Annotated in this window: 49 protein-coding genes and 1 tRNA gene (1 of these 50 cut by a window edge); 19 read left to right on the forward strand and 31 right to left on the reverse strand. The window is 68.1% G+C overall.

Features of this window, described 5'->3' with window-relative positions; genetic code table 11:
• Nucleotides 1-397 precede the first annotated feature (397 nt).
• The 9 genes from AB0P41_RS08695 to dnaA form a co-directional block, all read right to left on the reverse strand.
• Nucleotides 398-474 (reverse strand) — tRNA-Ile (locus tag AB0P41_RS08695).
• A gap of 71 nt (nt 475-545) precedes the next feature.
• Nucleotides 546-1,142, reverse strand: coding sequence for a DUF3566 domain-containing protein (locus tag AB0P41_RS08700; RefSeq protein WP_356709083.1), 597 nt, complete (start codon nt 1,140-1,142; stop codon nt 546-548).
• Nucleotides 1,143-1,235: 93 nt separating this feature from the next.
• A complete protein-coding gene (gyrA, locus tag AB0P41_RS08705; RefSeq protein WP_356709081.1) occupies nt 1,236-3,863 on the reverse strand; it encodes a DNA gyrase subunit A in 2,628 nt (875 codons plus the stop codon).
• A 52-nt stretch (nt 3,864-3,915) separates the two neighbouring features.
• A complete protein-coding gene (gene gyrB, locus AB0P41_RS08710; protein WP_104787390.1) occupies nt 3,916-5,985 on the reverse strand; it encodes a DNA topoisomerase (ATP-hydrolyzing) subunit B in 2,070 nt (689 codons plus the stop codon).
• Nucleotides 5,986-6,388: 403 nt separating this feature from the next.
• The gene (locus AB0P41_RS08715) at nt 6,389-6,907 is read right to left on the reverse strand and encodes a DciA family protein (protein ID WP_356709449.1); all 519 of its coding nucleotides are present in this window, start codon (nt 6,905-6,907) and stop codon (nt 6,389-6,391) included.
• Nucleotides 6,908-6,975: 68 nt separating this feature from the next.
• The gene (gene recF, locus AB0P41_RS08720; protein ID WP_356709079.1) at nt 6,976-8,106 is read right to left on the reverse strand and encodes a DNA replication/repair protein RecF; all 1,131 of its coding nucleotides are present in this window, start codon (nt 8,104-8,106) and stop codon (nt 6,976-6,978) included.
• Nucleotides 8,107-8,158: 52 nt separating this feature from the next.
• Nucleotides 8,159-9,037, reverse strand: a complete 879-nt coding sequence (gene gnd, locus AB0P41_RS08725) for a phosphogluconate dehydrogenase (NAD(+)-dependent, decarboxylating) (protein ID WP_356709077.1) — start codon at nt 9,035-9,037, stop codon at nt 8,159-8,161.
• A 145-nt stretch (nt 9,038-9,182) separates the two neighbouring features.
• On the reverse strand, nt 9,183-10,313 hold the full coding sequence (gene dnaN / locus AB0P41_RS08730; protein WP_250288631.1) for a DNA polymerase III subunit beta: 1,131 nt from the start codon (nt 10,311-10,313) through the stop codon (nt 9,183-9,185).
• 981 nt (nt 10,314-11,294) lie between these two features.
• Nucleotides 11,295-13,070, reverse strand: coding sequence for a chromosomal replication initiator protein DnaA (gene dnaA, locus AB0P41_RS08735; RefSeq protein ID WP_365930987.1), 1,776 nt, complete (start codon nt 13,068-13,070; stop codon nt 11,295-11,297).
• A gap of 380 nt (nt 13,071-13,450) precedes the next feature.
• Between dnaA and rpmH the strand changes: the two genes are divergently transcribed.
• From rpmH to AB0P41_RS08780, 9 genes are all read left to right on the forward strand, one after another.
• Nucleotides 13,451-13,588, forward strand: coding sequence for a 50S ribosomal protein L34 (gene rpmH, locus AB0P41_RS08740; RefSeq protein WP_003967884.1), 138 nt, complete (start codon nt 13,451-13,453; stop codon nt 13,586-13,588).
• Between the two features lie 19 nt (nt 13,589-13,607).
• On the forward strand, nt 13,608-13,979 hold the full coding sequence (gene rnpA / locus AB0P41_RS08745; protein WP_104787397.1) for a ribonuclease P protein component: 372 nt from the start codon (nt 13,608-13,610) through the stop codon (nt 13,977-13,979).
• Nucleotides 13,976-14,335: a membrane protein insertion efficiency factor YidD gene (yidD, locus tag AB0P41_RS08750; protein ID WP_099173275.1), complete on the forward strand. Its 360-nt coding sequence runs from the start codon at nt 13,976-13,978 to the stop codon at nt 14,333-14,335. Before rnpA ends, yidD begins: the two co-directional genes overlap by 4 nt.
• Before the next feature lie 3 nt (nt 14,336-14,338).
• Nucleotides 14,339-15,607, forward strand: coding sequence for a membrane protein insertase YidC (yidC, locus tag AB0P41_RS08755; protein ID WP_365930991.1), 1,269 nt, complete (start codon nt 14,339-14,341; stop codon nt 15,605-15,607).
• 14 nt (nt 15,608-15,621) lie between these two features.
• Entirely contained in the window at nt 15,622-16,131 is a 510-nt protein-coding gene (locus tag AB0P41_RS08760; RefSeq protein ID WP_365930993.1) for a R3H domain-containing nucleic acid-binding protein, read from the forward strand.
• 100 nt (nt 16,132-16,231) lie between these two features.
• A complete protein-coding gene (gene rsmG, locus AB0P41_RS08765; RefSeq protein ID WP_329230755.1) occupies nt 16,232-16,948 on the forward strand; it encodes a 16S rRNA (guanine(527)-N(7))-methyltransferase RsmG in 717 nt (238 codons plus the stop codon).
• Nucleotides 16,949-17,252: 304 nt separating this feature from the next.
• Nucleotides 17,253-18,347 (forward strand): ParA family protein, encoded by a 1,095-nt coding sequence (locus tag AB0P41_RS08770; RefSeq protein WP_356709445.1) that lies wholly within the window; start codon nt 17,253-17,255, stop codon nt 18,345-18,347.
• Nucleotides 18,344-19,444, forward strand: coding sequence for a ParB/RepB/Spo0J family partition protein (locus AB0P41_RS08775; protein ID WP_356709066.1), 1,101 nt, complete (start codon nt 18,344-18,346; stop codon nt 19,442-19,444). The genes AB0P41_RS08770 and AB0P41_RS08775 overlap by 4 nt, the downstream gene beginning before the upstream one ends.
• A 306-nt stretch (nt 19,445-19,750) precedes the next feature.
• Complete coding sequence (locus tag AB0P41_RS08780) at nt 19,751-20,368, forward strand: GNAT family N-acetyltransferase (RefSeq protein WP_356709064.1); 618 nt, start codon at nt 19,751-19,753, stop codon at nt 20,366-20,368.
• 139 nt (nt 20,369-20,507) lie between these two features.
• Here AB0P41_RS08780 and trxA read toward each other — a convergent pair whose 3' ends face one another.
• From trxA to AB0P41_RS08815, 7 genes are all read right to left on the reverse strand, one after another.
• The gene (trxA, locus tag AB0P41_RS08785) at nt 20,508-20,843 is read right to left on the reverse strand and encodes a thioredoxin (RefSeq protein ID WP_356709062.1); all 336 of its coding nucleotides are present in this window, start codon (nt 20,841-20,843) and stop codon (nt 20,508-20,510) included.
• 43 nt (nt 20,844-20,886) lie between these two features.
• Nucleotides 20,887-21,858: a thioredoxin-disulfide reductase gene (gene trxB / locus AB0P41_RS08790; RefSeq protein WP_365930996.1), complete on the reverse strand. Its 972-nt coding sequence runs from the start codon at nt 21,856-21,858 to the stop codon at nt 20,887-20,889.
• A 126-nt stretch (nt 21,859-21,984) separates the two neighbouring features.
• A complete protein-coding gene (locus tag AB0P41_RS08795; RefSeq protein WP_365930998.1) occupies nt 21,985-22,902 on the reverse strand; it encodes a hypothetical protein in 918 nt (305 codons plus the stop codon).
• Entirely contained in the window at nt 22,899-23,597 is a 699-nt protein-coding gene (gene sigM / locus AB0P41_RS08800) for an RNA polymerase sigma factor SigM (RefSeq protein WP_356709056.1), read from the reverse strand. The genes AB0P41_RS08795 and sigM overlap by 4 nt, the downstream gene beginning before the upstream one ends.
• A 368-nt stretch (nt 23,598-23,965) precedes the next feature.
• On the reverse strand, nt 23,966-25,681 hold the full coding sequence (locus tag AB0P41_RS08805) for a serine/threonine protein kinase (protein ID WP_356709054.1): 1,716 nt from the start codon (nt 25,679-25,681) through the stop codon (nt 23,966-23,968).
• Between the two features lie 129 nt (nt 25,682-25,810).
• On the reverse strand, nt 25,811-27,964 hold the full coding sequence (murJ, locus tag AB0P41_RS08810) for a murein biosynthesis integral membrane protein MurJ (RefSeq protein ID WP_356709051.1): 2,154 nt from the start codon (nt 27,962-27,964) through the stop codon (nt 25,811-25,813).
• A 49-nt stretch (nt 27,965-28,013) separates the two neighbouring features.
• Complete coding sequence (locus AB0P41_RS08815) at nt 28,014-30,311, reverse strand: DUF6049 family protein (protein ID WP_356709049.1); 2,298 nt, start codon at nt 30,309-30,311, stop codon at nt 28,014-28,016.
• 180 nt (nt 30,312-30,491) lie between these two features.
• Here AB0P41_RS08815 and AB0P41_RS08820 point away from each other — a divergent pair, with 180 nt between their 5' ends.
• Nucleotides 30,492-31,934 (forward strand): CCA tRNA nucleotidyltransferase, encoded by a 1,443-nt coding sequence (locus tag AB0P41_RS08820; protein WP_365931001.1) that lies wholly within the window; start codon nt 30,492-30,494, stop codon nt 31,932-31,934.
• A 97-nt stretch (nt 31,935-32,031) separates the two neighbouring features.
• Here the strand turns inward: AB0P41_RS08820 and AB0P41_RS08825 are convergent, their stop codons facing one another.
• From AB0P41_RS08825 to AB0P41_RS08835, 3 genes are all read right to left on the reverse strand, one after another.
• Nucleotides 32,032-33,321, reverse strand: a complete 1,290-nt coding sequence (locus tag AB0P41_RS08825; protein WP_365931003.1) for an MFS transporter — start codon at nt 33,319-33,321, stop codon at nt 32,032-32,034.
• 90 nt (nt 33,322-33,411) lie between these two features.
• Nucleotides 33,412-34,494, reverse strand: coding sequence for an inositol-3-phosphate synthase (locus tag AB0P41_RS08830; protein ID WP_356709045.1), 1,083 nt, complete (start codon nt 34,492-34,494; stop codon nt 33,412-33,414).
• A 62-nt stretch (nt 34,495-34,556) separates the two neighbouring features.
• Nucleotides 34,557-35,258 (reverse strand): PadR family transcriptional regulator, encoded by a 702-nt coding sequence (locus tag AB0P41_RS08835; RefSeq protein ID WP_104791773.1) that lies wholly within the window; start codon nt 35,256-35,258, stop codon nt 34,557-34,559.
• A 386-nt stretch (nt 35,259-35,644) separates the two neighbouring features.
• On the opposite strand from AB0P41_RS08835, the gene AB0P41_RS08840 reads away from it, so the two are divergent.
• Together AB0P41_RS08840 and AB0P41_RS08845 are read left to right on the forward strand one after the other, a co-directional pair.
• Nucleotides 35,645-38,347 carry a transglycosylase domain-containing protein gene (locus AB0P41_RS08840; RefSeq protein WP_365931006.1) on the forward strand — a complete coding sequence of 901 codons (2,703 nt, stop codon included), beginning with the start codon at nt 35,645-35,647 and terminating at the stop codon, nt 38,345-38,347.
• Nucleotides 38,348-38,517: 170 nt separating this feature from the next.
• Nucleotides 38,518-40,023 (forward strand): glycosyltransferase 87 family protein, encoded by a 1,506-nt coding sequence (locus tag AB0P41_RS08845; RefSeq protein ID WP_365931008.1) that lies wholly within the window; start codon nt 38,518-38,520, stop codon nt 40,021-40,023.
• A 13-nt stretch (nt 40,024-40,036) separates the two neighbouring features.
• On the opposite strand, the gene AB0P41_RS08850 is transcribed toward AB0P41_RS08845, so the two are convergent.
• The 3 genes from AB0P41_RS08850 to AB0P41_RS08860 all read right to left on the reverse strand — a co-directional run bounded on the left by AB0P41_RS08850 (nt 40,037) and on the right by AB0P41_RS08860 (nt 42,796).
• Nucleotides 40,037-41,068: an alanine racemase gene (locus AB0P41_RS08850; RefSeq protein WP_356709038.1), complete on the reverse strand. Its 1,032-nt coding sequence runs from the start codon at nt 41,066-41,068 to the stop codon at nt 40,037-40,039.
• 78 nt (nt 41,069-41,146) lie between these two features.
• Entirely contained in the window at nt 41,147-42,265 is a 1,119-nt protein-coding gene (locus AB0P41_RS08855; protein WP_356709036.1) for a peptidoglycan bridge formation glycyltransferase FemA/FemB family protein, read from the reverse strand.
• 174 nt (nt 42,266-42,439) lie between these two features.
• Nucleotides 42,440-42,796 (reverse strand): hypothetical protein, encoded by a 357-nt coding sequence (locus AB0P41_RS08860; RefSeq protein WP_356709034.1) that lies wholly within the window; start codon nt 42,794-42,796, stop codon nt 42,440-42,442.
• 285 nt (nt 42,797-43,081) lie between these two features.
• Here AB0P41_RS08860 and rpsF point away from each other — a divergent pair, with 285 nt between their 5' ends.
• The 4 genes from rpsF (at nt 43,082) to rplI (ending at nt 44,806) form a co-directional block, all read left to right on the forward strand.
• Nucleotides 43,082-43,372: a 30S ribosomal protein S6 gene (gene rpsF, locus AB0P41_RS08865; RefSeq protein WP_006604399.1), complete on the forward strand. Its 291-nt coding sequence runs from the start codon at nt 43,082-43,084 to the stop codon at nt 43,370-43,372.
• A 71-nt stretch (nt 43,373-43,443) separates the two neighbouring features.
• Complete coding sequence (locus AB0P41_RS08870) at nt 43,444-44,061, forward strand: single-stranded DNA-binding protein (protein WP_356709032.1); 618 nt, start codon at nt 43,444-43,446, stop codon at nt 44,059-44,061.
• Nucleotides 44,062-44,104: 43 nt separating this feature from the next.
• A complete protein-coding gene (gene rpsR / locus AB0P41_RS08875) occupies nt 44,105-44,341 on the forward strand; it encodes a 30S ribosomal protein S18 (protein WP_003967857.1) in 237 nt (78 codons plus the stop codon).
• Between the two features lie 18 nt (nt 44,342-44,359).
• Nucleotides 44,360-44,806 (forward strand): 50S ribosomal protein L9, encoded by a 447-nt coding sequence (rplI, locus tag AB0P41_RS08880; protein ID WP_014155197.1) that lies wholly within the window; start codon nt 44,360-44,362, stop codon nt 44,804-44,806.
• A gap of 145 nt (nt 44,807-44,951) precedes the next feature.
• Here rplI and AB0P41_RS08885 read toward each other — a convergent pair whose 3' ends face one another.
• Entirely contained in the window at nt 44,952-46,289 is a 1,338-nt protein-coding gene (locus AB0P41_RS08885) for an MATE family efflux transporter (protein WP_365931011.1), read from the reverse strand.
• Nucleotides 46,290-46,764: 475 nt separating this feature from the next.
• Here AB0P41_RS08885 and dnaB point away from each other — a divergent pair, with 475 nt between their 5' ends.
• A complete protein-coding gene (dnaB, locus tag AB0P41_RS08890; RefSeq protein WP_356709443.1) occupies nt 46,765-48,222 on the forward strand; it encodes a replicative DNA helicase in 1,458 nt (485 codons plus the stop codon).
• Between the two features lie 108 nt (nt 48,223-48,330).
• Here dnaB and AB0P41_RS08895 read toward each other — a convergent pair whose 3' ends face one another.
• Nucleotides 48,331-49,056, reverse strand: coding sequence for a dienelactone hydrolase family protein (locus tag AB0P41_RS08895; protein ID WP_365931014.1), 726 nt, complete (start codon nt 49,054-49,056; stop codon nt 48,331-48,333).
• A 293-nt stretch (nt 49,057-49,349) separates the two neighbouring features.
• On the opposite strand from AB0P41_RS08895, the gene AB0P41_RS08900 reads away from it, so the two are divergent.
• Nucleotides 49,350-50,729 (forward strand): serine hydrolase domain-containing protein, encoded by a 1,380-nt coding sequence (locus tag AB0P41_RS08900; RefSeq protein ID WP_365931016.1) that lies wholly within the window; start codon nt 49,350-49,352, stop codon nt 50,727-50,729.
• Nucleotides 50,730-50,775: 46 nt separating this feature from the next.
• Here the strand turns inward: AB0P41_RS08900 and AB0P41_RS08905 are convergent, their stop codons facing one another.
• From AB0P41_RS08905 to AB0P41_RS08915, 3 genes are read right to left on the reverse strand one after another with little or no spacing between them, the layout of a single operon-like run.
• On the reverse strand, nt 50,776-51,939 hold the full coding sequence (locus AB0P41_RS08905; RefSeq protein WP_365931018.1) for a winged helix DNA-binding domain-containing protein: 1,164 nt from the start codon (nt 51,937-51,939) through the stop codon (nt 50,776-50,778).
• A gap of 40 nt (nt 51,940-51,979) precedes the next feature.
• Complete coding sequence (locus AB0P41_RS08910; protein WP_356709020.1) at nt 51,980-52,432, reverse strand: GNAT family N-acetyltransferase; 453 nt, start codon at nt 52,430-52,432, stop codon at nt 51,980-51,982.
• A gap of 28 nt (nt 52,433-52,460) precedes the next feature.
• On the reverse strand, nt 52,461-52,919 hold the full coding sequence (locus AB0P41_RS08915) for a MarR family transcriptional regulator (RefSeq protein WP_356709018.1): 459 nt from the start codon (nt 52,917-52,919) through the stop codon (nt 52,461-52,463).
• A gap of 151 nt (nt 52,920-53,070) precedes the next feature.
• On the opposite strand from AB0P41_RS08915, the gene AB0P41_RS08920 reads away from it, so the two are divergent.
• On the forward strand, nt 53,071-54,315 hold the full coding sequence (locus AB0P41_RS08920; RefSeq protein WP_365931020.1) for an MFS transporter: 1,245 nt from the start codon (nt 53,071-53,073) through the stop codon (nt 54,313-54,315).
• A 263-nt stretch (nt 54,316-54,578) separates the two neighbouring features.
• On the opposite strand, the gene AB0P41_RS08925 is transcribed toward AB0P41_RS08920, so the two are convergent.
• From AB0P41_RS08925 to AB0P41_RS08940, 4 genes are all read right to left on the reverse strand, one after another.
• The gene (locus AB0P41_RS08925) at nt 54,579-55,058 is read right to left on the reverse strand and encodes an NUDIX hydrolase (RefSeq protein ID WP_356709014.1); all 480 of its coding nucleotides are present in this window, start codon (nt 55,056-55,058) and stop codon (nt 54,579-54,581) included.
• A gap of 52 nt (nt 55,059-55,110) precedes the next feature.
• A complete protein-coding gene (locus tag AB0P41_RS08930; RefSeq protein WP_356709012.1) occupies nt 55,111-56,007 on the reverse strand; it encodes a LysR family transcriptional regulator in 897 nt (298 codons plus the stop codon).
• Nucleotides 56,008-56,363: 356 nt separating this feature from the next.
• Nucleotides 56,364-57,488 (reverse strand): cystathionine gamma-lyase, encoded by a 1,125-nt coding sequence (locus AB0P41_RS08935; protein WP_356709010.1) that lies wholly within the window; start codon nt 57,486-57,488, stop codon nt 56,364-56,366.
• A 65-nt stretch (nt 57,489-57,553) separates the two neighbouring features.
• Nucleotides 57,554-57,671, reverse strand: partial view of a phage holin family protein gene (locus tag AB0P41_RS08940; RefSeq protein WP_356709008.1) — the 3' portion only. Its footprint extends 260 nt past the window's final position; 118 of the gene's 378 nt are visible here — the last part of the coding sequence; the start codon falls outside the window, past its right edge; its stop codon occupies nt 57,554-57,556.

The following is a 57,671-nucleotide window of genomic DNA, read 5'->3' on the forward strand; positions in this document are numbered from 1 at the left end:
CCAGGCCCCTGGTCCGGTTCCACACCGGCGGGGGCCTTTTCCGTGCCTGCGTACGTGAACCGCTCGGAGCCGGCGGTGCCAGCCGCCGATGACACCACCTGGTCGCAGGCTCACTGTCAGAGCCACTTGGTAGCTTGCTCGTCATAGGCCGGTCGGAGAACCCATGAGGTCCGCGGCCAAGGGGGGTGGGCACAAAGGTCCCCGGGTCCGCCTCGGGACTGTGAGCCTAAGGCCGTGGCATCCACCCCCCTCTCCGCCTCTCCGGGACATCGGCTTGGGCGAGGGTGAGCGGGAAGCCGTGACGATGCTCACCGAGCCTCTGAAAGATCATGGATCAGCTGATGTCAGCCGGAAACGCCGAAGGCCCCCCACCGTTTCCGGTGAGGGGCCTTCGTGCTGGTGGGGCTAACAGGATTTGAACCTGTGGCCTCATCCTTATCAGGGATGCGCTCTAACCAACTGAGCTATAGCCCCGCCGCGCTGTTGCGCTGACTTCTGAAGATTAGCGCACGTCGGGGCCAGTCCCAAAATCGATACCCGGTGCCCTACTCGTCCTCGGCGAGAGTGAGCTCCACACCACCGACGAAGCCGGCCGACAGGTTGTAGATGAACGCGCCCAGCGTCGCCAGCGCGGTGGCCAGCACCACGTCGATCACGGCGATGACCGACGTGAAGATGAGGACGCGCGGCAGCGAGAGGAACGACTGCAGATCGAAGCCGTTGCTCTCGTTCGAGCCGGTGGCCTCGCTGATCGTGCCGCCCACGGTCTCGAAGACGCCCATGGCGTCCATCACCATCCACAGCACGGCGGCCGCGACCACCGTGCAGATGCCGAGCGCGATGGAGAGCAGGAAACTGACCTTCATCACCGACCACGGATCGGCCTTCGCCACCCGCAGTCGCGCCTTACGGGTACGCGGAGTCGTCCGCGCCCCGGTCCGGGGCAGCCGGGTCGCCTGCGCTCCGCCCACGCCCTGTACACCGCCCTGAGTCCCGCCGCCCTGCGTACCGCCCGCAGGGGACGGGTACGCCTGCGGCGGGTGGTAGGGACCCGTCTGTCCCGCCGCGGGCTCCCGCTCGCCGGGCAGCGGCCCGGTCGCGTAACCCTCGTACTGCGGCTGAGGTCCCCGAGTGTCCGTCACAGTGCCCCCTTGGGAGTCCGTGGCAGGGCCACGGGCGCCGTGTGCGCCTGCTCCGGAAGCGGCCGACCCGGCGCCCGTGGCTCCACTCACGCTCTACTCCTCGTGCTCCCCTGCCGAAGGCGCCGTGCCCTCGGCTGTGCCCTCGTCCACGCTCGCGGCATCCGCCTCGACCGTGGCGCCTTCGGCCTCATCGGTCCCGTCGACCTCTTCGGCCTCACGACCGGCCTCGGCGTTACGCGCGATGCCGACGACGGCATCACGCTTGCCCAGATTGATCAGTTGGACGCCCATGGTGTCACGGCCCGTCTCCCTGACTTCATTGACTCGCGTACGAATCACACCACCGCCGAGCGTGATGGCGAGAATCTCGTCCGCTTCCTCCACCACCAGCGCGCCGACGAGCGATCCGCGGTCCTCGACGATCTTGGCGGCCTTGATGCCCAGACCGCCACGACCCTGGACGCGGTATTCGTCGACCGCGGTCCGCTTCGCGTACCCGCCGTCGGTGGCGGTGAACACGAACGTACCGGGCCGGACGACATTCATCGAGAGCAGTTCGTCGCCCTCGCGGAAGCTCATGCCCTTCACGCCCGAGGTGGCGCGGCCCATCGGGCGCAGCGCGTCGTCCGTCGCGGTGAACCTGATCGACTGGGCCTTCCTGCTGATGAGCAGCAGGTCGTCCTCGGCCGACACCAGCTCGGCGCCGATGAGTTCGTCGTCGCCGCCGTCCTGGGTCTCCCGCAGGTTGATCGCGATGACGCCGCCGGACCGCGGGGAGTCGTAGTCCTTCAGCGCGGTCTTCTTCACCAGACCACCCTTGGTGGCCAGGATCAGGTAGGGCGCGGCCTCGTAGTCACGGATCGCCAGGATCTGGGCGATCTGCTCGTCCGGCTGGAACGCCAGCAGGTTCGCGACGTGCTGGCCGCGCGCGTCCCGGCCGGCATCCGGCAGTTCGTACGCCTTCGCCCGGTAGACCCGGCCCTTGTTCGTGAAGAACAGCAGCCAGTGATGGGTCGTCGACACGAAGAAGTGGTCGACGATGTCGTCTTCCCTGAGCTTCGTGCCCCGCACGCCCTTGCCGCCGCGCTTCTGCGAGCGGTAGTCGTCCGTCTTGGTGCGCTTGACGTAGCCGCCGCGCGAGATGGTGACGACGATGTCTTCCTCGGCGATCAGGTCCTCGATGGACATGTCACCGTCGAAGGGGACCAGCTTGGAGCGCCGGTCGTCGCCGAACTTGTCGACGATCGCCGCCAGCTCCTCGCTGACGATCTGACGCTGCTTCGCGGGCGAGGCCAGGATCTCGTTGTACTCGTTGATCTTCGCCTGGAGCTCGTCGTGCTCGGCGGTGATCTTCTGGTGCTCCAGCGCGGCCAGACGGCGCAGCTGCATCTCCAGGATCGCGTTCGCCTGGAGCTCGTCGATCTCCAGCAGGCCCATCAGGCCCTCGCGCGCGATCTCCACCGTGTTGCTGCGCCGGATGAGCGCGATGACCTCGTCGATCGCGTCCAGCGCCTTGAGCAGGCCGCGCAGGATGTGCGCCCGCTCCTCGGCCTTGCGCAGCCGGAACTTCGTACGCCGGACGATGACCTCGATCTGGTGCGTCACCCAGTGGCGGATGAACGCGTCGATCGACAGGGTGCGCGGCACCCCGTCGACGAGCGCCAGCATGTTCGCGCCGAAGTTCGACTGGAGGTCGGTGTGCTTGTAGAGGTTGTTCAGCACGACCTTGGCGACCGCGTCACGCTTCAGCACGACGACCAGGCGCTGGCCCGTACGCGAGGACGTCTCGTCCCGGACGTCCGCGATGCCGCCGACCTTGCCGTCCTTCACCAGGTCGGCGATCTTCTGAGCGAGGTTGTCGGGGTTGGTCTGGTACGGGAGCTCCGTGACGACCAGGCACTGCCTGTTCTGGATCTCCTCGACTGCGACGACCGCCCGCATGGTGATCGAGCCACGGCCCGTGCGGTACGCCTCCTCGATGCCCTTACGGCCCACGACCAGCGCGCCGGTCGGGAAGTCCGGGCCCTTGATCCGCTCGATGAGGGCGTCCAGGAGCTCCTCGTGCGAGGCCTCCGGGTGCTCCAGGTACCACTGGGCGCCGGCGGCGACCTCACGCAGGTTGTGCGGCGGGATGTTGGTCGCCATACCGACCGCGATGCCCGCGGAACCGTTCACCAGGAGGTTCGGGAAACGCGCCGGCAGAACCGTCGGCTCCTGGTTGCGGCCGTCGTAGTTGTCCTGGAAGTCGACGGTCTCCTCGTCGATGTCCCGGACCATCTCCATGGACAGCGGCATCATCTTGCACTCGGTGTACCGCATGGCGGCGGCCGGGTCGTTGCCCGGAGAACCGAAGTTGCCGTTGGAGTCCACCAGCGGCATGCGCATCGACCAGTGCTGCGCCAGTCGCACGAGCGCGTCGTAGATCGAGGAGTCGCCGTGCGGGTGGTACGTACCCATGACGTCACCGACGACACGGGCGCACTTGTAGAAGCCCTTCTCGGGCCGGTAGCCGCCGTCGTACATCGCGTACAGCACCCGGCGGTGGACGGGCTTCAGGCCGTCCCTCACGTCGGGCAGGGCACGCGACACGATGACGGACATCGCGTAGTCGAGGTAGGAGCGCTGCATCTCCGTCTCGAGCCCCACGGGCTCGACACGCATGCCCACACCCGGGACGGCGGGCTCCTCTTCGGGCATCACAGGGGTGTTCTCGTCGGCCATTGCTGGTCAAAGTCCTTTCGCGCTGCGGCTGCGGCTTGCTTGTACGGCCGACTCAGATGTCGAGGAAGCGGACGTCCTTGGCGTTGCGCTGGATGAACGAGCGCCGCGCCTCGACGTCCTCGCCCATCAGCACCGAGAACAGGTCGTCCGCCTGCGCCGCGTCGTCCAGCGTGACCTGGCCGAGCACACGGTGGTCGACGTCCATCGTGGTGACGCGCAGCTCCTCGGCGTTCATCTCACCGAGACCCTTGAAGCGCTGGATCGAGTCTTCCTTGATCCGCTTGCCGTTCTGCTTGCCGAGCGCCACCAGGGCGTCGCGCTCACGGTCCGAGTACGCGTACTCGAAGTCGTCACGGCCCCACTTGATCTTGTACAGCGGCGGGCGCGAGAGGTACACGTGCCCGGACTCGACCAGCGGCCGCATGAAGCGGAACAGGAAGGTCAGCAGCAGGGTGTTGATGTGCTGGCCGTCGACGTCGGCGTCCGCCATCAGGATGATCTTGTGATAGCGGAGCTTCTCGATGTCGAAGTCCTCGTGGACCCCGGTGCCGAAGGCGGAGATCAGCGCCTGGACCTCGGTGTTCTGCAGGATCTTGTCGATCCTGGCCTTCTCGACGTTCAGGATCTTGCCTCGGATCGGCAGGATGGCCTGGTACATCGGGTTACGGCCGGACTTCGCCGAACCACCGGCGGAGTCACCCTCGACGATGAAGATCTCGCACTTCGTCGGGTCGTTGGACTGGCAGTCGCTCAGCTTGCCGGGCAGCGAGGCGCTCTCCAGGAGCCCCTTGCGCCGCGTCAGGTCACGCGCCTTGCGGGCGGCGACACGGGCCGTGGAAGCCGCGATGCCCTTGCGGATGATGTCGGCGGCCTCGTTGGGGTTCCGGTCGAACCAGTCCGTCAGCTGCTCGTGGACGACCTTCTGGACGAAGGTCTTCGCCTCGGTGTTGCCCAGCTTGGTCTTCGTCTGGCCCTCGAACTGCGGCTCGCCCAGCTTGACCGAGATGATCGCCGTCAGGCCCTCACGGACGTCCTCACCGGTGAGGTTGTCGTCCTTCTCGCGCAGCAGCTTCTTGTCCCGCGCGTAGCGGTTGACCAGCGAGGTCAGCGCCGCGCGGAAACCCTCCTCGTGCGTGCCGCCCTCATGCGTGTGGATCGCGTTGGCGAAGGAGTAGACGCCCTCGGTGTACTGCGTGTTCCACTGCATGGCGATCTCGACCGAGAGGAGACGCTCCTTGTCCTCGGCCTCGATGTCGATCACCGACTGGTGAATGAGCTCGCCCTTGCGGGAGTTGAGGTACTTGACGAAGTCGACGATGCCGTTCTCGTAGTGATACGTGACCGTGCGGGTCGACTCCTCGTCGGGGACGTCGACCACCTCGGCGCTGTCCGCGCCCGCCGTGGCCTTCGCCGCCGCCCGCTCGTCGGTGAGCTTGAGGGTGAGTCCCTTGTTGAGGAACGCCATCTCCTGGAAGCGGCGCGAGAGGGTCTCGAAGGAGTAGTCGGTGGTCTCGAAGACGTCTCCGTCGGCCCAGAAGGTGACGGTCGTCCCCGTCTCCTCGGTGGCCTCGTTCCGGGCCAGCGGGGCGGTCGGGACACCGAGCTTGTAGTCCTGGGTCCAGCGGTAGCCGTCCGTCTTGACCTCCACGGCCACCCGTGTGGACAGGGCGTTGACGACGGAGACACCGACGCCGTGCAGACCGCCGGAGACGGCGTAACCGCCGCCGCCGAACTTGCCGCCGGCGTGCAGCACGGTGAGGACGACCTCGACAGCCGGCTTGCCCTCGGACGGCACGATGCCGACCGGGATGCCGCGGCCGTTGTCGATCACGCGCACCCCGCCGTCGGCGAGGATCGTGACGTCGATGGTGTCCGCGTGCCCGGCCATGGCCTCGTCGACCGAGTTGTCGACAACCTCTTGCACGAGGTGGTGGAGACCGCGCTCACCGGTGGACCCGATGTACATACCGGGTCGCTTGCGGACCGCGTCCAGGCCCTCGAGCACGGTGATCGCGCTGGCGTCGTACGAGGCGGTGACCTCGCCGTGCTCACCGGCTGTGGACGGGATGTTCTCGTTGGGGTTGCCGGAATCGGCCACGAAGCGCCCTTTCTGGCACAGCACAGGCCGTTCTCCGGCTGGCGGGAGCGGCTGCGTCGTTCGGCTTGTATCGACGACTCCCGCGAGGAAGCGGGATTGTCCACCAGTCTACCGGTAGCGCCGACATGAATGGGGGTTTGCCGGTGCCTGAGTACGCATGTGCCGCCCTGAATGAGCGGCTGACGACTCCCCATATTCGGGAAGGGGCCTCGGGGGGCTCACGAGGGCTTTGCGCGCTTCGGGCTGTCAACCTCTCACTACGGTGAGGGACGCCCCACTTCCCTCACAGTGAGCAAATCCCTACATAGTCGTACAGACCGGAAACGCGGGGCTGTCGAAGAAGCGGGACATACGTGGGTGAAGCGCAACCAGGGTCTCCCTCGGCGCGGGCCGGCGTCCGAAGGCTCCGGATGAGGAAAAGGCCTGCTCAGCCGTAGGTGTCGCCGGGCCCCTTGCTCCCGGGAGTCCGCAGAGGGCCGAATCTGCGCGGTGGACCACCCGGACCGAGCACCTTGATCATCCGCACGGTGCCGTGGCCCAGGTCCGTGTTCAGCCGGGCCACGAGCTGCGGGGCCAGCAGCCGGAGCTGCGTCGCCCACGCCGTCGAGTCGCACTGCACGGTCAGCACCCGCTCGGCCGGATCCTCGTCGTACCGCACGGGGACGCAGTGGTTGGCCAGATCGTCACCGACGATCTGCGGCCAGCGGCCCATCACACCGCCGACGGCAGCTGGTGTCTCCCAGCCCCGCTCGGTGATCAGCCGGTTGATCGCCGACCCCAGCGGCAGCGGGTCACGGCCGTCGGACCGGGCGCCCGACCGCAGGCCGCCGCCCCGCCTCGCCTGGTTCTTCTGCTGCGCCGCGGCGCCCCGGGCACGGGCCTGTTCCTTGGCGGCGCGCAGGGCCACCCGCGCCAGATCCACGCCGGACACCTCCGGCGGCTTCACCGGACCCGGACCCGCTACGGCCGGCTCCGCCTGTCCCGGAGGCGGCCCGCCCCGCTCGTCCGGGCCGCTCACAGCCGCTCCACCGCACCGGCGGACACGGCGTACCGGGCGCCCGCCAGCACACCCGGGACGTCGTCGTCCACTGCCGCCGTCACCAGCACCTGCTCACCGGGGGCCACCAGCTCGGCCAGCCGCTCGCGACGGCGCGCGTCCAGCTCGGCGAACACGTCGTCGAGCACCAGCACCGGCTCGTTGCCCTCGGTGCGGAGCAGATCGTACGAGGCCAGCCGCAGGGCCAGGGCGTACGACCAGGACTCGCCGTGGCTCGCGTACCCCTTCGCCGGCATGCCGCGAAGGCCGAGCACCAGGTCGTCGCGGTGCGGGCCGACCAGGGTCACCCCGCGCTCGATCTCCTGCTTGCGCGCCTCGGCCAGGGCCGCCATCACCTGCTCGTACAGCTCCTCACGGGTGCGCGCGGGCTCCACGTCGGCACCGACCGAGCTGCGGTACTCCAGGGCGACGGGGCCGCCACCGGGGGCCACGTCCGCGTACGCCTTGTCCGCCAGCGGCTGCAGGGTCGCGATCAGGTCCAGCCGCTGCGCCAGCAGCTCCGCGGCCACCCGGCCCAGGTGCTGGTCCCACACGTCCAGCGTGGACAGATCCATCGACCGGCCGCCGTGCCTGCGGGCCATGGCCGCGGACTTCAGCAGGGTGTTGCGCTGCTTCAGCACCCGCTCGTAGTCGGAGCGGACCCCGGCCATGCGGGGGGAGCGCGCCGTGATCAGCTCGTCCAGGAAGCGCCTGCGCTCACCCGGGTCGCCCTTCACCAGGGCCAGGTCCTCCGGGGCGAAGAGCACCGTGCGCACTATGCCCAGCACGTCCCGCGGCCTGACCTGCGACGACCTGTTGATACGGGCCCGGTTGGCGCGGCCGGGATTGAGCTCGAGCTCGATCAGCTGCGAGCGCTCCCCCTGGGTGACCGCGGCCCGTACGACGGCGCGCTCCGCACCCATGCGCACGAGGGGGGCATCGGAGGACACCCGGTGGCTGCCGAGCGTCGCCAGATAGCCGACCGCCTCCACCAGATTGGTCTTGCCCTGTCCGTTGGCCCCCACGAACGCGGTGACGCCCGGGTCGAGAGGCACCTCGACCCGGGCGTACGAGCGGAAGTCGGCCAGCGAAAGATGCGTGACGTGCATGGTCGCCGACCCTTCCGACTGCGTGCTCTGCTGTGTGCTGCTGTGCCGCTGGTTACTTCTTGTTCTCGACCGCGTGGCCGCCGAACTGGTTGCGCAGCGCGGCGATCATCTTCATCTGGGGCGAGTCGTCCTGACGCGAGGCGAAGCGCGCGAACAGGGACGCGGTGATCGCGGGCAGCGGGACCGCGTGGTCGATGGCGGCCTCGACCGTCCACCGGCCCTCGCCGGAGTCCGCCGCGAAACCACGGAGCTGGTCGAGGTGCTCGTCGTCGTCCAGTGCGTTGACCGCCAGGTCGAGCAGCCAGGAACGGATGACCGTCCCCTCCTGCCAGGAGCGGAAGACCTCGCGCACGTCGGTGACGGAGTCGACCTTCTCCAGGAGCTCCCAGCCCTCGGCGTAGGCCTGCATCATGGCGTACTCGATGCCGTTGTGGACCATCTTCGCGAAGTGGCCGGCACCGACCTTGCCCGCGTGGACCGAACCGAAGTCACCTTCGGGCTTGAGCGCGTCGAAGACGGGCTGGACCTTCGCGACGTTCTCCTCGGTACCGCCGTACATCAGGGCGTAGCCGTTCTCCAGGCCCCAGACACCACCGGAGACGCCGCAGTCGACGAAGCCGATGTCCTTGAGCCCCAGCTCGACGGCGTGCTTCTCGTCGTCGGTCCAGCGCGAGTTCCCGCCGTCCACGACGACGTCGCCCGGGGAGAGCAGATCGGCCAGCTCGTCGATGGTCGACTGGGTCGCGGCACCGGCCGGGACCATCACCCACACGACGCGCGGGCCCTTGAGCTTGCCCACAAGCTCTTCGAGGCTGTGGACATCGGCGACGTCCGGGTTGCGGTCGTAACCGATGACCGTGTGCCCTGCGCGGCGGATGCGCTCGCGCATGTTGCCGCCCATCTTGCCGAGGCCGACGAGACCGAGCTCCATCAGAGATTCCTTAAGCGTTGTGCCGATTCGTACCCAGGACCGAGCCTACGCCCGGCCGGGACAGCACGGCGGGGTGCAGCACGGAGGGCCCGCTCTGCGCTGAGCCTGCCCGCCGGAAACTGCCATGACAGGGACGACCGCCGGATCAGCCGGAGAGGCGGACCGGCATGATCAGGTACTTGTACGCGTCGTCGGCCTCGGCGTCGACGGCCGGCCGGCCGCTGAGCAGGGCGGGCTTGGTCGACGTCGTGAAGGAGAGCTGCGCGACCGGGGAGTCGATCGCGCTGAGCCCGTCCAGCAGGAAGGTCGGGTTGAAGGCGATCGAGATGTCGTCGCCCTCGAGCACGGCGTCGACGCGCTCCACAGCCTGTGCGTCGTCGCTGGAACCGGCCTCCAGGATGAGCACGCCCTGCTCGAAGCTGAGGCGCACCGGGGTGTTGCGCTCGGCGACGAGCGCCACACGCTTCACGGCCTCGACGAACGGGGCGGTCTCGATGACCGCGACCGAGTTGAACTCGGTGGGGAAGAGCGTCCGGTACTTCGGGAGGTCACCCTCCAGCAGTCGCGTGGTCGTACGGCGGCCGGCGCCCTCGAAACCGATGAGACCTTCGCCCGCGCCCGAGCCGGACAGCGCCAGCGTCACCGTGTCACCGCTGGTCAGTGCCTTGGCGGTGTCCAGCAGCGTCTTGGCGGGCACCAGGGCCACCGCGGAGGCGTCGGGGTTCTCCGGCTTCCACAGGAACTCGCGGACCGCGAAGCGGTAGCGGTCGGTCGACGCGAGCGTGACGGTCTCGCCCTCGATCTCGATCCGCACGCCGGTCAGGACGGGCAGGGTGTCGTCCCGCCCGGCCGCGATGGCGACCTGGGCCGCCGCGGAGGCGAAGACCTCGCCGGGGACGGTGCCCGTGGCGGTCGGCATCTGCGGCAGTGCCGGGTACTCCTCCACAGGCAGTGTGTGGAGTGTGAACCGCGAGGAGCCGCAGACCACCGTGGCGCGCACACCGTCGGTGGAGATCTCCACCGGCCTGTTCGGCAGGGCGCGGCAGATGTCGGCGAGAAGACGGCCGGAGACGAGCACCGTGCCGTCCTCCTCGACCTCGGCGTCCACCGAGACCTTGGCGGAGACCTCGTAGTCGAAGCTCGAGAAGCTGAGAGCTCCGTCCTCGGCCTTCAGCAGAAGGCCCGCGAGAACGGGCGCCGGCGGACGGGCCGGGAGGCTACGGGCCACCCAGGCCACCGCCTCCGCGAGTACATCGCGCTCCACCCGGATCTTCACCGGAACCGCCTCCTGCTGTTGCTCGCTCGCCCTGCTGGCCTTCGTCGTCTGGTCGGGGGTCTCCCTGCCCAAGGGCTGGGGAGGCCGCCGGGGTCCAGTCTGACGTACGGCACCGACACTCGTTGCTGCTCGGGGTCAAGTCGCACCAAGAGGTTCGCGGAGCTCGCCACTCAAGTTGTGCACAGGCCCCACTTCGAAGCGGATTCCTGGCTAACTCTGAGTGGTAGTAGTAGTAGGCCCTGTGGAAACCGTGGATAACGTCGTTTTCGCAGGTCAGGCCCCATATTTTGTCCACCGACCCTGTGGGTGGCGCCGGTGGACAACCAGGCGTTTCTGTGGACACGCGAAAGTTCTGCACACCCGATGCACAGGGCGGGGTCACTTCTCCCCAGGGCTGTCCCCAGCTTTACCCACGTTCCCCACAGCTCAACCGAGGGTCCTCGTGTGACGCCTTTCACTCTCGGCAGTGAAAGGCGGTGTCGGGTTGCCGAACAGTGGACAGGGGTGTGGAGAAGCTGGGGACAACCGCGCTGTGCCTGTGGGCCGCCGGTGGACAACATCATCGGGGCCCTGTGGACGAAATCTCTGTCCACAGGCTGTGGATCATCGTTGACCACAAATCCCCAGGCATGTGACCTGGCCTGATGGAGTATCGACAGCAGGCCCTGTGGACGCAATATGGACAACTTCGCAGTCCCCAGGCTGTGGACGCCGGATTCCTCATCCTTCTGTGGAGAAGCGCTGGTCCGGGGCCTGTATTCGAACACTTCAGAGGGCCGGAGCCGTTCCGGAGGCCATGGAGTCGAGCCGGATCGCACGCGCCGGAGACCCCGAAGGCCGCCCCCAGGGACACCGCACGCCGGTTTCTGGAGCCCGCTCTCAGCAGCCCGTGACGAAGAAGGGCGCCCCGCGAGGACGTCGTGAGGTCCTCGCGGGGCGCCCGGGGCGCGCTGTTGTGCTGTCCTGGCCGGTGCCGGCCCGTCAGCCGTTCTTGATGCGGTTGGTGAGCTCGGTGACCTGGTTGTAGATGGAGCGGCGCTCCGCCATGAGCGCCCGGATCTTCCGGTCGGCGTGCATCACCGTGGTGTGGTCCCGGCCGCCGAACTGGGCGCCGATCTTGGGCAGCGAGAGGTCCGTGAGTTCGCGGCACAGATACATGGCGATCTGGCGTGCCGTCACCAGGACCCGGCTGCGCGAGGATCCGCAGAGGTCCTCCACCGTCAGTCCGAAGTAGTCCGCCGTCGCCGCCATGATCGCCGGGGCGGTGATCTCGGGCGCCGAGTCCTCCCCGCCGGGGATCAGGTCCTTGAGCACGATCTCGGTCAGACCGAGGTCCACAGGCTGCCGGTTGAGGCTGGCGAACGCCGTCACCCGGATCAGCGCGCCCTCCAGCTCGCGGATGTTGCGCGAGATGCGGGACGCGATGAACTCCAGTACCTCCGGCGGCGCGTTGAGCTGCTCCTGCACCGCCTTCTTACGGAGGATCGCGATGCGCGTCTCCAGCTCCGGCGGCTGCACATCGGTGGTGAGGCCCCACTCGAACCGGTTGCGCAACCGGTCCTCCAGCGTCACCAGCTGCTTGGGCGGCCGGTCGGAGGAGAGCACGATCTGCTTGTTGGCGTTGTGGAGCGTGTTGAAGGTGTGGAAGAACTCCTCCTGCGTCGACTCCTTGCTCGCCAGGAACTGGATGTCGTCGACCAGGAGGATGTCCACGTCGCGGTAGCGCTTGCGGAAGGTGTCGCCCTTGCCGTCGCGGATCGAGTTGATGAATTCGTTGGTGAACTCCTCGGAGCTCACGTACCGCACCCGGGTCCCCGGGTAGAGGCTCCGCGCGTAATGCCCGATGGCGTGCAGGAGATGGGTCTTGCCGAGCCCCGACTCCCCGTAGATGAAGAGGGGGTTGTACGCCTTCGCGGGTGCCTCGGCGACGGCGACCGCGGCCGCGTGCGCGAAGCGGTTGGACGCCCCGATCACGAAGGTGTCGAAGAGGTACTTCGGATTCAGCCGGGCGTGCGGCTCGCCGGTCCCGGGCGGGGGTGCGGACTGCGTGCCCATGTGGCCGCCGCCGGCCCTCCCGGTCCCGGGGCCGCCCTGGCGGTGCTGGTCCTGCAGCTCGTGGCGGTCGCGGCTGTCCCGCTGCTGCTCGTAACCCTGGTGCTCGGGCGGCTGCGGACGGTAGTCGTGCTGTGGCTGCTGGGGGCGCGGGCTCGCGTACGGGTCGCGGTCCTGGTAGCCGCCGTGCCGGGGCTGCCAGGAGAGGTCGTCCTGGACCCGGGGCCAGGCGCCGGGCTCGGGACGGTGCTGCTGGTAGTCAGGGTAGGCGGGGCGGGCCGTCGGCATGCCGTCGTCGGAGGACCTGGGGCCGTAGCCGTCGTACCCGTCGCTGCGCGAGGGCTCGTCGTGCTGCGGTCCCTGGTAGCGGTGGGACTGCTGTCCTGGGTGGGACTGGTGCATCGGGGGCGCCGGCGGAGCGGGGGGCTCGCCCGCGGAATCGTCGACGGTGATCGCGATACGGATCGGCCGTCCGCACTCACGGGTGAGCGTCTCGCTGATCAGCGGGGCGAGACGGCCCTCCAGGACACGCTTGCCCCACTCGTTGGGGACGGCCAGCAGTGCGGTGTCGGCGACGAGTGCCAGGGGCTGGCAGCGCTCGATCCACTGCTTGTCCTTCGGCTCGATGCCCTGCTGGCCCTCCCCGAGGAGTTGTTCCAGCACTCGCGGCCACACTGCGGCAAGATCGGCAGGTACGTCAGCCACAAGGCACGCTCTCTCGCATGTCCCACGAATGTGTGCTTCTCGGGACGGATGGGTCGGGTCGGGTGAGGCCCGGCAGGCAGGAAGGAAAAGAACCGGAGTTCAGCCACGGTAGTCAGGCCGACCCGCGCGGTTCAAGTTGTTGTCCACAGGCTGTGTACAGCAGGGGGTGGTGCGAGGCCGGTTTGACCGGATGGCGTAGCCGCGCGTACCGTGACCAGGTCGAGTTGTCGATGGCTGCTGCCGCCTGCCTCCGATGGGCAAACATCACGATCTGTGATTGTGAAGCGGTGCACTAAGGCGTTTACGCGAGTTCCTCGTGGGCGCACGGTGACAGCCAGGCGATGTCCCGCCAACACACGAAACATTTCTGGAGCCCCCGAGTGAGCAAGCGCACCTTCCAGCCGAACAACCGTCGTCGCGCCAAGACCCATGGCTTCCGGCTGCGTATGCGTACCCGTGCCGGCCGCGCGATTCTCGCGAACCGCCGTGGCAAGGGCCGCAGCAGCCTGTCCGCCTGATCGCTTACAGGTCCATGACGTGCTGCCTACCGAGAATCGGCTGAGGCGGCGCGAGGACTTCGCGACCGCGGTACGACGAGGACGCCGAGCCGGGCGTCCGCTACTTGTCGTGCACCTACGCAGCGGTGTTACGGACCCGCACGTGACAGGGGAGAGTGTTCCCCCGCCGCGTGCGGGTTTCGTTGTCAGCAAAGCAGTGGGGGGAGCGGTCGTTCGCACCGCGGTGAAGCGGAAGCTTCGCCATCTGGTCCGCGATCGGCTTGCTCAGCTGCCCCCCGGTAGCCTTGTTGTCGTACGAGCGCTACCCGGATCGGGTGACGCCGACCATGCACAGCTGGCCCGAGACCTGGACGCCGCCCTTCAGCGGCTGCTGGGAAGGGGTGCGCGATGAAGTACCCGTTGCTGGCTCTCATCAAGCTGTACCAGTGGACGATCAGCCCGCTCCTCGGGCCCGTCTGCCGCTACTACCCGTCGTGTTCCCACTATGGATATACGGCGATCGACCGGCACGGTGCGATCAAGGGAACAGCGCTGACCGCATGGCGCATCCTGCGTTGCAATCCGTGGTCACCCGGCGGCGTGGATTACGTACCGCCACGCAAACGTCCGCGTTGGCACGAAATGCTGCGCAACTGTGTGCGTGGCGGCAAGGGCGGGGACTCCGCCGCCGATGTGCCTTCCGGGGGGTCGGTCTCCGAACCCCTGAGCCCGGCCACAGAGACCTCGCCCAAAGCTCAAGGAGCCTGATTAGTGGACACGATTGCCAGTCTGTTCAGCTTTATCACCACACCTGTCTCGTGGGTCATCGTCCAGTTCCACAAGATCTACGGTGCGTTGTTCGGCGATGACACGGGGTGGGCCTGGGGCCTGTCCATCGTGTCCCTGGTGGTCCTGATCCGGATCTGTCTGATCCCGCTTTTCGTCAAGCAGATCAAGTCGACCCGGAACATGCAGGTGCTCCAGCCGAAGATGAAGGCGATCCAGGAGCGCTACAAGAACGACAAACAGCGTCAGTCCGAAGAGATGATGAAGCTGTACAAGGAGACGGGTACCAACCCGCTCTCCTCGTGCCTTCCGATCCTGGCGCAGTCCCCGTTCTTCTTCGCCCTGTATCACGTGCTCTCGGCCATCGCCTCGGGCAAGACGATCGGTGTCATCGACCAGCCGCTGCTGGACAGCGCCCGTCAGGCACACATCTTCGGCGCTCCGCTGGCCGCGAAGTTCATGGACAGCGAGGAGAAGGTGCAGGCGCTCGGCGCCTCCCTGACCGACGTCCGTGTCGTGACCGCGATCATGATCGTGATGATGTCAGCGTCGCAGTTCTTCACCCAGCGCCAGCTGATGACGAAGAACGTCGACCTGACGGTGAAGACCCCGTACATGCAGCAGCAGAAGATGCTGATGTACATCTTCCCGCTCATCTTCGCCGTCATGGGCATCAACTTCCCCGTCGGTGTCCTCGTGTACTGGCTGACCACCAACGTCTGGACCATGGGTCAGCAGATGTACGTGATCAACCAGAACCCGACTCCCGGCAGCAAGGCGCAGGACCAGTACCTGAACCGCGTGCTGAAGAGCGTGACCGCCCATGGTGAGGTGCGTGGCCGGACGCGGCGTAACACCGTCAAGCGGATCGTCGCCAAGGGCCCCGACCGCAACGACATCGAGCGCAAGTTCATCACCGGTCTGGGCAAGCTCGGCCTCGCGGCCCAGGAGGACGGGACGGTCGCCAAGAGCGAAGCCGCCGTTCTCGAGGCCGAGGGTGGGGCGGCGCCCAAGCGGCAGCAGCCCAAGCGCCAGACCAAGGCGAAGCGCCACACCGCTGCCACGCATCCCGGTACGGCCAAGGCGACCGACTCCACGGGCTCGGAACCCAAGACCTCGCTGGAGAAGCAGGACGCACCGCAGGACGACAAGCCGAAGCCGGCGGCCAAGCGCGCCGCGTCCGGCTCCTCACGCCAAGCCAAGTCCGGACAGCGCAAGGGCCCACAGCGGCCCAAGCACCCGTCCAAGAAGTAAGAAGGAGTCCATCCGTGACGGAAGGCACCACCACCACGGCCGCTGAGGGCAGCGACACTCTGACCCGCCTCGAGCAGGAGGGGGAGATCGCGGCTGACTACCTCGAAGGCCTGCTCGACATCGCCGACCTCGACGGTGACATCGACATGGACGTGGAGGCGGACCGGGCCGCGGTCTCGATCATCAGCGACTCGGCGCGTGACCTGCAGAAGCTTGTGGGCCGCGAGGGTGAGGTGCTGGAGGCACTCCAGGAGCTGACGCGCCTGGCCGTTCACCGTGAGACCGGGGACCGCAGTCGGCTGATGCTGGACATCAGCGGCTTCCGTGCCAAGAAGCGTGAGGTTCTGGCCGCTCTCGGTGCCAAGGCCGCGGATGAGGTCAAGAGCTCGGGCGAGCCGGTGAAGCTCGAGCCGATGACGCCGTTCGAGCGCAAGGTCGTGCATGACGCGATCGCGGCCGCGGGTCTGCGCAGCGAGTCCGAGGGCGAGGAGCCTCAGCGCTTCGTCGTCGTTCTCCCGGCCTGACCGGTTCCTTGTACTGTCGGCCCCGTCTGTTCGCAGGCGGGGCCGATCTTTGTCAGCCTGATAGTCAGCGTGCTAGAGCGGTACGGAAGGACGGTCCCCCGTGACGGAGGAAGCAGAGCTCCCTCAGGCGCCCAAGGAGGCGCAGGCGGTATTCGGTGAGTTCTTCCCAGAGGCTGTCAGGTACGCGGAGCTCCTCGCGGACGCTGGCGTCAAGCGCGGTCTGATCGGCCCGCGCGAGGTGCCACGCCTGTGGGAGCGCCATCTGCTGAACTGTGCGGTGCTCTCCGAAGTGGTGCCCGAGGGTGTCACGGTGTGCGATGTGGGTTCGGGGGCCGGCCTTCCCGGTATCCCGCTCGCATTGGTGCGCCCCGATCTCAAGATCACGCTGCTCGAGCCGCTGCTGCGGCGCACGAATTTTCTCCAGGAAGTCGTCGAGCTCCTGGGCCTGGATCATGTGACGGTGGTCCGCGGCCGGGCCGAGGAGGTGCTGGGGACACTTCAGCCGGTTCACGTGGTGACGGCCCGGGCGGTCGCCCCGCTCGACAGGCTCGCCGGATGGGGGGTGCCTCTGCTCCGCCCCTACGGAGAGATGCTGGCGCTCAAGGGGGGCACCGCCGAGGAGGAGATCCAGGGGGCCCGGGCTGCTCTGAGCAAGCTCGGAGTGGTGGAGACCGAGGTGCTACAGGTCGGCGAGGGCCTGGTGGACCCGGCGTCCACGGTGGTGCGTGTGGTGGTCGGGGAGAGCCCCGGTGGTGTGAGGTTCGCCGCAAAGCGAGCCAAGGCCGCACGGGTGGGCCGGACGCGCCGACGACGATGAGCGCCGGTCGGCCGACGATTCAGTGAGTCTGATCTGGTGCCTTTAGGGCGCTACTGGCCTTTTTGCGCAGATGCTCCATGCAAGCAGCGATATGTGGAGCCTGCGGAGTGTCGGGAGCCCGCCGCTGTGCCGCACAGGCATCGTGTTTCACGTGAAACGTCGCTCTCTGCTGCAGGGAATCATCGGTCGCGGTCGTGTGGCCGCCGCGCCGCGCGACCGCAAGCCCCTACGGGCTACCGAGTTGTCCACAGAACCGGATTCATCCACAGAAGAGTCGGCCTCGCTGGTTCACGACCCCGAAAGCATGGCAGGCTCTGTTCATTGCGAGCCTGAAGTCGAGGAGAGTGAATCCTTGCGGTCCGACGCCAACATCGCGGGACCGATGACCGATCCGGTCCCCGGTCCCCGTACCGAGTCCCTGGGGGACGGTGTTTCACGTGAAACACCGCCTCCGATGGACGACACGCCCATTGGTCGTGCGGCCCAGCTGGCGGTCGAGGCTCTCGGCCGCGCCGGCGAGGGGCTGCCGCGACCTGACCGGACACGCGTCATGGTCGTGGCCAACCAGAAGGGCGGCGTGGGGAAGACGACCTCGACGGTCAACCTCGCCGCTTCGCTCGCGCTGCACGGCGCACGCGTCCTGGTGGTGGACCTCGACCCGCAGGGGAACGCCTCCACGGCTCTGGGGATCGACCATCACGCGGAAGTCCCCTCCATCTACGACGTACTGGTGGAGAGCATGCCGCTCTCCGATGTGGTTCAGCCGGTCCCGGATGTCGAGGGCCTCTTCTGTGCGCCGGCGACCATCGATCTCGCCGGTGCGGAGATCGAACTCGTATCGCTGGTGGCGCGGGAGAGCCGACTGCAGCGGGCCATCCAGGCGTATGACCAGCCACTCGACTACATCCTCATCGACTGCCCCCCCTCGCTCGGACTGCTGACAGTCAACGCGCTCGTCGCGGGAGCAGAGGTGCTCATCCCGATCCAGTGTGAGTACTACGCGCTGGAGGGGCTGGGGCAGCTGCTTCGCAACGTCGACCTGGTCCGGGGGCATCTGAACCCCGATCTCCACGTCTCGACGATCCTGCTCACCATGTACGACGGCAGGACCCGGCTTGCTTCACAGGTCGCGGAGGAGGTGCGCAGCCACTTCGGTAAGGAAGTCCTGCGGACCAGCATCCCGCGTTCTGTGCGCATCTCGGAGGCGCCCAGCTACGGGCAGACCGTCCTGACATACGATCCGGGCTCCAGCGGATCCCTGTCCTACCTCGAAGCGGCCCGTGAGATCGCGCTCAGAGGCGTCGGAGTGCATTACGAGGCCCAGCACGCGCCGACGGGCGAGCCTGCCCACACGGGCGTCCAGAACAGTCAGCAGAGCCATTCGGAGGGCATGCAGTGAGTGAGCGTCGTAGAGGGCTGGGGCGTGGGCTCGGTGCACTGATTCCCGCAGCTCCGCAGGAAAAGCAGGTCGCGAGCCCGGCGTCCGCTGGGAATGCGGGGGGTGCGTCGCCCATCCTGACCGCCGAGCGTGGGGTGGCTGCCGCGAAACTGGCGGCGCTCCCTGCCGGCACGTTGGTCCCGGAGCCGAGTTCTCCCGTCGGGGAGCAGGATGCCACCACCGAACAGACCGATTCAGCCGGGGCGTACTTCGCTGAGATCCCCCTGTCTTCGATCACGCCGAACCCCAGGCAGCCTCGCGAAGTCTTCGACGAGGACGCTCTGGCCGAGCTGGTCACCTCTATCAAGGAGGTCGGTCTCCTCCAGCCCGTCGTCGTACGCAAGGTCGACGACGACCGTTTCGAGCTCATCATGGGTGAGCGGCGTTGGAGGGCGTGCGGCGAAGCCGGTCTGGAGCGCATCCCGGCCATCGTCCGAGCGACGGACGACGAGAAGCTGCTGCTCGACGCACTCCTGGAGAACCTGCACCGGGCTCAGCTGAATCCCTTGGAGGAGGCGGCGGCGTACGACCAGCTGCTGCAGGACTTCAAGTGCACGCACGATCAGCTGGCGGATCGGATCGGCCGGTCCCGTCCGCAGGTGTCGAATACGCTCCGTCTGCTCCGGCTCTCCCCGCCGGTGCAACGCAGGGTGGCGGCAGGAGTCCTCTCGGCCGGCCACGCGAGGGCCCTGCTCTCGGTGGACGACTCCGAGGAGCAGGACCGGCTGGCGCATCGCATCGTGGCCGAGGGACTGTCGGTGCGGGCGGTCGAGGAGATCGTGAACCTTCTGGGCTCTGAGCCGACCAGTTCCGCGAAGCCTCGGGGGCCCAGGGCCGGAGGCCGGGTCTCGCCGGCTCTGACCGATCTTGCCTCCCGGCTCTCCGACCGGTTCGAGACGCGGGTGAAGGTCGACCTCGGGCAGAAGAAGGGGAAGATCGTCGTCGAGTTCGCCTCGATGGAGGATCTGGACCGCATTCTCGGCAGCCTCGCTCCCGGCGAGGGAAGAGTGCTGGAGCGCAGCATCGAGGAAGGGCAGGCCGAGGCCGACGAGGCCTGAACCTGCAGGACGGCAAAGGGCGGGCCGAGCTCCGGCAAGATCTCCGGAGTTCGGCCCGCCCTTTGCCGTCTCTCGGTATCCCCATCACCTCTGGGTGGATACGATGCGTTCTGGTATGGCGTATCCACCACCGTGATCCACCTCAGAGGAGGCGGGGGCCGTGCGATCAGTGAATCGCAGCCACCTGGTGACAGTCGGTTTGGGGCTTGGTGCTGTCGGGGGGTTCGTCGGCAGCTTGTTCCGAGAACGGAGCGCGCTGGCATCCGCACGTGATGCGGCGGGCGGAGGAAGTGAGGAACCGCCTACATGGGGCGACGGCTCGTACCGCTCACACTGGACAACCTTCCGGATCTCCCCAGGCGATGCCGCTCGTGTGTCTTCTGGGAACTTGATCCGGTCAGCGGGGAAGCTGCGGTAAAGGCAGGCAGGCCTGAACTCGAGAAGGAGGCCTGGATTTCCGCAGTGCTGCTGGAGTGGGGATCCTGCGGACGGGTCGTCTACGTGGACGATGTCGCGGCCGGCTTCGTTCTCTATGCGCCGCCTGCGTACGTTCCCCGTTCTACGGCGTTTCCCACCAGCCCTGTCTCCCCCGACGCCGTGCAACTGATGACCGCGTTGATCGTGCCGGGTTTCCAGGGACAAGGGCTGGGGCGCGTGATGGTGCAAACAGTGGCCAAGGACTTGCTGCGACGTGGCTTCAAGGCGATCGAGGCCTTCGGTGACGCCCGATGGAAAGAGCCGGCGTGTGTGCTGCCTGCGGATCACCTGCTCGCGGTCGGCTTCAAGACGGTGCGTCCTCACCCTGCGCATCCGCGGCTGAGGCTTGAGCTGCGTACGACGCTCTCCTGGAAGGAAGACGTCGAGCTGGCGCTGGACAGGCTGCTGGGCGCAGTACAGAAGGAGCCGGCGCTCCGTCCTCTCTGAGCCCGGCGATCCGAACCGTGGCCGATCCGTGCGCAGAGGGCCTGGCCCTGCAGAACGGGCCGTGCAGGGGAAACGGGCCGTACATGTAAAACGGGTCCACCCCGAGGGGTGGACCCGTTTCACGTGAAACAGTCAGGCGCTACTTCTGGACGATGAAGCCCTCGAGGTCGCGGAGAATCGCGGCCTTCGGCTTGGCGCCGACAATGGTCTTGGCGACCTCGCCACCCTTGTACACGTTCAGCGTGGGGATCGACATGACGCCGTACTTCGCCGCGGTGGCCGGGTTCTCGTCGATGTTGAGCTTGACGATTTCGATCTCGTCGCCGTGCTCAGCCGCGATGGCCTCCAGGGAAGGAGCGATCTGGCGGCACGGGCCGCACCAGGCGGCCCAGAAGTCCACCAGTACGGGCTTGTCGTTCTTCAGGACGTCCTCATCGAAGGAGTCGTCAGTCACGTTCTTCAGGGCGCCGGCCACGGCGACCTCCTTAACTTCGCGGGGGTGGGGTTCGGGGGATCAGTCAGACTGCCGGGGTCTTCTCCGGCTCGGCGGGCTGTTCGTCGGAGAGTGCGGCCAGGAACCGCTCGGCGTCGAGAGCAGCCGAGCAGCCGGTACCGGCTGCCGTGATGGCCTGCCGGTACGTGTGGTCGACGACGTCGCCGGCGCCGAAGACACCCTTCAGGTTGGTGCGCGTCGAAGGAGCGTCGACCTTGAGGTAGCCCTCGTCGTCGAGGTCGAGCTGACCCTTGAAGAGCTCCGTGCGGGGGTCATGGCCGACAGCGATGAACAGGCCGGTCACGGGAAGCTCCGAGGTCTCACCGGTCTGGGTGTTGCGCAGGGTGAGGCTGGAGAGCTTCTGGTCCCCGTGGACCGTGGCAACCTCGCTGTTCCACGCGAACTTGATCTTCGGGTCGGCGAAAGCGCGATCCTGCATGGCCTTGGAGGCGCGCAGGGAGTCACGGCGGTGCACGATCGTGACGGACTTGGCGAACCGGGAAAGGAAGGTCGCCTCTTCCATGGCGGTGTCACCGCCACCGACCACGGCGATGTCCTGGTCCTTGAAGAAGAAGCCGTCGCAGGTCGCACACCACGAGACCCCACGTCCGGAGAGCGCGTCCTCGTTGGGCAGACCGAGCTTGCGGTGCTGGGAGCCCGTGGTGACGATGACGGCCTTGGCGAGGTGTACCGTGCCCGCGGTGTCCGTGACGGTCTTGACGTCCCCGGAGAGGTCGACGGAGACGACATCGTCGGGGATGAGCTCGGCACCGAAGCGCTCAGCCTGGGCGCGCATGTTGTCCATGAGCTCAGGGCCCGTGATTCCATCCTGGAAACCCGGGAAGTTCTCCACGTCGGTGGTGTTCATCAGTGCACCGCCGGCGGTGACGGCGCCCTCGAAGACCAGCGGCTTCAGCGACGCGCGAGCGGTGTACAGGGCGGCGGTGTAACCAGCCGGCCCAGAGCCGATGATGATCACATTACGGACGTCGCTCACGGGTTCTTCCTCGTCTCTGCAGACTGCCTACTGCCTACTGGGGTCGGTTCCACGACTCTCACCCCACCCAACGGATCCTACGGGGCATGCATTCCCGAAATACCGGTCCGGCTCCCGGCAGTGTCCTCAGGGGCGTGCGTAGGAGTGCGTGAGCAGCAGGTGCCCCTTTGCCGCAGGCGTGGAATCCACACAGGCAGCGTCGACGACGTAGGCCTGGACGCGAGCGGAGTCAGCCGCATCGGGCAGCACGACGAGGAAGGCGGCCGTTCCCTCGTAGCTTCCCTCTTCCACCGCCAGAGGGGGAGTGTCCCGGCCGGTGCCCTGCTGGACGCAGGGCGGAACATCCACGATCGGCGCGCGCAGGGGTGTACGGGGGGACGCGGCACCGGGGGACAGATCCCCCGGGGAGGACTTGGTGTCCATCGACGGCTTGCCCGCGTCCCCGACGGCCTCGGAGGCGCCCGACTCGCTCAGAAGCGTATGGACGCGGCCTTCCAGCGTTCCTTCCGAGAAGTCCTCCCGACTGCTGTCCGCAGCGCTGACTCCGCTGTCAGCCATCTTGCCGGCCGAGTCCTGGGACACCTGGAAGGACTGGAGCAGGAAGACGCTCATGCCGACTGCGGCAGCACCGAAGGCGGTGCCGAGGATCACGGTGCGGCGCCGACGGCGGGCCGGACTCCGGCCGGGGCCTGTGGCTCCACGCGGGCGTCCTGCGGGTCGAGGGGCTGCCGCGCTGCCGTCAGCTGTTGTTTCACGTGAAACAGCAGTCTCGGCGGTGGGCGCCTGAGCGATGGTCGCAGCTTCGGACGCCAGCGCCGCATCGATGCGGTCGGCGACATCTTCCGGCATGCGCTCAAGAAGTGGCTCACGCTCCCCCAGCAGCGATCGGATCTCTTCCAGTGAGGTGTGGGTGTCGGCGCACTCCTCGCAGGCGTCGAGGTGGCGGCGGAGTTCTGCTTCGTGGGACGGCTGGAGGAGACCTTCGGTGAGGTCGGAGATCTCGGAGATGTCCGGGTGCTGAGCCGTGTCGGCCGTGGATGTCATGCGAGCCCACCTCCACCCTTCACTCCGGCAGGATCACCATCGCCTGCGTCTCTTGGTCCTGACGCCGGTGGGACGGATGGCCCCTGCGTCCGGTTCCTTTCCATGGAGACGTCCTTGCCGTCCTCTCTGTTGGCTCGCAGATGCGTCAGCAGGGGGAGGAGTCTGGCCCGGCCACGCGCACAGCGGCTCTTCACGGTCCCGGTCGGTACGTCGAGGATGCGGGCGGCCTCGGCGACGGGGTAGGCCTGCATGTCCACAAGGACGAGCGCGGCCCGCTGCTCGGCGGGCAGGGTGGCCAGTGCGGCCAGGAGCTCTCGATGCAGGTCCTGTCGCTCAGCGGGAGCCTCGGCGGATTCGTGCGGCTCCATGAGCTGGTCGAGCCGCTCGGTGTCGTCGACCGGCGCGGTCTTCCGGGAGGCGGCCTTCCGGGCGCGGTCCAGGCAGGCGTTCACGGTGATCCGGTGCAGCCATGTGGTCACGGCGGACTGGCCACGGAAGGTATGGGCAGCACGGAAGGCGGAGACAAGGGCATCCTGCACGGCGTCGGCTGCTTCCTCACGGTCGCCCAGTGTGCGCAGGGCCACGGCCCAGAGGCGGTCACGGTGTCGTCGCACGAGCTCGCCGAAGGCGTCAGGGTCGCCTGCGACGTGCTGGGCCAGGAGATCCTGGTCGCTGGGCGGGTCGGATTGCTGCACGGTCCCCCTCCCTACTTCTGAGCCCTGCCCGCATGTAACCGGAAGCACTCTCTTGATCTTGCCGCGAACAGCCGGCCGGACGTACGTGACCGTGACCGGGTCGGCCTGACCGGAGTGCCGGTCTGTCTATCACGGTTCGACGGAGGAGAGCATAGAGCTGAAGAAGCCTAGCTCTAAGAAGACTGCGGCCATGAGTATCTCAGTCACAACGCTCGCTCGTGCGGGCGTTGTTGAGTACCGAGGACGGACAAGGGCAGCTGCATCGTGTCCTGGCAGCAGATGGAGGGAATGAGCGTCGGCGCCGACGGATCGAATCGGTGCGGAGGCGCAGAAGGGGCCGGTGAGGAGCTCCTCACCGGCCCCTTCGTTCAGCCGAGTACCGAAATCTCCGAGATGCCGCCTCGGAAGCCTGATGAACCGTCGGGAGGCAGCTCCGCGATGCGGATCAGGATGTAGCGGGTCCGGACCGGTTCGGTGAGAGTTTTCTGCACGGCCTTCCCCGCCGTCTCCAGGTTCGTGAGGCGATGAGGGAAGTCGGACAGCGAAGAGGGGTCGGAGGCACCCTCGTCCGCTGCGAGCACTTCGGCCTTCTGCTGGCTGCGGTACATCGTGACGTCGATGCCGGCGACATCCTGCGCGCTGCCGAGGTCGACGATTATGCCGCTGCCCTGCTTGCGGTTCGCAAGGTTGCCGAAGTTGGCGTAACCCACGTACCGGGGAGTGACCCAAGCGGTGTCCGACTTACCGTCGATGGCGTTCGGCACGTCCTGCTGCTGGATACCGGAACCGCTGGGAGTGAACTCCTTCGCGTCGGCGATGCGGAGGTCCTTGGGGTCGGCCGGCACCTTGTTGTCGGCCCCGTCCTCGGCGGTCTGGGTCGGAGTCGGTTCCCCGGAGTCGTTGTCCCGGTTGAGCACCGTTTCTGCCAGCTGCCAGCTGCCGAGCCCCAGAGCGGCGATGAGCAGTGCGGAGACGGCCCACTTGAGCGCCTTGCCCGTGCGGCTCTGGAGAGGGGGCGGAGGAGCCGCGATGACAGGCTGGGTGGCCGAGGCGGGCCGCACCGACGGGCGCCCGTAGGTGCCCTGCTGGTACGTCGTGCGCTGGTACTCCGGCGGCGCCGTGAAGGCGGGTTCCGGGGGCAGGATGCGGGGCATGGCCGCGACGGCCTTCGCCAGCTCGTCCGGGGTGGTGCACGGCTGTTCCTGCCGCGACGCGGTTGCGCCGTCGTTGGCGAGGGCGCGCATGGCCAGTTCGGAGAGACCGCGGTGGACACCGGCCCGCACCTGGTCCGGGGGGATCAGACCCAGGTCCTTGGGGAGCCCGGTGAGACCGTAGGCATCGCTCTCGTAGGGCCAGCGCCGGGTGAGGGCGGCGTAGAGCAGTGCGCCGATGGCCTCGGTGTCGGTGCGCAGCGGCTGAGCGGCGGTGATGCCGCGCAGCGCGGCGTTCACGGCCAGGCCGCGGATCCGGTACTGGCCTGTCGAGCTGCGCAGCACGGCGCCGGGAGTGAGGCGCAGATGCGCGAGCCCTTCGCGGTGTGCGGCGGCCATGGCCTGGGAGATCTGGCTCACGAGCTGGTAGGCGTCGTGGGCTTCGAAGGGGCCTGCGGCCAGCAGCGCCGTGAGCTCGGTGGCGTCGGGGAGCCATTCGTGGACGACGTAGACGAGGTCGTCCTCCTCCACGGCGTCCAGGACCTGGACGAAGCGCGGGTCACCGAGCAGTGCCGAGGAGCGGGCCGCGGCCAGCACCGAGCGGGCGCGCGGATGCTCGGCGGGAAGGAGGTGAACGCCTACCGCGCGCCGTAGCTTCTCGTCGACAGCACGCCAGCTGCTGAATCCGTCCAGTCGGGTGACGCACTCCTCGAGGCGGTACCGCCCGGCCAGTTTGTGACCGCTGTGCAGGTCGGGCGACGCAGGCACGGTGGCCGAGCTGTCGCTCCCACTCTCCGCGTCCTGCGGGCCTGTGCCCTCTGAGTCCTGGGTTTGTGCCGTCCCGTCGGTCGTGGCCGCGTCCGCCTTGGCGGTCAGCGGCTCGTCGCCGCCGTTGTCGGCCACGTCGACGGCAGCCGTGCTACGTTCCGCCACCGTCGTTCCTGCCTCCCCATCCGTTGCGCGATGCCAGCCAGCTCTGCACAGTCACGCCAATTGTGCCCACACTCCGGCGCTATGCACGACACGCGGTGTCCGGCGATGGTTGTGCGGCTCGGAGCTCATTCAGCGTCCGAGCCGTCCCCGGACCATGCCGACCATGCCGTTGAGCTCCTCGATACGCATCTTCTTCGCAGCGACGAAGAAGATGCCCAGGAGGACGACGCTGCCACAGACCAATGCCACCACGGAGCCGCCGGCTCCATCGCCGAGGGCCTTCAGAAGAGCGAAGCCCACGCCGCCGCCGACCACCGCCGCGGGGATCGCGGCGAGGCAGAGACGGGCGTAGGTGCGCACCACGCGGGCTCCGTCGAGGTCCCCGCCGAGGCGGTTGCTGAGCCGCCGCCAGGCGATGCCGACACCGACCGCGTAGGCCAGCCCGTAGGAGGCCGCCATTCCCACGACTGCCCACTGGGCCGGAAGAATCACGTAGCAGAGGGCGGAAGCAGCGGCATTGACCGCTGCCACGATCACCGTGTTGTAGAAGGGGGTGCGGGTGTCCTCGTACGCGTAGAAGCCGCGGAGTACGACGTACTGCACGGAGTACGGGATGAGGCCGAGGCCGAACGCCATCAGGATGAAGCCCATCGACCGTGCGGCCTCGGTGCCGCTGGAGGCGTAGAGCAGGGTGCACATCGGCAGGCCGAGCGCGAGGAAGGTGAAGGCGACCGGGACGATGGCCACCGCCGAGTTGCGCAGACCCTGCGAGATGTCGTCGCGGACGGCTCCAGGGTCGTTGTCGTGGGCGGCGCGGGAGATGCGGGGCAGCAGGGCCGCCATGACGGAGACGGTGATGATGGCCTGCGGCATGCCCCAGATCAGCTGGGCGTTGGAGTAGGCGAGAAAGCCTGTGCCGTCCTTGCCGGAGAGGCTGCCGGCCGAGGTCGCCAGCTGGGTGACGACGATGACGCCCGCCTGGTTGGCCAGCACGAACAGGACGGTCCACTTGGCGAGCTTGATCGTCTTCCCGAGTCCGTGGCCCTTCCAGTCGAAGCGGGGACGGAAACGGAATCCCGCCTCACGGAGGTACGGGATCATGGCGAGCGCCTGGACCACCAGGCCGAGCAGCGTGCCGATGCCCAGGAGCTGCACACCCTCCGGCGGGATCGTCTCCACGCCCATGCGGGATTCGGCCGAGGTGCCGTAGACCCAGATGAACAGGCCGAAGGTGAAGATCATGACGATGTTGTTGAGGACCGGGGTCCACATCATCGCGCCGAACCGGCCGCGGGCATTGAGGATCTGGCCCATGACCACATGGATGCCCATGAAGAAGATGGTGGGCAGGCAGTAGCGGGCGAAGGTGACCGCGACGCTGTTGGCGGCCTCTTTGTTCGCAATCGTCGGCGACATCATGTGGATGAGCCATGGCGCAGCGAAGACGGCGAGAGCGACGATCACAGCGAGTGCGACCATGACCAGCGTCAGCAGCCGGTTGGCGAAGGCCTCGCCGCCGTCCTCGTCGTCCTTCATGGACCGGACGAGCTGGGGGACGAAGACCGAGTTCAGCCCACCGCCCACGGTCAGGATGTAGATCATCGTCGGCAGGGTGTACGCGATGGTGAAGCTGTCACCGAGCATCGCGGCACCCAGCGCCGCGGTGATCACGAGGCTGCGGACGAAGCCGGTGAGCCGGGATACCAGGGTGCCGGCCGCCATCACCGCGCTGGACTTCAGTATTCCGGCGGCACGGCCTCCGGACTTCGGCGGGACGGGCGCCGGGGCCGCCTCGGGCTCGGCCGGAGGGCCGGGAGGCCGGCCCGACCCCTCCTGGTCGCGGAAGAGGTGCGCGAAGGCGTCCTGCTGGTCGCCGGAGGCCTGGGTGACCAGGTCGTCCACACCTACGTACTGGGTGGTCGCCGCGTGGTCGCCGTACGGAAGGTGCCGGGAGGGGCCTGCGGGCTCCGGTGGCGGCGTCTGGGCCCAGATCCGGGGGTCCGGGGCGTACTGGGCGGCGGGAGGCTGCTGGTAGAGGGCCTGCGGCTCCTGGTAGGTGCCGGGAGGCGGCGGCGGATGTGAGGCGCGGTCGTAGAGCGCCTCCGCCACCGGGTCCTGCGCGGCGAGGTCCTGGGCACGGTACGGGTCGTGGTCGTACGCGTGCTGCAGGTACGGGTCGGGTGCCTCTCCGTCCTGCCCGGCGCCCGGTGGCACCGGCGGGCCGCTGGAAGAACCAGCTCCGCCCGCACCCTGGCCGCGGTCACCGTCGTACGGCGCGTTCATCGAAACCCCACCTCATTGTCCCCGGCCGACAGGCCCCGACAGACATCGCTCAACGGTCCACTTTCTCACCCGGGCCCGACGGGTTCCCGCTTTCCGGACCGGTGTCCGGCGTCGGGTCACTCGGCTGCTCGGGTTCGCCGCCGTTGTTCTCCACTGCTCCGCCCGCGACGGTGCGCTTGCGGTGGGTGTACATCCTGATGCCTGCCAGGACCAGCAGCAGCAGTCCGCCGGCGATGACCAGAAGAACGGTCGGTGTGACTTCCGAGACCTTCACGGTGAAGGTCATCTCCTCGCCGTACGGCACGCCGTCCGCGGTGAAGAGCCGCGCGGTGACCTGAGCCTGTCCGTTGGCGTTGGCCGCGGCGTCGAACTTCACGGACTGGCTGTGCCCGCCCGCGATCTCGACAGGCTTTTCGGCGACCGCTCCGCCGTCGTTGAGCTTGAGCCGGGTGGCGTTGCCCGACGTCAGACGGAGAACGAGGTGATCGACACCCTGGACCAGCTTGTTCTGCACAGTCACAGGAATCGTGGCGCTGCGCCCGGACAGGGTCACGTCGGACTTCGTGATCAGCTGAACCTCGTTGCTGAGGCCCTGCAGGTAGGTGCGGACGGCGTCACGGTACCGCTGCGCCTCCAACGGCTTGCCGCGCCACGACGTCGACACGGAGCGGTTGATCGCGTTTCCGAAGGGCGTCACCACCCGGTCGGGCTGCGTGAGGATGACCTGGAAACTGTCGAGTGAGTCCTGCGTCGTCCTGATGTCCTGGAACGCCTGGGTGGGCAGCTCCTGGCTCCGCAGCTTCTTCGGGTACTGAGAGGCACTGGGGACCTTGGTGATGGCCTGCGCGTCGGGCTTCTGCTCGGCTGCGGCCGTCAGGTCGAGGGGTTCTGTCCAGTGTTCGTCCGTGAGGGCCTGCAGCGCGCGCGCCATGCTCTGGGCCTGGGCAGCGGTGGGCGTCCTCTGAGGGGCGACGACGATGCTGCGCTCGTTGTCCGGGGCCTGCTCCGTCACCGCCAGCGTCTGGGCCAGGAATTTCTGGACCGCCAGGGTGGATGCGCCGGCCTTGGACATGTCGCCGGTGAACGCGGTGGAGAGCCGGTGGTCGGCGACGACGGCGGTGGTGCCACCACCGATCGGCCGCGCCGACGTCGGTGTGTAGGGCAGTCCGGCGGTCTCCTGGAGGCTGTCGCTGCGGGCGATCACCTTGTGCGCCCCGGCGGAGGTCGCTACGTCGACGACGGAGGGATCGATCGCACCGTCCACGGGCCAGGCGAAGTCGGTGCTCGGCTTCACGTGAAGGACGGTCTCCACCGTCGTGCCGGCGACCTCGGTCGCGGTCTGCAGATGGCTGAGGGCACCCGAGACGTTCTTGCCGCGGTGGGCGATGGACGCGAGATCGGGGTCGGCGAACGGCAGGGCCACCACCTTTCCCTCCTTCACCGCCGCCTGGAGGTCCGCGAGCCACTTCTTGGCGATGGCCTGGTTCTTGCCGGCGACCGTGGTGTCGCCGGACTTCACGCGGTAGTTCTTCGTCATGGCGTCGACAGAGGCCAGCAGGTCCGGGTCGATCACCCAGGTGACAGGGAGTTGCCGTCCCAGCGAGACCAGCTGTTCCAGGCGGCCGCCGGGAGCGAGTTCCAGAGCCAGATCGTCATTGGCGAACACGGGGGTCTGCTGTTCGTCGGACCCCGTCTCCGCTGTGACATGCGCCGACGCGATCAGCGGCCAGAGGAAGGTGAGCTTGGTCTTGCTCTCGGCGTCCTCCGGCTGCCACGGCAGGAAGGTCCGCTGGATGCCGAGCACCTGGTCGTACGCGTAGTCGGTGGTACGGCCCGTGAGGGAGACACCCAGCTGGTAGACGCCCTCCGTGCCCAGATCCAGCTTGTCCACCGGCACGGAGAGGGAGAAGTCCCGGCTGACCCCGGCCGCGAGCTCGGGGACCTTCAGCGTGTAGTCGCCCCCGAGCTTGGCCGGGTCACTCCCGGGCAGGTACCCGGTGCGCTTGGCGGCCGCGTCGACCGCGCCCCTGCCGGAGAGCCTCGGCCCGACGCGCAGGTCGACCTCCGAGTCCGTCACCGTCTTCTTCCCTCTGTTGGTGAGGGTGCCGGAGACGGTGAGCGTGTCGCCCTCGACCGGTGTGCTGGGCGCCAGCGTGTCCAGGGACACATCGACGGTGCGCGAACCGGTCGGGGCCTTGGTGGCCGCCTCGGCCTGGGCCGAGGGGGCCGCAGGACCGGCGAGGAGGCCGGCGATCAGTGGTGCCCCGACGATCAAGGAGGCTGTGCGCCGGAGCCACCGGCGGGCAGGGGAGGGATTCATCCCCTGAAAGTCTGCCGCCTCGGCCACGCGTATCCGTCCCTCGTCGTCGTCAGCTGGTGCCGGCCCTGCCGGTCTCTGCGTCCCCGCATGGTAACGATGCGCCCGACACCTGAGTGCCGGGGACCGTGCCACATGATCGGGAGAGTCTCGCAGGGGTGCAAGAAACGATGACGCCCGGGCCGGTCCGGGCACGTACCCTTTTCTGTTGTGCCGAACGCCAACGAAGACAGCCCCCGTGCACTGAGTCAGGTGCAGCACCGCGCAGTCACCGAACTGCTGCGGGTGTCCCCCGTCGCCGATGACCTCGCTCTCCGATTCCAGGAGGCCGGATTCGGCCTCGCCCTGGTCGGTGGGTCCGTCCGCGATGCGTTGCTCGGCAGGCTCGGGAACGACCTGGACTTCACGACCGACGCCCGCCCGGAGGACGTACTCAAGATCGTCCGTCCCTGGGCCGACTCGGTCTGGGAGGTCGGAATCGCCTTCGGCACCGTCGGCTCCCAGAAGGACGGCTACCAGATCGAGGTGACGACCTACCGGTCGGAGGCGTACGACAGGGCTTCACGCAAGCCCGAGGTCTCCTACGGCGACTCGATCGAGGAAGACCTCGTGCGCCGTGACTTCACCGTCAACGCCATGGCCGTCGCCTTGCCGCAGAAGGAGTTCATCGACCCGCACGGCGGCCTCGACGACCTTGCTCAGCGCGTCCTGCGCACTCCGGGCACGCCTGAGGCGTCCTTCTCCGACGACCCTCTTCGTATGCTGCGCGCCGCTCGCTTTGCCGCGCAGCTGGACTTCGAGGTGGCTCCCGACGTCGTCAAGGCCATGACGGACATGGCGGGGCGGATCGAGATCGTCTCGGCCGAGCGGGTCCGTGAGGAACTCAACAAGCTGCTGCTCTCCGGCCACCCCCGTAAGGGACTGGGTCTCCTCGTGGACACAGGCCTGGCCGACCGGGTGTTGCCCGAGCTTCCCGCCCTGCGCCTTGAAAGTGATGAGCATCACCGTCACAAGGACGTCTATGAGCACTCCCTGACGGTCCTGGAGCAGGCCATCGACCTGGAGGAGGACGGCCCGGATCTCGTGCTGCGCCTCGCGGCCCTGCTCCACGACATCGGGAAGCCGAGGACGCGACGCTTCGAGAAGGACGGCCGTGTCTCCTTCCACCACCACGAGGTGGTGGGGGCCAAGATGGCCAAGAAGCGGATGACCGAGCTCAAGTACTCCAACGAGATGGTCAAGGACGTCTCCAAGCTCGTGGAGCTGCATCTGCGCTTTCACGGATACGGCGACGGGGAGTGGACCGACTCCGCGGTGCGCAGGTATGTGCGGGATGCGGGGCCCTTGCTGGACCGCTTGCACAAGCTGACGCGCTCCGACTGCACGACGCGGAACAAGCGCAAGGCGAACGCCCTGTCACGCACCTATGACGGGCTGGAGGAGCGCATCGCGCAACTGCAGGAGCAGGAGGAGCTTGAGGCGATCCGGCCCGACCTGGACGGCAACGAGATCATGCAGGTTTTGGGCGTGGGGCCCGGGCCGGTGATCGGCAAGGCCTACTCGTTCCTGCTGGAGTTGCGCTTGGAGAACGGTCCGATGGAGCGCGATGCCGCGGTCGATGCCCTCAAGAAGTGGTGGGCCGCGCAGGACTGAGCAGGCGGTCATGTTTCACGTGAAACATGACGTCGGGCGCCGGAGGGTGAGCGAGTGCAGTCGGTGAGGGGCGATGTTTCACGTGAAACAGCGCCCCTCACTCCTTGATGCGTGCGCGCTGAAGCGCGCTGCTCACCCGCCGCCGATGAATCATGGCCATCGAGACGACGGCGTAGAGCACGGCGACGCTGAGCACCACGACGACGGACCGCCCGTCAGGGGGAAGTGCGAGGGCGGACACGCCGGCGGCTGCGACGAAGGCGACGTTGAAGAGCACGTCGTAGAGCGAGAAGACCCGGCCGCGATAAGCGTCGTCCACAGAGGTCTGCACCTCGGTGTCCGCCGCGATCTTCGCTCCCTGTGTCACCAGCCCCAGGATGAAGGCCGCCACCAGCATCGGGCCGGGGGTGAACGGGAGCCCCAGTGCAGGCTCCAGGACAGCGGCCGCCCCGGCGCACCCAGCCAGCCACCCGTACCGTCCGAAGCGTCCGACCGCCCAGGGGGACATGAGGGCAGCGACGAAGTACCCCGCCGCCGACGCGCCGAGCGCGAGTCCGAGGAGGGCGAGACCGTCTGACTCGCTGTCGGACCAGGCGTAGCGGCACAGCATCAGCACCATCACCGTCAGCGCTCCGTAGCAGAAGCGGAGCACCGTCATGGCCGCGAGGGCGTGCGCCGCGTCCCTTCGCTCGGCCAGATGGCGCAAACCCGCGACGAGCCCCCGGGCCGTCGTGCCGAGTGCCTCGCGCAGTGGCACATGGTGCAGGGCCCGGTCCGGTCCCAGGAGCGTGCGGGGCAAGGTCAGTGAGGCCAGGGCCGAGAGGAGGTAGAGGGCAGCGCCCAGTACGACCACGGCGGCGTCGGACCCGTCCGTCAGGAGCCGGATGCCCAGGGCGAGGCCCCCGCCCGCAGTGGCGGCCAGTGTGCCGGCCGTCGGGGAGAGGGAGTTGGCGAGGACGAGCCGCTCGGTGTCGACGACGCGAGGGAGAGCTGCCGAAAGCCCGGCCAGCACGAATCGGTTGACGGCGGTGACGCAGAGCGCGGAGATGTAGAAGAGCCAGTCCGGTACGGAGCTCAGGAGCAGCACGGCCGTGCAGCAGGCCAGCGCGGCACGCAGCAGGTTCCCGTACAGGAAAACCTGGCGGCGGGGCCAGCGGTCGAGCAGGACTCCCGCGAAGGGGCCGATCAACGAGTACGGGAGCAGGAGGACAGCCATGGCGGAGGCGATGGCCCCCGGCGTGGTCTGGTTCTCCGGCGAGAAGACGACGTACGTGGCGAGCGCGACCTGATAGACGCCGTCGGCCGACTGGGAGAGAAGTCGTACGGCGAGCAGGCGACGGAAGTTCCGAAGGCGCAGGAGTACGCCCAGATCACGCACGACAGACATGTGTGCAAGGGTCACACATGCGGGGGACCTCCGGGCGTATTGCCCGGAGACCCCCCGACATGGACAAGCGTGAAGCAGTGAGTCGCTGGATCAGCGCTCGACGTCGCCGGCGATGAACTTCTCGACGTTCTCGCGGGCCTCGTCGTCGAAGTACTGGACCGGCGGGGACTTCATGAAGTACGAGGAGGCCGACAGGATCGGGCCGCCGATGCCGCGGTCCTTGGCGATCTTCGCAGCGCGCACCGCGTCGATGATGACACCGGCGGAGTTCGGGGAGTCCCAGACCTCGAGCTTGTACTCCAGGTTCAGCGGGACGTCACCGAAGGCGCGGCCCTCAAGACGCACGTACGCCCACTTGCGGTCGTCCAGCCAGGCCACGTAGTCCGAGGGGCCGATGTGGACGTTGTCCGCACCGAGTTCGCGGTCACGGATCTGCGAGGTGACGGCCTGCGTCTTCGAGATCTTCTTGGACTCCAGGCGCTCACGCTCGAGCATGTTCTTGAAGTCCATGTTGCCGCCGACGTTCAGCTGCATCGTGCGGTCGAGGATGACGCCCCGGTCCTCGAAGAGCTTCGCCATCACGCGGTGCGTGATGGTGGCGCCCACCTGGGACTTGATGTCGTCGCCGACGATCGGGACACCGGCCTCGGTGAACTTGTCGGCCCACTCCTTGGTGCCGGCGATGAAGACCGGGAGAGCGTTGACGAAGGCGACCTTGGCGTCGATGGCGCACTGCGCGTAGAACTTCGCAGCCACTTCGGAACCGACGGGCAGGTAGCAGACGAGGACGTCGACCTGCTTGTCCTTGAGGACCTGGACGATGTCGACGGGGGCGTCGGCCGACTCCTCGATCGTCTCGCGGTAGTACTTGCCCAGGCCGTCGTGGGTGTGGCCCCGCTGAACGGTCACGCCGGTGCTCGGCACGTCGGCGATCTTGATGGTGTTGTTCTCGCTGGCGCCGATGGCGTCCGCGAGGTCGAGGCCGACCTTCTTCGCGTCGACGTCGAAGGCGGCGACGAACTCGACGTCACTCACGTGGTACTCGCCGAACTGAACGTGCATCAGGCCGGGCACCTTGCCGGCCGGATCGGCGTCCTTGTAGTACTCGACGCCCTGCACCAGCGAGGCGGCGCAGTTGCCCACGCCGACGATGGCTACGCGAACCGAACCCATGCCGATTGCTCCCTGTGTGTTCTCGGTGTTCCCCGATGACGCCTTGCGGATCTGCGGGGATATCACTTGGTGTCGTCGGACGGATCCGGCCGGGAGTCGTCCCGGTGCCGGGGCAGGCCGCCCGTCTCTCCTGATGTGTCGTGCTGAGTGGAGCCCTCGGGCGAGGATCGTCGCTGATCCCGTCCCGACCGCTCGCTCTCGATGAGCTCGTTCAGCCAGCGCACCTCGCGCTCCACGGACTCCATGCCGTGCCGCTGCAGCTCAAGCGTGTAGTCGTCGAGTCGTTCACGGGTGCGGGCGAGAGAGGCGCGCATCTTTTCGAGGCGCTCCTCCAGCCTGCTGCGGCGTCCTTCGAGCACACGCATCCGCACCTCGCGCTCCGTCTGTCCGAAGAAGGCGAAACGAGCCGCGAAGTGCTCGTCCTCCCAGGAGTCCGGACCGGTGTGCGAGAGCAGCTCCTCGAAGTGCTCCTTACCTTCTGCCGTCAACCGGTAGACGATCTTGGCGCGGCGCCCGGCCAGCGAGGACGAGGGGGCGACCCCGCGGCCTGTGGCAGGCGGCAGTGCCGGAACGCTTCCCGGTTCCTCGATCAACCAGCCGTTGGCGACCAGCGTCTTGAGGCAGGGGTAGAGGGTGCCGTAGCTGAAGGCGCGGAAGATCCCCAGCGACGTGTTGAGGCGCTTGCGCAGCTCGTATCCGTGCATGGGTGACTCGCGGAGCAGGCCGAGTACGGCGAATTCGAGGATGCCGGAGCGCCTGCTCATCTTCGCCTCCTCCTCCGCCTGGTGCTTCCACGGGCCGTCGGACCCACCTTATGCCGTGCTGATGTATCGACTCGATACATCAGCACGATAGATCGGCCCGCGATGTTCGACAAGGGGAGGGTTCGTGAGCGGCGTCACATCCCCGATTCATAGGGAGTGACTTGCGTAATTTGGGGTGAAGTTCGGTCCCCAGAGGTTTTTGACCGTGCGTAGTCTGTGCGGCATGCAGACCACCGGGAACCGTGAGACGCCGCCGAGCGTCAGTTATCGCGGACTGTCGGATGTACTGCGGGTGAGCCTTCCGCACGGCTTGTCCGTAATTCGGGGGGACCGGATCTCAACTGCCGCTTCCAGGCGCTCTCGCCTGCCCGAGGAGTAGTCGTTCGATGAGCGAGCACCGTCGCAAAACGTCGCAACCGCAAGGTGGCGGGCGCGCAGCGGCCAGACGAGCCGCCCAACAGCCTGCTGGACGTCGCACCGAGTCGTCACGAAGAGTGCCAACAGCATCACCTTCCGGAGCGCACGGCGACGAGCCGGCTTTCGCCAGTCGCGCCGAGGCCCGTCGCGCCGCCCAGCGCGGCGGCGGCAGGCGTCGGGGAGGTGGCGACAGCAGCGGTCACGAAGGCCGTGGCCGGGGTCGTGCCGACTCCGGCAAGAAGCGCTTCATCGACTACCCGCGGGCCGGCAAGTACGGCTTCCGCCGCTGGGTTCCGTCGTGGAAGCTGGTCTCCGGCCTGTGCCTGGGTTTCCTGGGCCTGATGATGGGTGCGGCCGGTATCGCGTACGCGCTGGTGGTTCCGCCCGAGATCAAGGACCTGGCCACCGCGCAGAACAACGTCTACTACTGGGACGACGACACCCAGATGGTCGCCACGGGCGGTTCCGTCAACCGCCAGGAGATCGATTACGCCCAGATCCCCGAAGCGATGCGGAACGCCGTCATCTCGGCCGAGAACAAGTCGTTCAATTCCGACAGGGGCATCGACCCCATGGGTATCGCCCGGGCCTTCTGGAACATGGCCCGGGGCGGTGACACCCAGGGCGGTTCCACGATCACCCAGCAGTACGTGAAGAACTCCATGCTCTCCCAGGACCAGACCCTGAGCCGGAAGTTCAAGGAACTCTTCATCACGCTCAAGGTCGGTGAGACCGTGAGCAAGAAGGAGGTCATGGCGGGGTACCTCAACGTCTCCTACTACGGCCGGGGTGCGTCGGGGCTCCAGGCGGCGGCGCGTACGTACTACGGCAAGGACGCCGAGAAGCTCAACGAGAGCGAGTGCGCGTTCCTGGCGACGCTGCTCAAGGGCGCGAGCTACTACGACCCCGCGGGTGCCCCGGACGTCGACTCGGTGAACGCCACGGCTGAGAAGAACACCGAGCGGGCCACGAAGCGCTGGAAGTGGATCCTCGACGAAGAGGTCAAGGACGGCCGGCTGAGCGCGGAGAAGCGCAAGACCTTCACCGAGTTCCCCATGCCGGATCCGCCGAAGAAGGACGCCAAGCTCGGCGGCCAGACCGGGTACCTGGTCGACCTCGCCACGAAGTACTTCCTCGCGCACAACAAGGAGGGCGTGACCGAGAAGGAACTGGCCCGGGGCGGCTACGAGATCCACACGACCTTCAACAAGAAGAAGGTCGCGGAGCTAGAGAAGTCGATCAAGAAGGTGTACGACGCCAAGATCGACCCCAAGAAGCGGCCCGACAAGGACACGCACGTCGAGTTCGGCGGTGCGTCGGTGGACACCGAGACGGGCGCCATCATCGCCACGTACGGCGGTCAGGACGCGACGCAGCACTACACCAACAACGCCGACGCGACCGGTGCGCAGGTCGGTTCGACGTTCAAGCCGTTCGTGCTGGCGGCCGCCATGGAGCACGGGAAGCGAGACCCCAAGAGGGGCGAGGAGCAGAGCGACTCGGAGCGTACGCCCGTCTCGCCGAAGAGCATCTACAACGGCGACAACGAGCTGAAGATCAATCTGTACAACGGTCAGGTCTGGCAGAACGAGGAAGGCAAGGAGTGGCTCCAGACCAACGACGGTGACCACAGCTACGGGGACATCACCCTCCGTTACGCCATGCAGGAGTCCGCCAACTCCCCGTACGTCCAGCTCGGCATGGACGTCGGCACCGACAAGGTGAAGGAGGCGGCCATGGCCGCGGGGCTGCGCGACGACGACTACATGGCGGACTCGAGCGTCCCCTCGTTCTCCATCGGGACCTCTTCGCCGAGCGCCATCCGGATGGCCGGCGCATACGCCACCTTCGCCACCAGCGGCAAGCAGCGTGAGCCCTTCTCGGTCACCGAGGTCAAGCACAGGGGCGAAATCGTGTACCAGCACGACACGGAGACCAAGAACGGGTTCCCCAGCGTCGTCGCGGACAACGTCACCGATGTGCTGAAGAACGTCGTCGAGAACGGGACAGGCACTCCGGCCCAGATCCCAGGGCGTGACGTCGCGGGCAAGACCGGTACCACGGACGGCAACAAGTCGGCCTGGTTCGTCGGCTACACACCGCAGATCTCGACGGCCGTCAGCATGTTCCGGATGGACGACGACGAGACGAAGAAGAACCGCGAGTTCCTGGAGATGTACGGCACGGGCGGCGAGAAGTCGATCCACGGTGCCTCGTTCCCGGCGCAGATCTGGCAGGACTACATGACCGAAGCGGTGAAGGGCACGAAGGTCGTGAACTTCCCGAAGCCGGAACCGATCGGCGAGACGCTCTTCGGCGGCGGCGCGGTCAGCCCCAGCCCGACGCCGAGCCCGACGCCCTCGCCCTCGGAGTCCAGCGAGGAGCCGGCGCCCCCGTCTCCCACCACGTCGTCCCCGTCCCCCTCGGCGAGCGAGACGTGCGCACCGCTCGACTGGGAGTGCAGGAACAACCAGGACGGCGGAGCCACCAACGGCAACGGCAACGGCAACGAAGGGACCACCGAAGGGACGGCCGACGGTGGGACGGATGCCGGAACCTCGGACGGCGGGACGGACACCGGAGCGACCGAAGGGTCGACCGAAGGCACGACCGAAGGCACGACAGAGGGCGAGGAGAACGGTCGCGGCGGGATCTTCGGCGGCGGCGGTTAGCACCCCTCAGGGCGGCGTGGATGACCCCACGCGCCCTCCGGGAGCCCCCTGAGGGGCCCTACCGGGCACGCGGACAAGGGCCGTCGGCACCTGACACAGGTGCCGACGGCCCTTCGTGTGCCGGGCGCGGGCAACGCCCGCCCACAGCCCCGTACGGCAGGATGTGCGGCATGCCAAGCGCAGAAGACACGAGCGTGCACCAGGAGCCGTCCGTCGTACCGCCCACGCGACAGGACGAGATCGCCGCAGCGGGCAGCGAACTGATCGGCGGACCCGCGGGCCGCTGGGCACGGTTCGGACCGGGACCACTGACACCGGTGCGCGTCATCGTGCTCGTGACCATCGGGATGTTCGCGCTCGGCATGGTGCAGAAGATCCCCTGCTACGACTGGGCGTGGTTCCGCGGGACCAGTTCGCAGTACACGCACGCCTGCTATTCGGACATCCCGCACCTCTACCTCGGCCGCGGCTTCGCCGACGGCCTCGTGCCGTACTTCGACCGGCTGAGCGGCGACATGGCGTACCTCGAGTACCCCGTCCTGACCGGCCTCTTCATGCAGGTCGCGTCCTGGCTGACCCTGACGCCGTCCTCGGACCCCGCACAGCAGCGGGAGCAGATGTACTGGATGGTCAACGCGGGCATGCTCATGGTCTGCGCCGTGATCCTCGCGGTGTGCGTCGCCCGTACGCACCGGCGGCGTCCGTGGGACGGTCTGCTGGTGGCGCTCGCACCGGCGCTCGCGCTCACCGCGACGATCAACTGGGACCTGCTCGCCGTCGCGCTGACAGCGGCGGCGATGCTCATGTGGTCGCGCGGCAGGAGCGTGGCGTTCGGAATCCTCATCGGCCTCGCCACCGCCGCGAAGCTCTACCCCGTCCTGCTCCTCGGACCCCTGCTTGTGCTGTGCTGGAGGGCCGGGAAGTGGCGGGAGTACGGGACGGCGCTCCTCGGCGCGGCGGCGGCCTGGCTGGTGGTCAACCTGCCGGTGATGCTGTACGCCCCCGAGGGGTGGAAGAAGTTCTACACGTTCAGCCAGGAACGGCAGATCGACTACGGCTCGTTCTGGCTGATCATCACCCAGCGCACCGGTCGGCCCATCGACGTGTCCACGGTGAACACGGCCTCGGTCCTGCTGATGGCCGTGCTGTGCGCGGGCATCGCGGGGCTGGCACTGACCGCCCGTCACCGGCCGCGCTTCGCCCAGCTGGCGTTCCTCGTGGTGGCCGCCTTCATCCTGACGAACAAGGTCTACTCGCCGCAGTACGTGCTCTGGCTGATCCCGCTGGCCGCGCTCGCAAGGCCGCGCTGGCGGGACTTCCTCGTCTGGCAGGCCTGCGAGGTCATGTACTTCCTGGGGATCTGGTTCTACCTCGCGTACACGACGAGCGGTGACAAGCACCAAGGGCTGCCGCAGGACGGCTATCAGGTCGCGATCGCCCTGCACCTGGCGGGCACGCTCTACCTCTGCGCGCTGATCGTCAGGGACATCCTGAGGCCGGACCGGGATCCCGTGCGGCTCGACGGCTCCGACGACCCGTCGGGCGGGGTGCTCGACGGGGCGCCGGACCGGAAGGCGTTTCCGCAGGTGCGCCCTCATACGGACCAGCACACGGCACCCGCGGCCGAGGGACCGCGGGTGGAGTGGGGCACTGCCGGAAGAACGGCTTCCGACTGAGAGGGGGCCGGGGTTACCGGTCCACGAGGCGGTCGAACTGGGTGGTGGTGTGGCGCAGGTGGGCCACCAGCTCGTCGCCGACCCTCGGCTCCTGGGCGTCCGAGGGCACGAAGAGGATCGACACCTGCATGTGCGGCGGCTCGGCGAACCAGCGCTGCTTGCCCGCCCAGACGAACGGCGACAGGTTGCGGTTGACCGTTGCCAGCCCGGCGCGCGCGACGCCCTTGGCGCGCGGCATCACCCCGTGCAGGGCCTTCGGTGCCTCCAGGCCGACACCGTGGGAGGTCCCGCCGGCGACGACGACCAGCCACCCGTCGGACGCGGCCTTCTGCTGGCGGTAGCCGAAACGGTCCCCCTTGGAGACGCGCGTGACGTCGAGCACCGCGCCGCGGTACTCCGTCGCCTCGTGGTCGCCGAGCCAGAGCCGTGTGCCGATGCGCGCGCGGAAGAGCGTCTGCGGGAACTGCTGCCGCAGGCGCGCCAGTTCCTCGGCCCGCAGGTGGCTGACGAACATCGTGTGCAGCGGCAGCCGGGCAGCACGCAGGCGGTCCATCCAGGTGATGACCTCCTCGACCGCGTCGGACCCGTCCGTGCGGTCGAGCGGCAGGTGCAGCGCGAAGCCTTCGAGACGTACGTCCTCGATGGCCGCGTGCAGCTGGCCCAGCTCCTCCTCCTTCACACCGTGGCGCTTCATCGAGCTCATGCACTCGATGACGACGCGGGCGCCGACCAGGGCGTGCACCCCGTCCACGGAGGAGACGGAACGGATCACGCGGTCGGGCAGCGGCACCGGCTCCTCGCCGCGGCGGAAGGGCGTGAGCACCAGCAGGTCGCCGCTGAACCAGTCCTTGATGCGAGCGGCCTCGTACGTGGTTCCGACGGCCAGCGTGTCGGAGCCGAAGCGGATCGCCTCGTCGGCCAGGCGCTCGTGTCCGAAGCCGTAGCCGTTGCCCTTGCAGACGGGCACGAGGCCCGGGAACTGGTCCAGGACGGACTTCTGGTGCGCCCGCCAGCGCGCGGTGTCGACGTAGAGGGAGAGCGCCATGGCCGGCCCGGAACCTTTCTGGTGGCTGCGGTGTGCGTGAGAGAGGGGTGGAACTGATGGATGGTGGTCAGGATGCGCTCAGCGGCGCGACATGTACATATCGAGCGCCTTGTGCAGCAGCTTGTTGAGGGGGAAGTCCCACTCGCCGACGTATTCGACGGCTTCCCCGCCCGTGCCGACCTTGAACTGGATCAGGCCGAAGAGGTGGTCGGTCTCGTCCAGCGAGTCGCTGATGCCGCGCAGGTCGTAGACGGTCGCGCCCATCGCGTACGAGTCGCGGAGCATGCGCCACTGCATGGCGTTGGAGGGGCGGACCTCGCGGCCGATGTTGTCCGAGGCGCCGTAGGAGTACCAGACGTGCCCGCCGACGACGAGCATCGTGGCAGCCGACAGGTTCACGCCGTTGTGCCGGGCGAAGTAGAGCCGCATGCGGTTGGGGTCCTCGGAGTTGAGCACCGACCACATGCGCTGGAAGTACGAGAGCGGGCGCGGCCGGAAGTGGTCGCGCACGGCGGTGATCTCGTACAGCCGCTGCCATTCGGCGAGGTCCTCGTAGCCGCCCTGGACCACTTCGACGCCGGCCTTGTCGGCCTTCTTGATGTTGCGCCGCCAAAGCTGGTTGAAGCCCTTGAGCACGTCCTCGAGGGAGCGGTTGGCCAGCGGCACCTGGAAGACGTAGCGGGGCTGGACGTCACCGAAGCCGGCGCCGCCGTCCTCGCCCTGCTGCCACCCCATCTTGCGCAGCCGGTCCGAGACCTCGAAGGCGCGCGGCTCGATGTGGCTGGCCTCGACGTCGCGCAGCCGCTTCACGTCGGGATCCTGGATGCCGGACTTGATGGCGGCCGAGTCCCAGCGGCGGATGACCACGGGAGGGCCCATCTTGACCGAGAAGGCACCCTGCTGCTTGAGGTGGGCGAGCATCGGCTGGAGCCACTCGTCCAGATTCGGGGCGTACCAGTTGATGACCGGGCCCTCGGGGAGGTACGCGAGGTAGCGCTTGATCTTGGGCAGCTGGCGGTAGAGCACCAGCCCGGCACCGACCATCTCGCCGTTCTTGTCGAACCAGCCCAGGTTCTCCGAGCGCCATTCGGTTTTCACGTCAGCCCACGCCGGGACCTGGCAGTGACTGGCCGAGGGCAGATTCTGGATGTACGCCAGATGCTGTTCTCGGCTGATGGTCCTCAGGGTCAGGCTCATGCGGGGCGCTCCTCGGCAGGTGTGTCCCCATCGGTCAGGGGCTCCGGCTCTCGCGCCGAAGCCTACTGTGACCGAGGGGCGCCCGGTCCGGCCCGTCAGGACCGCACCGGGCGCCACCCGCGCGGGATTGCCGGGCCGCACGCCCCGCGGGGCGGTCGGCCCCGGATATGCCGGTCAGGTGATGACGCCGCCGAAGAGGCCGCCGTGCGCCATGCCCAGGAGGAAACCGACTCCGGATGAGCCCATGCCCAGGATGAAGGCGAACCGCTGCCAGGTGGTCCTGGAGATGTACTGACCGTAAGCGCCGGTCAGGATGCCGATCAGCCCTGCCCACGAGCTGAGCAGGTGCAGGCTGTGGAACATCGCCGTCACGAACGCGAGGACGCCGAGGACCCCGGTCACCACCATCAGTGTTTCCTGGAGCGGGTGCGGCTTGCCGTCCGTGGCGAAGAGGGACCCGGTGGCCGGCCGGGCATTGGCCACCCGGCTGGGTGCGGGCCGGCTGCCGGCGGGTCGGACTGTCTGTGCCATGGAGCACCTCCTGGCGGGAAGGGCGGTGCGATGTAGCGCCTCTCACACCGCATCTGTCTCGATTGTGCGCCCTGAACACCGGATTTCAACCGGAAGCCGGTCTGCGGGTAGTCTGTACGGTCTGCACCGGTGTCTGCCTTGAGCCAGCACTGCAGCTCCCCTCGACTCCGAAGACGGGCGTTGTCAGTGGCGGCTGTTTTACTCGGAGACACTGATGCTTACGCATCACGACCCTCCTGCCACGGAACGACCGTGGCCGCTGAGTCCAAAGGAGGTGGGTTCCACATGCGTCACTACGAGGTGATGGTCATCCTCGACCCCGATCTCGAGGAGCGCGCAGTCTCCCCGTTGATCGAGAACTTCCTCTCCGTCGTCCGTGAGGGCAACGGAAAGGTCGAGAAGGTCGACACCTGGGGCCGTCGTCGTCTCTCTTACGAGATCAAGAAGAAGCCTGAGGGCATCTACTCGGTCATCGACCTGCAGGCCGAGCCTGCGGTCGTCAAGGAGCTCGACCGACAGATGAACCTGAACGAGTCGGTCCTCCGGACCAAGGTCCTCCGTCCCGAGACCCACTGAGCATCTAGCTCAGCGGTCATCGGGTTCGAGTAGCAAGCAGCCAGAAGCAATCCCCGCCGAGAGGTTCACCCATGGCAGGCGAGACCGTCATCACGGTCGTCGGCAATCTCGTCGACGACCCCGAGCTGCGCTTCACCCCGTCCGGTGCGGCGGTCGCGAAGTTCCGTGTCGCGTCCACTCCCCGCATCTTCGACCGTCAGACCAATGAGTGGAAGGACGGCGAAGGCCTGTTCCTCACCTGCTCGGTCTGGCGTCAGGCGGCGGAGAACGTCGCGGAGTCGCTTACGCGAGGCATGCGCGTCGTCGTGCAGGGCCGGCTGAAGCAGCGGTCCTACGAGGACCGTGAGGGCGTCAAGCGCACGGTCTACGAGCTGGATGTCGAGGAAGTCGGCCCCAGCCTGAAGAGCGCAACGGCCAAGGTCACCAAGACCACAGGTCGCGGTGGCCAGGGCGGCGGCCAGGGTGGATACGGCGGCGGCCAGCAGGGTGGCGGCAACTGGGGCGGCGGTCCCGGTGGCGGTGGCCAGCAGGGCGGCGGCGGTGCTCCCGCCGACGACCCGTGGGCCACCAATGCGCCGGCCGGCGGCCAGCAGGGCGGGGGCCAGCAGGGCGGCGGGGGCGGCTGGGGCGGAAGCTCCGGCGGCTCCGGCGGTTCCGGCGGCGGCTACTCGGACGAGCCGCCCTTCTAGGGCTGCTCGTACCCCCACTTCTTGATCACACAGGAGAAACACCATGGCGAAGCCGCCTGTGCGCAAGCCTAAGAAGAAGGTCTGCGCGTTCTGCAAGGACAAGACCCAGTACGTGGACTACAAGGACACGAACATGCTGCGGAAGTTCATTTCCGACCGTGGCAAGATCCGTGCCCGCCGCGTCACCGGCAACTGCACGCAGCACCAGCGTGACGTCGCCACGGCAGTCAAGAACAGCCGTGAGATGGCGCTGCTGCCCTACACGTCCACCGCGCGATAAGGGAAGGGTGACCGAATCATGAAGATCATCCTCACCCACGAGGTCACTGGCCTCGGTGCCGCCGGCGACGTCGTGGACGTCAAGGACGGGTACGCCCGTAACTACCTGGTTCCGCGTGGCTTTGCCATTCGCTGGACCAAGGGTGGCGAGAAGGACGTGGCGCAGATCCGCCGCGCCCGCAAGATTCACGAGATCGCGACGATCGAGCAGGCCAACGAGATCAAGGCCAAGCTCGAGGCCGTGAAGGTCCGTCTGGCTGTTCGCTCCGGCGACGCCGGCCGCCTCTTCGGTTCCGTCACCCCGGCTGACATCGCCTCGGCGATCAAGTCCGCCGGTGGTCCGGACGTCGACAAGCGTCGCGTCGAGCTCGGCTCGCCGATCAAGACGCTCGGCGGACACCAGGTGTCCGTCCGTCTGCACCCCGAGGTTGCCGCGAAGCTCGGTATCGAGGTCGTTGCTGCCTAAGGGCACAGCTCAGCAGAGCTAGGTGAAGGGCCGCACCCCCGGGTGCGGCCCTTCGTCGTTTCACGTGAAACCGGGCTGCGGTGTCACGTGAAGGAGCGGTTTCACGTGAAACGGCACAACCCGGCTCCTGTTCAGGTCACGCGGTTCAGCGCGTGGCTCCGGTCACGATCCAGCGACCGGACCGCATACGCATCCACAGCGTCACCAGCCGGACGGTCATCATCAGCGTCATCGCCCCCCAAAGGGCGGTGAGGCCACCTCCGAAGCTGGGGACGAGGAGGGCGGCCGGAGCGAAGACGGCCAGCGTCAGAACCATCGCCCAGGCGAGATAACGGCCGTCGCCCGCGCCCATCAGTACGCCGTCGAGAACGAAGACCACCCCGCAGATCGGCTGGGAGAGAGCCACGACGAGCAGTGCCGGCAACAGGGTGTCCTGTACGGACGTGTCGCCGGTGAAAAGGGGGACGAAAAGTGGCCGGGCGAGCACGATGACCACCCCGAGAACCACCCCCGAGCCGATCCCCCACTGGACCATCCGGCGGCAGGCCTCGCGGGCACCCTTGGCATCGTCCGCCCCTAGATAGCGGCCGATGATGGCCTGCCCTGCGATGGCGATGGCGTCGAGTGCGAAGGCCGTAAGACTCCAGAGCGACAGGATGATCTGGTGCGCGGCGATATCCGTGTCGCCGAGACGGGCGGCGACGGCGGTCGCGATCATCAGGACCGCTCGCAGGGAGAGCGTACGGATCAGAAGAGGCACGCCTGCCTGAGCGCTCGCTCGGATGCCCGCCGCATCAGGTCGTAGCGACGCCCCATGTCGACGGGCCCCACGGACCACGACGACCAAGTAGACGAGCGCCATGCCCACCTGGGCGATGACGGTGCCCCATGCGGATCCTGCGATTCCCAGCCCGGCCCCGTAGACGAGACCGGCATTGAGGGCGCCATTGGCGGCGAACCCGCCGATGGCGACGTAGAGCGGTGTCCGGGTGTCCTGCAGTCCGCGCAGGACACCCGTCGCCGCGAGCACCACCAGCATGGCGGGGATACCGAGGCTGGAGATCCGCAGATACGTGGTGGCGTACGGGGACGCGGTGTCGGACGCTCCGAAGATGTCGACCAGCCACGGTGCCAGCGGGAGGGTGACGGCGACAACGGCGGCACCGATCAGCAGGGCCAGCCAGATGCCGTCCATGCCCTGACGAATGGCGGACGCCAGATCCCCTGCACCGACCTGGCGGGCGACCGCGGCTGTGGTGGCGTAGGCGAGGAAGACGAAGACGCTCACCGCGGTTGTCAGCAGGGCGGCGGCGACCGCCAGGCCGGCCAGTTGCGGGGTTCCCAGATGTCCGACGATGGCGCTGTCGACCATGACGAAGAGGGGCTCGGCAACGAGCGCGCCGAAGGCCGGGACGGCGAGTGCGACGATCTCGCGGTCATGCCGACGGCGGGAGGGTGGCTGTGCCGTGTGCGCCTGGGTCATGGGCTAAATCTAATCTTCCACAGGTAAGAGATGCAATGCGGTTGGGGCCCTTACCTGGCCTGGGTTCCCTGGCTCACCGGAAGACCGTTTCCGGTGATCTCGATCTGAGGGGAAAAGTTTTTCTCCCCCACAGCCGGTGGATTGAGAAACAGCAGGTCAGAGGGATCTTTGGTGGGTGGTTATGAGTTTGTCCACAGTGCTGTCCCCCGGTCCGTGCACAGGATCGGACGAGTTCTCCACAGCATCTGGTCCGTCATCCACATGCCCTGTGGATAACCAGATTGGCTGACGGTGCGGACCGGCCTACCGTGGTGCGGCGCCCGCACTCCGTTCCGGCATGGAAATCCGCAGAACTTGACGCGCCGGAACCGGAGTCGGGCGTCTTGTTTGTCGGTGCCGTGCCGTAAGAAAGAGTGGCACGGTTAGGTCCGCGAAGCGGACGGGAGGAGGTGGCCCGGTGAGCATTCCCGAGCCTTTGGACGACCCCTGGGCCGATGTCGGTCCCAGTGACCGTCTGCCCGTTTCCCGTCAGCGCCGCGGCGAGGGCAAGGGGCGCGACGAGCAGCATGAGCGGGGCCGGGAGAGCGGCTGGGACGGCGGGTCGTCCGGCTTCGAGCGGGTACCTCCCCAGGATCTGGACGCCGAGCAGTCCGTCCTCGGGGGCATGCTGCTCTCCAAGGACGCCATCGCGGACGTCGTGGAGATCATCAAGGGTCATGACTTCTACCGGCCGGCCCACGAGACCGTCTATACGGCCATCCTCGACCTCTACGCCAAGGGGGAGCCGGCCGACCCGATCACGGTGGCGGCAGAACTGGTCAAGCGCGGTGAGATCACCAAGGTCGGCGGAGCGCCGTATCTGCACACGCTGGTCCAGTCCGTGCCGACCGCGGCCAACGCGTCGTACTACGCGGAGATCGTCCACGAGCGGGCCGTTCTCCGGCGTCTCGTCGAGGCCGGCACGAAGATCACCCAGATGGGATACGCGGCCGACGGCGACGTCGACGAGATCGTCAACTCCGCGCAGGCCGAGATCTACGCCGTCACGGAGCAGCGCACCAGCGAGGACTACCTGCCGCTCGGCGACATCATGGAGGGTGCCCTCGACGAGATCGAGGCCATCGGCTCCCGCAGCGGCGAGATGACAGGTGTTCCGACCGGATTCACCGATCTCGACGCCCTGACCAACGGCCTGCACCCCGGTCAGATGATCGTCATCGCTGCCCGCCCCGCAATGGGTAAGTCCACCCTCGCACTGGACTTCGCCCGGGCCTGCTCGATCAAGAGCAACCTGCCGAGCGTGATCTTCTCACTTGAGATGGGGCGCAACGAGATCGCGATGCGTCTGCTGTCCGCCGAGGCCCGGGTGGCGCTCCACCACATGCGTTCCGGGACGATGACCGACGAGGACTGGACGCGGCTCGCCCGTCGAATGCCGGACGTGTCGGCCGCGCCGCTCTACATCGACGATTCGCCGAACCTCTCGATGATGGAGATCCGTGCGAAGTGCCGTCGCCTCAAGCAGCGCAACGACCTGAAGCTCGTGGTCATCGACTATCTGCAGCTGATGCAGTCCGGCGGCGCCAAACGGGCGGAGAGCCGTCAGCAGGAGGTCTCGGACATGTCCCGAAACCTCAAGCTCCTCGCCAAGGAGCTGGAGCTTCCCGTCATCGCCCTGTCCCAGCTGAACCGTGGACCCGAACAGCGCACGGACAAGAAGCCGATGGTCTCCGACCTGCGTGAGTCGGGCTCCATCGAGCAGGACGCCGACATGGTGATCCTGCTCCACCGCGAGGACGCGTACGAGAAGGAGTCGCCGCGAGCGGGTGAGGCGGACCTGATCGTGGCGAAGCACCGTAACGGCCCGACGGCGACGATCACCGTGGCGTTCCAGGGGCACTACTCCCGCTTCGTGGACATGGCCCAGACCTGACGCACCGGCTTCGCGGACATGGCCCAGACCTGACGCACCGGCTTCGCGGACATGGCCCAGACCTGACGCACCGGCTTCGCGGACATGGTCAGGCCCGGACGCTCCAGCTCAGTCCGTCAGGGGCAGGCATTCGGCGAGCAGGCCGATGATGTCGCGCCAGGCTCGCTGGGTGTGCTGCGGGTGGTAGCCGACGCCAGGGAGCACGGTCTGGTCCACCGGGGGATGGTGGAAGGCGTGCAGGGCCCCGCCGTAGACCACGAGGCGCCAGTCGACGCCCGCGGCCTGCATCTCGGCGGCGAAGGCGTCCCGTTGCCGCGCGGGCATGATCGGGTCCTCCGACCCGACCCCCGCCCATACGGGGCAACGGATACGCGCTGCCTCGCCCGGCCGGCCCGTGGTGGTCGCGTTGACCGTTCCGATCGCGCGCAGGTCCACGCCGTCACGTCCGAGTTCCAGCGCGATCGCGCCCCCGGTGCCGTAGCCGACCGCTGCGATCCGGTCGGGATCGGTCCGTGGCTCGGCGCGCAGCACGTCCAGTGCCGCGTGGCCGATGTCCCGCATCCGGTCAGGGTCGGCGAGCAGAGGGGTCACGCGTGCCAGCATCTCCTGCGGATCGGCGAACCAGCGCCCGCCGTGGATGTCGAAGGCCAGCGCGACGTAACCCAGTTCGGCGAGTGCGTCCGCCCGGCGGCGCTGGAAATCGTTCAGACCCGTCCCCTCCGGACCGATGAGGACCGCGGGTCGGCGGTCGGCGCCCGCGGGGTGCGCGAGGTGCCCGATCATCGTCAGGCCGTCGGCAGGGTAGCGGACCGTGCACGTGGTGACCGTTGTCATGAGACGGGACTGTAGTGACAGCCGACCCCCGGCCGGGCCGGTATCAGCCCCCGGCAGAACGGCTCGTGCCCGGTCCACGGACCGGGGAATGACCACGTTCGGTGCCGACTTCTCGGCCGCCCGACTCGCCTTGGAGAACGTGCGCGCCTTCGACAACGGGGTGCTCGTCAGGACGTACCGCCGCACACGTTGACCGGACGGCTCGCTCGTGGTGTCCCTGGACGGCTCCTGCGTCGGCTCGTCGGCCGCCAAAAGCGTTCGTCAGGCTGACGAGGCTCGGGTCATGCTTGGGCATGACCTCTTCCGAAGCCCTGCTCCCCAGCACCCGGCGCGCGCTGCTGCACCGTGTCGCCACCGCGCAGTCCGAGGGCCGGACGCCCTCCCTCGTCGCCGCCGTACAGAGGGAGGGGAAGATCGCCTGGAGCGGTGCCCGTAGTTGTGTGGACGGCCATGAGCCCGACGGCGATACGCAGTTCCGGATCGGTTCCATCACCAAGACGTTCACCGCTGTGCTGGTGATGCGCCTGCGCGACGAGGGCTTGCTGGATCTGGACGACCCCCTGGAGAAGCACCTGCCGGGCACGGACGTCGGGCACCTGACCGTCTTCCAACTGTTGGGCCACAACGGAGGTCTGGCAGCCGAGACGCCCGCGCCGTGGTGGGAGAGGACCCAGGGCTCCACGCGCCCGGAGTTGGCGGATGTGCTCGGCGAGAGGCCGCTCGTCCACCCGGCGGGCCATGGGCACCACTACTCCAACCCGGGGTACACGCTGCTCGGCTCGCTCGTGGAGAGACTGCGCGGGGATGCCTGGGCGAAGGTGCTGCGCCGCGAGATTCTGGAACCGCTGGGGATGGACCGTACGACCCCGGAGGCGCATGCCCCGCACGCGGGCGGCTGGGCCGTCCACCCCTGGGCCGATGTCATGCTGCCCGAGCCGGCGGAGGACCTCGGCCTGATGGCGCCGGCCGGTCAGCTCTGGTCGACCACCACGGATCTGCTCCGCTTCGCGGCTTTCCTGGCCGAGGGTGACGAACGGGTTCTCCGTGCGTCCTCGGTCGCGGAGATGCGCGCTCCAGTCGCACCACCCGAAGCGGGTGACTGGGCCGGAACGTACGGCCTCGGGCTTCAGATCGTACGGCGCGGGAGCCGTACACTCCTCGGCCATTCGGGGTCGCTCCCCGGCTTCCTGGCCACGCTGTGGTTCAGCGTCGAGGACGACGTGGCGGCCGTGGTGCTCTCGAACGCCACCTCGGGCCCCCTGGTCGGTGCGGTGGCTGCGGAGCTCGTGCAGATCGTCGCCGACGCGGAGCCGAGGATCCCGGAGCCCTGGCGTCCGCTGCCCGAGGTCGACGATGAGCTGCTGGCGCTGACGGGGCCCTGGTACTGGGGTACGCAGGTCCACGCCCTGAAGCTGCTGACGGACGGGGGCCTCGAGTTGCAGCCGTTGCGGGGCGCCGGTCGCGCGGCCCGGTTCCGGGCCCGGCCCGACGGGACCTGGACGGGCCTCAACGGTTACTACGCGGGGGAGACGCTCAAGGTCGTACGCGCCGGCGACGGCACGGTGGACCATCTCGACCTGGGATCGTTCGTCTTCACCCGGGAGCCGTACGACCGGAGCGCGGCGATTCCCGGTGGGGTGGACGAGGGCGGCTGGCGAGGGCTCGCCCTCTGAGGGGCACGGGCCGGTGTTTCACGTGAAACGTCCTTGGTCGAGCGGGTCAGGCCGTCAGTTCGCGTTCCAGAGGCGTACGGAAGCGTGGGGTGACCCGGGCGTCCCCCGCCCACGCCGACAGCCGGCCCGCCTCTGCCTCGATGAGCTGTGAAGCCTCCCGCCCCACGTCGGACAGCAGGCGCCACACCGGCTCGCCGTCCGCGCGCTGGGCCCAGCCACCCACGATGCCGCCGTTCCACCACACCGTGGGGCCGATGTTGCCGGCACGGTCGAAGAGGGCGGCTCGATGACCGGTGGGCAGGTGAAAACCTCGGTCGGCCCAGCCCATCGCACTCGGGTCGAGACCGGGCAGCAGGGCCACCCAGGGCTCAGGGGAGGGTTCGGTGGCGACATCCCCGGCAGCGACCCAGCCGATGGCCCCGTTGTCGAGCATGACCTCCTCGGCGCCGACGGTGGCCAGGGCCGTGCGCGTCTCCCGGACGCCCCAGCCGGTCCACCACTTCAGATCGCCTTCCGTCGCCGGACCGTAGGAGAGGAGCCAGCGCCTGGTCACCTCCGCCCGGGCCTCTGCGGGATCCGAGGAGGGCCATGGCTCGGCCGCAGTCCAGCGGAACTGGCTGGACGTCCATGAACCGCGCGGCCGGTCCCGCCGGATGCGCCCGTCGGCGGCCAGCACCCGGATCACCCGGGTCGCGATTCCCTGCACCGTTTCCTGCCTCGTCCCGGGAAAGACGGTGATCTTCGTGCGCAGAGCCGGCACCGCCGCCGACAGCTCGCTCCCTGTGGCATGGCCCCGAGCGGTGAGAACGGCGAGCGTCTGGAGCTCGGTTTCGGCAAGCCACCGCTCGTCGAGCCCCTGGCCGTCCTCCCGCAGCTGCTTGAGGAGCCGCCGGCGCTCCTTGGCGGCCACGGCCCGTGCGCTCGACGCATCGATGGCGGGTGCGGCCGCCGCGGACACGGTGAACAGCGTGTTGCGCATGGAGAGCAGCCGCACCAGTGAGACGTCCTCGTAGAGCGCCCGCTCCACCGCCTCGACCCCGGGGTCGGTCAGCCGCGCGCAGACGGAGAGGAAGACCGTGGCGGCGTCGGTCGCATGCAGGGCGACGACGGCGTCCGCCACCTCGACGGCGGATGTCGCTCGGGCGGACGGGGCCAGCAGATGCCGCCGGCCGAGCCTGATCCTGCGCTGCTCGTCAGTGATGCGGTGCATGTGATCTCCCTGCCTGTCGAGCTGTCCGCAACCCTACGGTTCAGAGGGTGAGTTTGAAGCCCACATGGCTCGCGGTGAAGCCCAGCCGCTCGTAGAAACGGTGCGCGTCCGTACGGGTGGCGTCGGAGGTCAGCTGAACCAACTGGCAGCCCTGACGCCTGGATTCATCGACGGCCCACTGGATGAGCTGGGTGCCGAGGCCACTGCCGCGCTCGTCCGCGTGGACGCGGACGCCCTCGATGACGGAGCGGGTCGCACCACGCCGGGACAGCCCGGGCACGATCGTGAGCTGGAGGGTCCCGACGACGCGACCCTGGCGCACGGCCACGGTCAGATGCTGGTTCGGGTCGTCGGCGAGCCGACGGAACGCGGCGTGGTACGGCGCGAGGTCGCCCGGGGACTCGCGTTTCGCGCCCAGCGGGTCGTCGGCGAGCATGGCCACGATGGCGGGGATGTCCGCGAGTGCCGCAGGACGTATGTCGAGATCGCTCATGATCGGCAGACTACGTAAACCGGCCGGTTCAGGCCGGCACCTTCAGTGCCTCGACCGTCCGGACCAGCGGGGCGAGCTCCGGGTTCTCGGCAGCCTCGTCGAGAGCGGCGCGGAGCGCGGTGTCGTTGGTCGGCCGCGCCTCGCTCAGCAGCGTGAGACCCGCTTCGGTGACGTCGGTGTAGATCCCCCGCCGGTCCGTGTCGCAGAGATAGCGGGTGAGGAGCCCCCGGTCCTCGAGCCGGGTGACCAGCCGCGTGGTGGCGCTCTGGCTCAGCACCACGGCGTCCGCCACCTGCTTCATCTGCAGGTGCCCGCCGGTACCGCTGTGCTGGCGGCTCAGGACGTCGAGCAGGGAGAACTCGCGCGCGCTGAGGCTGTGGTGGGTCTGCAGGGCCCGTTCGATGCGGGCCTCGATCTTCCCGTGGAGCAGGGAGAGCGCGCACCAGCTCTGGGCGAGGGCCGTCAGTGCGGGGTCTGTCGCTGTCATGGTCTCTCCTCCGTACGGGAGCTGCTTCCCTCAGCTGCTCCCTCCAGGATAGGGCACAGGCGCAATAGCCCGCGCTTGCAATTAAAGAGCGCCTGCAATTATTGTGGACGCTCGTAAGGCGCAGACGCAATCTTTCGGAAAGGTCACTCCCATGCCGCTCGCGCTCCTCGCCCTCGCCATCGGCGCATTCGGTATCGGTACCACCGAGTTCGTGATCATGGGGCTGCTCCCCGATGTCGCGGCGGACTTCCAGGTTTCGATCCCGACCGCAGGTTTCCTGGTCACGGGTTACGCACTGGGTGTGGTCCTCGGTGCTCCGCTGATGACCGCCCTGGCCACCCGGGTGACCCGGAAGCGGATGCTGATGCTCCTGATGGGGCTCTTCATCGTGGGGAACGTCGTCTCCGCACTCGCCCCGACCTTCGGCGTGATGCTCACCGGGCGGGTGATCGCCTCACTCGCCCATGGCGCCTTCTTCGGTATCGGATCCGTTGTCGCGGCGGATCTGGTCGCCCCGGAGAAGAAGGCCGGTGCCATCGCCATGATGTTCACCGGGCTGACTGTCGCCAACGTCGTGGGAGTCCCGCTGGGGACCTTCATCGGCCAGACCCTCGGCTGGCGCGTCACGTTCTTCGTCGTGGCGGGGCTCGGTGTCCTCGGCCTCCTGGGTGTGGCGAAGCTCGTTCCTGAGCAGCCCAAGCCTCAAGGGGTGCGGATCCGCCACGAGCTGGCCGCGTTCCGCAATGTGCAGGTGCTGCTCGCCATGGCGATGACGGTCCTGGGCTTCGGTGGCGTCTTCGCGGCGATCACCTACATCACCCCGATGATGACGGAGACCGCCGGCTTCGCGACATCTTCCGTCACCTGGCTGCTGGTCCTCTTCGGGCTCGGGATGGTCGGCGGGAATCTGCTCGGCGGGAAGTTCGCCGACCGCCATCTGATGCCGATGCTGTACGTGTCGCTCGGTGCGCTGGCCGCGGTCCTGGCCCTGTTCACGCTGACCGCGCACAACAAGATCACCGCCGCGGTGACGATCGTCCTCATCGGGGCTCTCGGCTTCGCCACCGTTCCGCCGCTGCAGAAGCGCGTTCTCGACCAGGCGGCCGGCGCGCCCACCCTGGCCTCGGCTGTCAACATCGGGGCCTTCAATCTCGGAAACGCGCTCTCGGCGTGGCTCGGCGGCATCGTGATCGCGGCCGGGTTCGGTTACACCGCGCCCAACTGGGTCGGCGCAGCCCTCGCGGCGGCCGCACTCCTTCTGGCGGTGCTCTCCGGTGCTCTCGAGCGGCGCGCTGTCACACCAGGCCGACTGCTTGCCGCGCAGACTTCTGAACCTGCCGCGGCCGTCGGCTCCGTTGAGTCGGCCCCCACGGCTTCAGTACCGATGTCACGGTGAGGAAGAGATGCGTAGTGGTGGCCACCGTGGGTGCGATGACAGATCGATTGCACCGTGGGCCCCACACGGTGAGGCCCAGCCGGCTCACGGATCCCGCTACGGGGGCGACGTGGATGCCGCAGTGTCCGGGCCGCTGAGTGGTTTCACGTGAAACATGGCGCCGAACGCGGAGTGCGCGGCCACCCGGCAGCGGGAGCATCCCCCGCTCCTGACCTCGGCGTACGCGGGAGTGCCCCGCCCGCGCCGTACTCCCCCCGCCCGGATCAGCCCAGGTCGGGGGCGTGCATCGCCCGCACGCCCTCGATGTTGCCGTCCAGATAGTGCCGGAGCGACAGGGGTACGAGGTGTACGGCCGCGATACCGATGCGGCTGAAGGGCACCCGGACGATCTCGTACTCACCGCATGGTTCGTCGATTTCCGGCCCATGGCGACGCGACAGGTCCATCGAAGCCAGTCGGCAGACGAAGAAGTGCTGCACCTTCACGCCCTTGACGCCGCCACCGGCGATGTGTTCGACGGTGTCCACGAAACAGGGCACGACATCGACGATCTTGGCGCCGAGCTCCTCGTCGACCTCGCGGTGCAGCGCGTCGACGACGGTGGCGTCCTCCGGCTCCACTCCGCCACCCGGCGTGAGCCAGTACGGGTCGACCCCCGGCTTGGTGCGCTTGATCAGGATGAGGTCATCGCCGTCGAGGAGGACGGCGCGTGCGGTGCGCTTGACCACTGGACGTTCGGTCATGGCAAGAGAGTGGCCCGGGAAACCTGATCTGAAACTCCTCTCGGCCGACCGGTCACCAGTCCACGGCGGCGCGCACCAGCCACTCGTGTGCCCGCGCGATGTGCGGGAGACCGAGTGTGCCGGTCCTCGCGATGAGGAAGTACGTGCGCAGTGGTGGAATCGGCGGGTCCAGGAGTGCCACGACCTCCCCCCGCTCCAGCGCGTCCTCGCACAGATAGCGCGGCAGCACGGCGAGACCGGCGCCCGCTGCCGCGCACTCCAGAACCGCACGGAGGTCCGGCGCGATCACGGCGGCGGAGGGGGCGGGGCGGCTGTCGAAGACCGTCGCCCAGTAGCGGGAGACGAGGGGGAGGCTTTCGTGTACCTCGACCACCGGCAACTGCTCCAGGAGTACGGAGCCGTTGTGACGCAACGCGCCGGGACCCAGGCGCCCTGCCCAGCGCGGCGCGGCGACCAGGACGTGCTCCTCGTCGCAGAGTGTGGTCGACGTCAGCAGTCCACCGCGCGGGCGGGCGGTGGTGATGGCCAGATCATGATGTCCGGCCGCCAGTCCTTCCAGGGTGTCCTCGGAGTTCGCGACGAAGGTGCTGCGCAGCGCGAGTCCCTGGGAGATCAGCGGGGTGAGGGCGGGCAAGGCCCGCACGGAGGTGAACTCCGGGGGGCCTGCCAGGTGCAGTGTGCGCGTCCCCGACTCCGCGTCGAGCTCCACCTCGACGATGTCGACCAGGGCGTCCAGGTGAGGTGCGGCCCGGTGGGCCAGTTCGTCGCCGACGGTGGTCGGGGTCACCCCACGGGCCCTGCGCAGGAAGAGCGGGCGGCCCAGCTGACGCTCCAGCGCTCGTATCTGCGAGGTGACGGCCGGCTGGGACAGTCCGAGCAGGGCGGCGGCCCGGGTGAACGATCCGGCCCTGTGCACCGTGACGAATGTGCGCAGCAGGGCCAGGTCCATGGTCCGCCCCCTCCAGCTCTCGCGGCACGGCGCCGTCCCGCACCGTCCCTCACGACGGCCCCAACTATAAATATGTCGATAGGTTGCTGTCGCTACTGTGATTGGACACTGACGCAGAGTCAACTAGCCTTGTCCAAGCGGTTCTCGGCGCAGGAACCGGGGTGGTCCGAGTCACGAGGGGGGAGGCTCGGACCACTCGTCCGGAGCAGGACCGGTCGGGTCGACGGGGACGCCCGTCCCGGACCGGTCCTGCCAGGACCGACGGCTCCGAAAGGTCCGGCGGACCCGGAGGGAACCGGCGGACCCGGAGGGAACCGGCGGACCCGGAAGGGGGCCGGCGGGACCGGAAGGAAAGGTCAGCGCACGGCGGCGTCCAGCGCCCGCTCCACGTCCGCCAGCAGGTCCTCGGGGTCCTCGGCACCGACCGAGAGCCGGATGAAGCCCTCCGGCACCGCGTCCCCGCCCCAGCGGGCCCGTCGCTCGGCGGTGGAGCGTACGCCGCCGAAGCTCGTCGCGTCGTCGACCAGGCGAAGCCCGGCCAGGAAGCGCTCCGCGGTGTCCTTGTCGGCCAGCACGAACGAGACCACGGACCCGAAGCGCCGCATCTGCCGGACCGCGGTGGGATACGAAGGGTCCTGGGGCAGCCCCGGATACCGGACTCCCGTGACGTCCACCCGCTTGGACAGAGCCTCGGCCAGTGTCAGGGCGGTCGTGCACTGACGGTCGGTCCGCAGCTGCAGCGTGGCCAGCGAACGGTGCGCGAGCCAGGCCTCCATGGGGCCGGGAATGGCGCCGACCACCTTGCGCCAGCGCCTCACTCCGGCCGCCAGCTCCGGGTCCAGGCAGCTCACATGGCCCAGCAGGATGTCCCCGTGCCCGGTCATGCCCTTGGTGTCACTCGCCACCGAGAAGTCCGCCCCCAGTTCGAGGGGACGCTGGCCGAGAGGGGTGGCCAACGTGTTGTCGACCGCCACCAGAACACCTGCGGCGTGCGCGGCCTCCACCAGCCTGCGCACGTCGCAGACGTCGAGGCCGGGGTTGGACGGGGTCTCGATCCACAGCAGCTTCGCTCCGTCGAGCAGTTCCAGCTGGGCGTCCCCGCCGGTCGGCGCGGTCCGCACCTCGACGCCGTACGCCTCCAGCTGCTCCCGCACCAGGGGGAGCGCCTGATAGCCGTCGTCCGGCAGGACGACGGTGTCGCCCGTGCGCGCCTGGGACAGCAGTACGGACGAGATCGCGGCCATTCCGGAAGCGAAGACCGTGGTCTCGACCTGCTCCCCCGGCGCCTCCAGCTCGCCGATGGCGCGCTCCAGGTGCGTCCAGGTCGGGTTCGTCTCCCGGCCGTAGGTGTAGGGGCCGACCGGCTCGCCGGACAGATGGAAGTGCGCGGCGAAGACCGGACCGGGAAGGGTGGGCTCGTACTGCTCCGGTTCGGGCAGGCCCGCTCGTACTGCCCGTGTCCCGTCGCCCGTGGTGCTCATATCGCTACCTCATCTCTCCCCGGCGTCCACCGGTCCGTTTCTGCACTGTGCCATCAAGGGGTGGATCAGTCCTCGTCGGGGAGCACCACGTTGAGCGCCCAGGAGACGACCGAGATGATGAGTCCGCCCAGGACCGCGGTCCAGAAGCCTTCGACATGGAAGCTCACGTCGATGACGCCGGCC

The sequence above is a fragment of the Streptomyces sp. NPDC079167 genome, from assembly GCF_040686735.1.
In the GTDB taxonomy this organism is placed as follows: domain Bacteria; phylum Actinomycetota; class Actinomycetes; order Streptomycetales; family Streptomycetaceae; genus Streptomyces.

Coding starts and splice junctions, on each gene's coding strand:
- gyrA (WP_356709081.1), bottom strand. CDS start 3,863: ATGGCCGACGAGAACACCCCTGTGATGCCCGAAGAGGAGCCCGCCGTC.
- recF (WP_356709079.1), bottom strand. CDS start 8,106: ATGCACGTCACGCATCTTTCGCTGGCCGACTTCCGCTCGTACGCCCGG.
- gnd (WP_356709077.1), bottom strand. CDS start 9,037: ATGGAGCTCGGTCTCGTCGGCCTCGGCAAGATGGGCGGCAACATGCGC.
- yidD (WP_099173275.1), top strand. CDS start 13,976: ATGAAGTACCCGTTGCTGGCTCTCATCAAGCTGTACCAGTGGACGATC.
- AB0P41_RS08770 (WP_356709445.1), top strand. CDS start 17,253: ATGGCAGGCTCTGTTCATTGCGAGCCTGAAGTCGAGGAGAGTGAATCC.
- AB0P41_RS08780 (WP_356709064.1), top strand. CDS start 19,751: ATGGGGCGACGGCTCGTACCGCTCACACTGGACAACCTTCCGGATCTC.
- AB0P41_RS08795 (WP_365930998.1), bottom strand. CDS start 22,902: ATGACATCCACGGCCGACACGGCTCAGCACCCGGACATCTCCGAGATC.
- murJ (WP_356709051.1), bottom strand. CDS start 27,964: ATGAACGCGCCGTACGACGGTGACCGCGGCCAGGGTGCGGGCGGAGCT.
- AB0P41_RS08825 (WP_365931003.1), bottom strand. CDS start 33,321: ATGTCTGTCGTGCGTGATCTGGGCGTACTCCTGCGCCTTCGGAACTTC.
- AB0P41_RS08830 (WP_356709045.1), bottom strand. CDS start 34,494: ATGGGTTCGGTTCGCGTAGCCATCGTCGGCGTGGGCAACTGCGCCGCC.
- AB0P41_RS08835 (WP_104791773.1), bottom strand. CDS start 35,258: ATGAGCAGGCGCTCCGGCATCCTCGAATTCGCCGTACTCGGCCTGCTC.
- AB0P41_RS08840 (WP_365931006.1), top strand. CDS start 35,645: ATGAGCGAGCACCGTCGCAAAACGTCGCAACCGCAAGGTGGCGGGCGC.
- AB0P41_RS08845 (WP_365931008.1), top strand. CDS start 38,518: ATGCCAAGCGCAGAAGACACGAGCGTGCACCAGGAGCCGTCCGTCGTA.
- AB0P41_RS08850 (WP_356709038.1), bottom strand. CDS start 41,068: ATGGCGCTCTCCCTCTACGTCGACACCGCGCGCTGGCGGGCGCACCAG.
- AB0P41_RS08855 (WP_356709036.1), bottom strand. CDS start 42,265: ATGAGCCTGACCCTGAGGACCATCAGCCGAGAACAGCATCTGGCGTAC.
- AB0P41_RS08860 (WP_356709034.1), bottom strand. CDS start 42,796: ATGGCACAGACAGTCCGACCCGCCGGCAGCCGGCCCGCACCCAGCCGG.
- rpsF (WP_006604399.1), top strand. CDS start 43,082: ATGCGTCACTACGAGGTGATGGTCATCCTCGACCCCGATCTCGAGGAG.
- AB0P41_RS08870 (WP_356709032.1), top strand. CDS start 43,444: ATGGCAGGCGAGACCGTCATCACGGTCGTCGGCAATCTCGTCGACGAC.
- rpsR (WP_003967857.1), top strand. CDS start 44,105: ATGGCGAAGCCGCCTGTGCGCAAGCCTAAGAAGAAGGTCTGCGCGTTC.
- rplI (WP_014155197.1), top strand. CDS start 44,360: ATGAAGATCATCCTCACCCACGAGGTCACTGGCCTCGGTGCCGCCGGC.
- AB0P41_RS08885 (WP_365931011.1), bottom strand. CDS start 46,289: ATGACCCAGGCGCACACGGCACAGCCACCCTCCCGCCGTCGGCATGAC.
- AB0P41_RS08895 (WP_365931014.1), bottom strand. CDS start 49,056: ATGACAACGGTCACCACGTGCACGGTCCGCTACCCTGCCGACGGCCTG.
- AB0P41_RS08900 (WP_365931016.1), top strand. CDS start 49,350: ATGACCTCTTCCGAAGCCCTGCTCCCCAGCACCCGGCGCGCGCTGCTG.
- AB0P41_RS08905 (WP_365931018.1), bottom strand. CDS start 51,939: ATGCACCGCATCACTGACGAGCAGCGCAGGATCAGGCTCGGCCGGCGG.
- AB0P41_RS08910 (WP_356709020.1), bottom strand. CDS start 52,432: ATGAGCGATCTCGACATACGTCCTGCGGCACTCGCGGACATCCCCGCC.
- AB0P41_RS08915 (WP_356709018.1), bottom strand. CDS start 52,919: ATGACAGCGACAGACCCCGCACTGACGGCCCTCGCCCAGAGCTGGTGC.
- AB0P41_RS08920 (WP_365931020.1), top strand. CDS start 53,071: ATGCCGCTCGCGCTCCTCGCCCTCGCCATCGGCGCATTCGGTATCGGT.
- AB0P41_RS08925 (WP_356709014.1), bottom strand. CDS start 55,058: ATGACCGAACGTCCAGTGGTCAAGCGCACCGCACGCGCCGTCCTCCTC.
- AB0P41_RS08930 (WP_356709012.1), bottom strand. CDS start 56,007: ATGGACCTGGCCCTGCTGCGCACATTCGTCACGGTGCACAGGGCCGGA.
- AB0P41_RS08935 (WP_356709010.1), bottom strand. CDS start 57,488: ATGAGCACCACGGGCGACGGGACACGGGCAGTACGAGCGGGCCTGCCC.